Origin of the sequence: Gracilibacillus boraciitolerans JCM 21714 (assembly GCF_000521485.1) — a bacterium.
Classification (GTDB): domain Bacteria; phylum Bacillota; class Bacilli; order Bacillales; family Amphibacillaceae; genus Gracilibacillus; species Gracilibacillus boraciitolerans.
Window position 1 is genome coordinate 1 of the sequence record NZ_BAVS01000023.1, and the last position, 50,793, is coordinate 50,793.

Here is a 50,793-nt window from a genome sequence, read left to right on the forward strand (position 1 = left end):
ATTAAGCAATTGATTGTTTATTGGTATAATAACGGAACCTTTATGATCTAAAAAATTACTCATTGGTAATGGTTGAACATATGTGATAACATTTGTAGAAGACTCATCTTGCATATATTGTTTACTTGGAATAATTTGTCTCTCTTGATTCAGTATAGCCTTTTTCCATTCCGACATCGTCATATCCGTGTAGTTATCATTTTCATAGAAATGATAAGGACGATAATACACTGATCCTGGTGTTACGATTAAATCGGATTTTTTCAGATAAATATATAAATTTCCTAAGAATTCATTGGTTGTAGCATAAGAGGAAAGTTTATTAGTCAATTGCCTGAGAGTAGTTATAATCCGTTTTTTTTCAGAAGCACTTTTATTCAGCAAAATATTTAAATCCCTATCTAATGACAACTGTAGAACAAAACGATCAATTTCATCTAAACTTTGCTCTAGTATTTTTTTACTTTGATTTAGAACCTGACGACTATTAATAATCGAGTACTTTTCAGCCGTATTTATAGAAACCTGATAGGATATAAAACCGGCCACCATCGGAATTATTAAAATCACAAGATAAGATATTAAAAATCTCCTAAATATTTTGGAGGATTCGATGCGTTTCATAATGGTACCTCCTCAAAGAAATTCAAAGTAAGTCTTACCGGACTTCTAACATACCGATACTTCTGTGGTGTAACTTAATCTTAATTATTATAAACAACCAACTTTGATCAAACAATAGACACTTATTGATAAGATATTAAAAGTTTCTATAAAGACAATGGCTTTTTAAATTTATTCATGTATACATGAATGCAACTTTTCTTCAGCGGTTTATAGAAATGTTTTGTTATCTATGCAATTATTTGAAAACGTTTTTATTAAGGTAGTAAATTCCCTGTTTATCTGTCAGATTAAAAATCAATGATGGTCTGTTCGCCGTTGTACGTAATATTCTTCTGATCTACATTCTCTTTTCCACCATCAATAATAATTAAGAGTAGTTTCATCGACATTTTCATACCAGGATAAGTACCTTGGCGGTCTTCAATTACCAGACAATTATTTTGATCCTCCCAACGTAATGTAATGGTCGCATAGGCTCCCTTTTCATATTCATAGGTATCTCCTTCATCGTCATACAACAAAAAGCTTCCATCTTTCCCTTTAAATACGTGTATTTCTAAAGGATCATTTGATTCTTCAGCAGTATATTGAATCGTCGGACCAATTGGTACAATGGATCCAGCCCGAACATATAATGGCATGGTTTCAAGATCAGCATGAGCTTCAATAGTTTGGCCACCGCGGTGTCGTTGATTCGTCCAGAAATCATACCACTCGGTACCAGCAGGCAGATAGACCGATCTTTTTTTAGCTACCCCTTCTATTTCTACTGATCCACTTTCATAATACATCGGGTCTGTTACCGGATTAACAAGAAATGATGGACCGAACATATATTGATCGTTTACATTATAGGTATTTGGATCGTTTCTAAAATCAAAGGCTAAGGTACGCATCATCGTATAATCTTGGTGCGTAACCCAACCAGCAACCGAATAAATATAAGGCAACAGGCGATACCGAAGTTTAATATATTTTACTAGAGTATCATAGAAGGGAGTCCCTGGTTCACCAAATCGCCAGACCTCTCTTGGTGTGTCTGTCCCATGGGAGCGAAACATTGGTAAAAATGCCCCGTATTGTAACCATCGGACATATAATTCGCGATAACCTAAATCCTCACATCCCTCTTGGTAATCACCATCCCAGAACCATTGGTCCCGATTAGATACGAAAAAGGCACCTATATCTAAGGTCCAGTAAGGAATACCCGTCACACACATATTTAGGCCATCTGCAATTTGGTTACGCATCGTCTCCCAATTAGCAGCAATATCTCCAGACCAGGTAATAGTGCTGTATTTTTGTTGCCCGGCAAAGGAGGACCGCGTTAAATTTACCACACGTTTACGTTCAGTTGTCTGCCGTTGATTTTCATAGAGACCTTTAGAATGGAGAAGCGAGTAAGCATTAATATAACCTGGGTCCAAATATTTTTTTGCTTCTTGCGTATTGATGAAAAGACGTTCTTCCGGTTCCAGTTTGATTTCTCCAAACCAATCCGCTTCGAAGGGTTCCGTACAATCACACCACCACGCATCTGTACCATGGGAAAAAATCCCTTCATTTGCTTGTTTCCAATATATATTACGTGCTTCTTCATTGAACGCATCATAAGTGGCTTTATTTCCAAGTAAATACCCTTTTTGTTTCATCTCTAGATGATTGGGACCCTCATTATTCATAATCGGCCAAATCGATACCATCAATTTAGCATTGAGCTTGTGAATCTTCTCCATCATTTCAGTCGGATTTGGAAATCGTTCCGGATCGAATGATTTTTGACCCCCCCACAAATCCCCCCCTGTCCATGACCGCCAGTCCAGTACAATTAAATCGAGAGGAATTTGACGTTGTCGATACTCTTTGATGACTGAAATCAGTTCCTCTTGCGTTTTATACCTTTCTTTCGATTGTACATATCCAAAAGTCCATTTTGGTAAAAGCGGAGCTTTTCCTGTAAGATAACGATAATTTTTTACAATTTGATCAAAACCTGGACCATACACAAAATAATAGTCCATTTCACTATCCATGTCTGTCCAAATATAGGAGCCATGTATATCATCATGGAATTTCATCGTCGAATAACTATCGACGACGATACCATATCCATTTGTCGAAACCAATACAGGTACAACCGCTTTCATATTTTGTTGATACAAATATTGATGGGTTCCCCTTAAGTTGAGAACACCTTCTTCGTGTGAACCTAATCCGTAAAGAGCTTCCTCCTTGTCCCAAACGAATTCCAGTTTCGTATGATATGCCATGCGATCTACACATGTTCCGTAGTCACAGCTTTCGCACGAGCCCCCCCATCAACATTATAGGAATTTTCAATCTCTGTATTTTCATCATATACAGGTTTTAACACTTCAGTCGGAACCAGCGTTTTTCCACCTCGTTTTGGTTCTTTTGTTAATAATCCTCCTGAAGCATTCATATAAGTAAAAGCAGCTGTATTTTTATTGATCTGAATGTGTACCTTCCTTGTGGAAAATACAATAATATCTTTTTTTTCCTCTACAGAATAATGAATGTTTTGCTGGGTATTTTGTTCTACAAAAAGACTTTCCTTTTCACTAAATTGATTCTCTAATGTATACCGTATACGGATGATAGACTCCGTATAAGGAATGATTTTGATTAAGCCTTTTCTGCATTCTATAAGCAAATAATCTTTCTGATTTATACACTTTTCTATTTCCATCACATTTACCCACCTTCATGATTTAATATAATGATAGATCTTATTATGCTATATTTATCCTTTTAGATTATTATCATAAAATGTTGACTAAATCAGCCTTAATTTGCAGTTATTCTAAAGTGAAAGAAGCTAGATTAGCTCTCCCACTACCTGTGTACGATATATATAATGCTTGGATACCGTCTGGAACTTCGATGTCCGAAGAATATTCGGTCCAGACATTTGTAAACTTAACGGGCAATTTTGCTAGTACTGGCCCGTCCCAAGAGGTTTTCACTTCAAAAGCACCGTTACAATATCCTCTCACTGTAATTTTTATTTTTTTTATCCCTTGGCAGTCAAAATATTTAAACCCAGCTGTTGCAGATTCCGTCATATTGGCAATATATCCTGTTTCTTCATCTCCATCTTTACCATCCTGTGTAATTTTCGGAAATTGGGTATCCATCCAGAGATCACCTGTATACATTACTTCGTCATCGCAAAAAAGATTACATGCCAGATAGGCGGGATATTCTCCTCGTCCGATAAGCGGTTTGCCATTAGCGCCACAGGAAGTCATTTCTACCTGAGGAATCGTACCATCTCCTAGAATTTCGATTGGTTCAATACATCCTTGGCGACTGAAATTGGAACCATTGGTATGGCGATGGTAAAAAATATACCATTTATCACGGATTTCTACTATACTTCCATGATTATTCCCTCCATAGAACATAGGCTTGTTCGCAGGTTTATAAGAATCAATATGCATGTCGTTATTACTTACAATAACTCCACCATATTCAAATCCTTTTGTTGGGTGTTTGCTAGTAGCGTAACACAACTCATGCATAACAATAGAAGAATAGATGAGATAATAAGTGTCTCCTTTTTTCCGAATGGAAGGCGCCTCAAAAAACTCATGCCCCTCAAAACTACTACCTTTACTATATGGTTCACTCGGTGTAATCGTTACCGTCTCTTCTATGATCGTCAGCATATCTGATCCCAATATTGTTGCCATCGTACCGCTTCTCGATTTATCACCAATAGCACAAAAACCGGTGTAAAGATACGTTGTAGATCCTTCTGTCAAAACCCCCGGGATCAAATTGTGGTTCATCCCCATCTCTTTCCCCCCCTAAACGTCCGCCATTTTTATCTTTTACATACCCATAAAATTTGTACTTCCCAGCAGGTGTATCACAAACTGCCACGGACACTATCGAGACTTTATCCAATACATAGTACAAATAATACCGACCGTCGGAACCTACTGTAACATCTGGGGGGGCATAAAGACACATATTTGCTTCCTTATTCAACGGATCGTCGGTTTTTTTGTATATCACTCCTTCATAACGCCAGTCTGCTAGATTATTTACGGGCGCCGACCAGCATACATAATCATTTAAACAATATGCATGGCCGTTAAAACGATCATGGGAGCCATAAATATAGACTCTGTCATTGAAAACATACGGTTCTGCATCTGGTATATACTCCCACGATGGTAGATATGGATTTACTGCTTGTTTCTTCAATGTTTGCATCTTAATTCCCCATTTTCTATCATATTTTATTAATAACCTTTTAACTCATAAATGTTGTATTACTCCTTGTTAAATACCAACGGATAGGTATGGCCAGCTGTCGTCTCAAAATCAATTCTTTCATTATTATATAGGACTTCACAGTTTTCCCCCCCTTCGAGTGAATGAATAACAACTTCTTTTAATTCACCCATCTCCCAAGATAAGTCTACTTCGAATCCACCTCTTGCTTTTAGACCACTAACTTTCCCTGTTGTCCATTCATTAGGCAGTGCTGGCAGTAGGTGTAACTCTCCGGTATGGCTTTGAAGCAACAATTCAGCAATACCTGCTGTACCGCCAAAATTTCCGTCGATTTGAAACGGTGGATGGTTATCAAATAAGTTTGGCAGAGTAGAAGACTTAAGCAATTCAAGAATATGTTGATAAGCTAGTTCTCCTTCTTCTAAACGAGCCCACATATTGATAATCCAAGCTCGACTCCAGCCAGTATGACCTCCACCAGATTGTAGCCTTCTTTCTAAAGTTACTTTTGCTGCTTTCACCAGGTTCGGTGTAGCGCTTAGTGATAGTTGTTTTCCAGGATAAAGCGCAAACAAATGTGAAATATGACGATGACCTGGTTCTTCTTCCTCATAATCTTCTAACCATTCTTGAATTTGACCATACCTTCCAATTTTCAATTTTGGTAATTTTCCTCTTAATTTGAGCAATTGGTTTCGATACGCTTGATCCACATCTAATATTTCACTTGCACTTATACAACTTGAAAAGAGTTCAAATATAATTTGACTATCCATTGAAGGACCTTCACATAACGTTCCTTTTTCACCATTTGGTAAAATATAGGTGTTTTCAGGTGATACGGAAGGTGTTGTTATGAGTTGTCCATCTCCATTTTCGATTAGAAAATCAACAAAAATAAAGAAGCTTCTTTTAAAGTATCATATGAGCTCTCTAAAAATGCCAGATTACGCGTAAACTCAAAGTGCTCCCACAAGTGTAAAGATAACCATGCAGCACCCATTGGCCAATGGTGGCTGGCATATAAATATCTTGTGGTGCTGTGTCTCCCCCCATATATCCGTATTGTGATGGGCCGTAAATCCCCCCCGACAACCGTACATACTTTTAGCAGTTTTTTTGCCATTCTCTTTTATTTTCTCAATATGTTCAAATAACGGCTTATGACATTCGGATAGGTTACAGACCTCTGCTGGCCAATAATTCATCTGGGCATTGATATTAATCGTAAATTTACTGTCCCATGGAGGCAGCATCTTCTCATTCCATATTCCCTGTAAAGTCGCTGGTAAGGAATTAGGTCTACTGGAAGAAATTAATAAATAACGTCCAAACTGAAAGTACGTGCTAATTAATGACAGATCCTTTTTACCTTCTTTCACTAAATCTAAGCGTTGATCTGTCGCTATGTCTAAAATGTCTTCTTCGGAATTACCAATTTCTAAATTTACTCTATTAAATAATTCCTGATAATCTTTCACATGATTTTGACGTAACTCCTCGTATGCTTTTCCTGATACTCGCTCAATCGTCTGAAAACATTGCTGCTCAGGATTATTATAACGGTAGGAGGTAGCTGCTGCTAAAATCAATGTGACCCTATCTGCCTTTTCAACGATTAAATGATTCCCTAGAGTTTTCACAGAACCATTCTCAGGTATTGCCTTTATTGCACATCGAAAACCAATACCATCTTTTCCACCCGTTTCTCCTCGCATGACTACTGAATTGTTGGACATAGCCTCGAGCTCATCGTAGTTCCTTGCGTTTCCACGGTCTAGCAAGGTTCGAAACGAGATAGAGTTCGCTTCAGAGGCAGTTAGACGAATCACCATCACCTGATCTGGATAACTAGTAAATAGCTCTCGGTTATACGTGACCTCTCCTGTAGTATATTGCACTGTCGTAGTAGCACTATCTAAATCTAGCTGTCTAGAATAATTAGATGTCTCTGTATCTCGATGATCCATATTTATTAACAGGTCACCTAACGGCTCATAATGGCGCTGTGTTTCCGGTGTGCCTGTAAAGGTCAGCGCTGCCAATTCCTCCGCTTCTTTTAATCTGCCATCCGCTATTAACTTCCTAATCTGAGGTAAGTACTTTAATGCATCTGGATTATTTCGATCTCTTGGACCACCGTACCAGACAGAATCCTCATTAAGTTGTACTCGTTCGTTATGAACCTGACCAAAAACCATACCCCCTAATCTTCCATTGCCTATTGGTAAAGCTTCATTCCACTCTTTTGCCGGTTGTTTATACCAGAGTCGTTTGCTTATATTTTTCATGAGGCATCTCCTCTCTTTATTTAAAAGTGAAACTTTATAAATATGAGTTATTTTTGTGACATGAGATCTTTAGCTGATCATGATAATTACATTCAATTAATATGTAATCGCTTTCTTTAAGGAGTCCAAAAGGTGCCAAATTAATTTTTATAGTCAATCTTAATTCCACTCTGGATTCCCACTTTGCCAGGTCTTGTTATGAATAGGTTGAAGAATATCAAGAACGCCCTCTAAAATTTCTTCATCTATTGGTTCTTCCGTCCATTTTATATTTTTCGTTATATTTTTTATACTTGCGGTGCTGACTAAAGTAGTTGGAATCGATTCATTTCGTGTTGAAAACTGAATAGCTAATTTAGCAAGATCGTAACCATGTGATTTACAATACTCGGCTGCTTTCAAACACAATTGCTGCATTTCCTTATCAGCTGGGTGCCAGCTAGCAACCTCACGCGAATTTAATAATCCCATAGACAATGGAGAAGCATTTACTAACCCTACCTGTTTTTCTTCTAATAAGGGTAGTTGTGATAGTAAAGATGTATCATTCAAAGAATAATGACAATAGGAAAGGATAACGTCTAAATCTACTTTGTTAAGTACTTTATCAAAAATAGATAAAGGTAAACCAGTTACCCCGAGAAAGCGAATTTTCCCTTGTTCTTTTAATTCCTTTAGGGCAGGAATTCCTTCCTCTATTACTTGGTCATAGGAGCCGAACTCGATATCATGTAAATATAGGATATCTACATAATCCGTCCCTAACCTTTGCAAACTCTCATCTAAACTTTTAACGATTGTTTTCTTAGAGAAATCAAAATCATCCACACCAAATCTACCCGCCTTGGTAGAAAGGATATATTTGTCACGGGGCATATTAGCTAATGCCTTGCCTAAAACCGTTTCTGCCTTTGTCAACCCATAATATGGGGACACATCAATTAAATTTATCCCTTGATCAATAGCTTCATGTACCGTCTTAATTCCTTCCGTTTCATTGATTTCTCGAAAAACAGATCCTAATGATGATGCTCCATAACTAAGGATGGAAACATCCAACCCTGTTTGACCCAATTTTCTATATTTCAAAATGGTTCCTCCTCTTCTATATTATTTAACTTGTAAAAGTCGATGGCATTTTTCCCAAAAATAAATTCCTTATCTAATGTGGAAACATCACTAGGTAGTGCATCATTTAATAAATGGTAAACCTGATCATAGCTAGCAGCTAATAAACAAACAGGCCAATCACTACCATACATAATGCGATGCATTCCAAATACCTCTACAATATGATGGACATAAGGTATCATATCTTTAGTTTCCCAGTTATCATGATTTGCTTCGGTCACCATTCCAGATAGTTTACAATAGATATTTTGGTAACTTGCGATTTCAGCCATTTGTGTTTTCCAGGGTTCTAACTTCCCTTTTTCAATTTCCGGTTTGGCAATGTGATCGATGACTCCTCTTAGCTTTACACGTTTTAATAATTCAGATACAGCCCAAAGCTGACTAGAAGTAATTAATAAGTCTACCGGAAGATCGATCTTCCCAAAATAAGAGAAAGCTTCCAAGTATTTTTCACTTAAAATGATAGTCTCATTAGGCATATCTTGAATCATAATGCGAATCCCAACAAATTTCGGATGTTTCCGAAAAATGTCGAGTTGCTCTTTATAGGATGGGTGATCAATATCAATCCAACCTACTACACCAACGATCGATTCTGAATGGTCACTTAATGAAAGGATGAATTCGGTCTCCTCAATAGTCGGAGCGGCTTGAATTACAATCGTTTTTTCTATTCCAGCCTTTTTAAGGTGTTCGACTAAATCCCTTTCTAGAAAATCGCGGTATAATGTGCGGATATCTGGATTAATCCAGCCATAATCATCTCGACTTATCTTCCAGTAATGCTGATGTGCATCTATTCGCATTTTTTCACCACCCTAACACTTTTTTTAAAAATACCATAGATTTTAAAATTTGTTCCTTGGTTGTAAGAAATCTATCTTAAATGCTTATTTTTGTGATCATATTTCAATCATCGCTTTTATAACGCCAGTCTCTGGTTTTAACCAATTTTCGAATTCATTTGGCAAATCATCAAATTTGGATCGATGCGTAATAAAACTTTTTTCATCAATAAAACCATTTTCAAGAGAGTTTATCACAAAATCAAAATCTTCTTTAGTAGCATTTCTACTTGCCATTAAGGTTAGTTCTTTAGAATGGAACAACGGATCAGAAAAGGTGATATCCGATTTAACTAATCCCACAAACACTAACTTTCCTCCATTGGCTGGATATTGGAAAGCATCAACCATGGATTTACTGCTTCCAGTGGCATCAAAAACAATGCTTGCTTGTCGCCATTCGTAATATTCATCAGTTGCTCAACAGGTCCGTTCTCTACATTTATAGCATAGTCTACTTTTGCCCACACTTTTGAAAATGCTAATCGTTCTTCATTCATATCCATCGCAATTACTTTAGCACCTTTTTGCTTAGCAGCCTGCATCACTCCTAATCCAATCGGACCTGCACCAATCACAAGAGCAAAGTCACCTTTTTGCAAGTCAGATCGTCTTACCGCATGTGCACCAATACTTAATGGCTCTATTATAGCACTTTGATCTAAGCTTAATTCATTGGTTTTAATGAGATGATCACATGGCACAGAGATTTGTTCAGCCATCCCCCCCCATCAAAATGAACTCCCATCACTTTCATATTTGTACAGCAATTTGTTAATCCTCTTCTACAGGCAATACATTTTCCACATTCCATGTAAGGAATAACAGATACTTGATCACCGCGTTTTAAACCATATGAATTCTCTCCAACTGATTCAATAACTCCTGCAAGTTCATGTCCTAATGCTCGAGGATATTCAAAGAATGGTTGATTTCCTGTAAACGCATGCAAATCTGTTCCACATACTCCAATTCTTTTTACGTTAACAATTGCAGTACCCTTTTTAAGCTGGGGGGGATTATCCTTATTTATGCGCTTAAATACTCTAGGTTTTTCACAAACAATAGCTTTCAATTAAAAACGCCTCCTATAAATACTTTACATGAAATAAATATACGTTCTGAATATAGATTAACAAAAATAAAATGAAATAATAATTGCTTTTATTGCTTTATTTATACTGTTTTTTGATATAGAATATAAAAAGGTGATATTTATGAAAGCGATTAAAAAAAGGTTGATTCCTTATTTCCATTTTCCTTTGTGTATAAAGGCCGTAAGGAACCCCAAAACGAATTACCAACCCATATTCATGATTATCATGAGATTATTTATGTTCATAAAGGTACTGGTACATTTTTTATTAATAATACGCTTTATGATATGAATAAAGGGGGGGATGTCTTTTTGGTCCCTAATGACACCATTCATCACGCGGTACCTAATCAGGATGATTTAGTTACTTCATCTGTCATATTTTTTAGCCCTGCATTAATTCAAACCATACCGATTGATGAGAATTTTTCTTATTTATTTATTGTTGAAAAGATTAAAAAGCACAAATACTATAAAATATCACTCTCAGTATCCAAACAAGAGACTTTTGAACAATTTCTGAATAATATAGAAAAGGAACTATCTGGAAATGAGGTAGGCTCCATTCATGCTGCCATTTTAATTACTCATCAAATATTGCTTTTTTTATCTCGTTTAAGTATAGAGCAAATAGATAAAACATTTAGGGAGGAAAACCTTAACCACTTTTGGATGAATGAGATATTTGCATTTATTGAGCTTAACCTTCAGGGAAACATTTCTCTAAGCCTGTTAGCAGATAAAGCACACGTTAGTCCAGCTCATTTCAGCAGAGTCTTCAAAGAGGTAACCGGTATTGGTCTTACTGTGTATGTAAACAAAAAGAGAATATATAAGGCTAAAGAACTGTTGTGGACAACGGACTATCCTGTTGCTCATATCGCTGAACTAAGCGGCTTTGAAAGCACACCACATTTTTATCGAACGTTCAATAAATTTATAGGAACGACTCCTTCATGTTATCGAAAAAATGTAAGGATCAAATAGATTTTTTTCGCAACTGATAGAACTTAATCAATGTAAGTATTGAGTAGAGGATAACGATAACTCTGAATCTTATTTCCAAATCGGGAAGTTGTGCCATCCAACTGTTGTGGAAGAAGATTTACCCATTATCTTTAATATGTTTTGTACCACTTGGGGGGGATTACCTTCTAAAAACCATTCGTCAAAAAAAGGTTCCGATTATCAAGTGATGATAATCAGAACCTTTTTTATTATTTTTGGCTAGTTATGTCCCAACCTCTCGATTATTATTTAATTTTATTATATTCCATCATCATTTGCTCATAATTCAATGGTCCAAAAGCGTAAAATTGGATCACGCCATTCGCATCAATCATGTAGGACGTGGGAATGGGGGGCGAATTTGATAACGATCCGCTACCATATTCTCCTGGTCTAAAGGAATCGTAAACGTTAGTCCAAACTCTTCCATAAAGGCACTTACATCCTGTGAATTGGTTTCTGTCGCGGTTAAATTAACAGCCAAAATCTGCATACCTGTATCATGATGGAACTGTTGCATATCTGGCATCTCCGCTCGACATGGTGAACACCATGATGCCCAAAAGTTAAGCATAACTGGTTCGCCTCTATAATCTGACAACCTTATCGTTTCCCCTGCTAATGTTTGTAATTCAAAATCAGGGGCCATATTCCCAATATCCAGTCCTACACTCTCTGTTTCATTATCTTCATTATTATTTGTCAGAAAATCTATAATGGCCCATGCCATCATAGCGATCAGGACCAAACTGATTATCCATTTTTTCAACGCTGACACCTCCATTAAACGCTTTTATTCTTCATAAAGCTATCAATCCAACTAAAAATTCGATATAATTTAGATGATAAGCAGTCTTGTATTTAGCATGATGAAAGCTTGAAATATATATGTGTACAAAAGGAGACAACTTTATGAAACATCTAACAGCAAGAAAAGTCATCATGATGCTGATCGGGAATCTGTTGATAGGTTTGGCTGTTTCACTACTTCGTGTCAGTATGCTTGGAACAGATCCTTTTACAACAATCAACCTTGGATTAAGTGATTTTTTCAACTTATCATTTGGATTATATCAAGTGCTTTTTAATATAGTGTTGCTTGCGATCGTAGCTATTTTTTACAGAAGTTCCATTGGGATTGGCACCCTTGTTAACATGATTGGCATTGGTTTTATTTCAGACTTCCTTGTTTATGGTTATGGTTTATTTTTCGAAGATATGTCATCGATGTTAGCTGTCCGAATTTTAATGATGGCGATGGCCGTTTTATTTGCAAGTATGGGGGGTTGCACTCTATATCACACCTAAACTGGGAATGGCGCCATATGATTCGTTAGCATTTGTCATTGAGAGAGTTTCCAAACAAAAAATTCCTTTCCCGATTGCTCGGATAACGACAGATATATCATGTGTTGTGATTGGCTTTTCTTTTGGAGCGATTGTTGGGGTTGCCACCGTAATTTTCGCATTTTTCACAGGACCGTTAGTACAATTCTTTCGAACACGAGTGGCAGAGCCCTTGTTGAAAGAAAAAAATACACTACATGTTAAACCAGTACCAGCAAATAAAGTAAGACTATGATCAATGAGGGTATACAGACGTTTAACATCGTGATAAATGAGGAAAGTTTTCAATATTAAACATGCGAGAGCCCTTTTTGTATATAAAGGACTCCCTATTTAAACCAGCCTTTTACTTTAAACCAAAGAAACATGGTAACAGCAATTAATCCCATCACGCCAAGGGTGATAAAATAGCCATATTCCCAGGTTAATTCAGGAATGTTCTCAAAATTCATTCCGTATATTCCGGCTATAAAAGTTAGTGGTGCAAAAATGGACGTAATAATGGTTAAGACTTTCATAACGTTATTGGTTTGATGAGAATTAAGAGACAGATAACTATCCCTGATATCAGCGGTTACTTCACGGTTTGACATCACCATTTCTGATAGTTTTAAAAGATGGTCATATATATCGGAAAAGTATTCTCTTCTCTCCCTAATCTCCTTTAAATGATGAGAGTTTAGCATTTTGTATAAGAGATCGCGCATTGGATTAACGATATGTCTTAAATTTAGCAGCATATGACGTGCATCAAACAATTCAATCATTAAATTGTTCATTGACTTGTTCTGTGTATTGTCCTCGATTTTGTCTAATTCATCTTCTATTTTATAAATAAGCGGAAAATAATTGTCAACAATCTTATCTAAAATTTCATAAAAAACATGATAGGTATCCCATTTCTCGACATTATTATCCGATCTTAACCTATCCCAAACCTGTTTAACTTCCTTCGAAGAATCACGATGAAAACTAACAATGTAATTTTCACTCAAAAAGAAATTGATCTCATCTTTATAAATTTCTTTTTCTTCTTCCTAACGGAATGAGCGACATAAAAGGTATGATTTGCATAGTAATCCAATTTAGGTCTTTGCAGGCTTTGGATACAATCCTCAATTGCAAGTGGATGAAAATCAAAAGTAGTGGATAAGTGTTTTATTTCCTCGTCTGTAGGCTCAGCAAAATCAACCCAAAACCATTTATATTGAGAAAAATCAGTATCTTTTACAAAAATATTATTTTCTATTTTACATTCTTCCGTGACACCAATAATTTGAATCATATAGAATCTTCTCCCTTATTATCTTTGTTACATCTTATCGTACAGTTATTGAAGTATTCCCCCCTTTTTGATTAAAATTCACACCTGGTAAACTGATATTACAAGCTTATATACAAATTATCAAATGAAAAAAGAAGAAACTCAAGAAACGGCATCTCTGCTGTTAATTAAACAAGCGAAGATGCCGTTTTTTTATGCTAATTAATTTTGGATTATCTAGTTACTTACTTTTTTATCTAACTTAGGCGAGAAGACTCCTTCCTCAAAACGCGAAACGTTTAGGTGGGAGATGAATCGCCTTTTTTTTGAAAATTAGTCATATTATCTTTTGCACGAACTCTCGTTCGATAGTATAATAGAAGATAGATAAAAACGGAAGGAGTGAACAACCGATGGCTGTTCAACACAAAGCATATCAATATCGTATTTTTCCGAATAAACAACAACAAACCTTCATGGCGCAGTCTTTCGGTTGTTCACGTTTCGTGTTCAATCATTTTCTCGAAAAAATCAAAAATAGAGATGAAGAAAACCAAAAAACACTACAAGTGAATGCGTTTAAGAATGAACTAAAAAGCATGAAAACAGATTATGTTTGGTTGAAGTTAGTCGATAGCATCAGCTTGCAGGCAAGCATTGAGCATTTGAACGATGCAATGGTTCGTTTTTTCAAGAAGCAAAACAAATTCCCACAATTCAAAAGTCGCAAACATCCGGTAAAAAGCTACACCACCAAGTCAGTGAATGGCAATATCAAAGTGACAGAAACACATATTAAGTTACCAAAAGTAGGATGGATTCGATACGCTAACAGTCGCCCTATCCCGGATAGTGCGGTGATTAAACACGTAGTAGTACGTCAAAATGCAGCTGGTAAGTTTTTTGTATCTATTAATGTAAAAGAAGAGGTTAAAAAAAGAGATAAAACCAACCAAACCATCGGTTTGGATATGGGGGTTAACTCATTTCGTTATTGATTCAAATGGCAACAAAATCAACAACGAACGTTATTTTCAATCTTTAGAGAAAAAGTTGGCTAAAGCTCAACGTTCTCTTTCTCGAAAACAAAAGTTTTCGAATAATTGGCACAAACAAAAGAAAAAAATAGCTACTATTCATGAAAAAGTAGTGAATAAAAGAAAAGACTTTCAACATAAACTGTCTTCTGAACTAGTCCAACAGTATGATGTCATTGCCATCGAGGACTTATCTATTTCTGATATGTTGAAGGATAAATCATATAGCAAATCCATCCATGATGCTTCCTGGAGTGAATTCGCTACGATGTTAACTTATAAATGTGATTGGTATGGCAAAGAACTTGTAAAAGTAGGCAAGCATTTCCCTTCTACGCAAATATGTTCTTCTTGTAAACAGAAGCATCCGATAATCAAGGATACTTCTATTCGAGTATGGACATGTCCGACTTGTCAAACTAATCACGATAGAGACATCAACGCAGCTGTTAATATTCTCGAAGAAGGTATGCACCTTTCAACCGTCGGTGCGACGGGGATAGCCTGATAAACTTAGAACCGTTAGGTCTATGACCCAGGAATCCCCCCCTTCCTCAAAAAGCTTTAGCTTGTAGGTGGGGGTAGTTCAAATCTTCTGTAGCACAAATAGTCGTGAATAAAAGTCTCCTGGTAGTTTATGTTCTCCCAATTCGCGGAATTGCTGATGATCAAGTGAAATACCAATCTCCATTAATTCATCTCCATTATATATTCCTTCATATCCTTCGATTCGATAGCTTGCCTCTTCATCCAGTCCCTCTAATACTAATCGTTTCAAGGGAGCATTTGGCCTACTTAAAACCTGGTAATCTGCAGCAATTGCTTTTGTTTTATCATCAGATACCATCATCCATGAAGTTCTGTTCTCATCCTTTTCAAAAGGACTATTCAAACGATAAAAGCTACCAAATTGTAAAAGCTCACGATGTTCTTTAAAAAATGTAATCTGGTCTCTCATCAATGCTTTTTCTTCATTAGGTAAAGTAGTAACATCTAATTCATAACCAAACGCCCCCCCAAAATAGGCAACCTCCGCTCGCGTTCTCATGCTCGGCGAACGGCCTACCTGATGGTTTGGCACGGCAGAGACATGTGCTCCCATAGAACTAACCGGATAGACAAGAGAGGTGCCATATTGTATTTTTAATCGTTCGACTGCATCTGTATCATCACTGGTCCAGGTCTGTGGTGCATAATACAACATACCAGGGTCAAAACGCATACCGCCGCTTGCACAAGACTCAAATAATATATCAGGAAATTCGGTTGTCAATCGTTCATACAAATTATATACCCCCCCTAATATATATCGATGTGTCACTTCCTGTTGTCTTTCTGCCGGTAATGCAGCAGATCCGACCTCTGTCATAAAACGATTCATATCCCATTTCACATAAGAAATTGGGGGCATCATTTAGTATTTCTGACATCATCTCATATAAGGCATCCACCACTTCTTTTCTCGAAAAATCCAGTACATACTGATTACGGCCATGTGATAGATTGCGATTTGGTACATGGATAATCCAATCTGGGTGTTTTTCATAGAGTTCACTCACTTTTGAAACCATTTCTGGCTCAAACCATAAACCAAAATCCATATCAAGTGCAGTTATTTTTTCCGCTAAACCTTTAATACCATTTGGCAGTTTTGTCTTATTGACAAACCAATCACCTAGGGATGTTGTATCATCATTACGCTTACCAAACCAGCCATCATCTAATACAAACAATTCCACGCCAAGCTCTTTTGATTGCTTTGCCATTTCGACGATTTTGTCTTCCGTAAAATCAAAGTACGTCCCTTCCCAGTTATTCGTTAAAACTGGACGGACCTGGTCACGCCATTTACCGCGCACAAGTCGCTTTTGATAAAGCTGGTGGAAATTATGACTCATTCCATTTAATCCCTGATTCGAATACGTCATGACCGCTTCTGGTGTTTGAAAGCTTTCACCTGTTTCTAATAACCAATTAAAATCAAATGGATTGATTCCTAAACTTACACGTGAGACATCCAAATAATCAACTTCTACTTGTGCCAAAAAGTTTCCACTATAAACTAAGCTAAAACCAAATACCTCCCCCCCTTGAGATTCTGTTGTACTTGGCCGCTTTAAGGCAAGAAATGGACTCTGATGAGCTCCAGCTGTACCACGAGTCGAGGAAATACTCTGAATCCCTGTTTCAAGTTTGCGCGTCTTCAGATGCCTTTCGCGGGCCCATGCACCTGACAATTGAACCATTTGATAATCTGCATCAAATAAATCAACACTAGTACTCATGGATCGGGTTATATTTAATTTTTGGCTTCCTTTATTATCGAATCTTGCGCTTCTGGCAATTGCATCCATTTCTTCAAACACACTATATAAAAGTGTTAGTTCAACATTAATTACGGCGTCATATAATGTAATTTCAACTGTTTCTACCTGATCTCCAGCTTCAGCATATGTCGCAGGTAAACCAGCTAATTCAGGCTTTCCTTTATAGATTTTATGACTTTCATATTGAAAATCAGTAATTCTACTACCATTTTCTTGTAATAATTGAAAAGCTGGTTCACGAAAGTCAGTAGTCCCATAAGAAGGATACTCTTGTTTCGTTTGTTCTAAGGTAAAGCTCATATCTCCCTCTTTTATATATGGTGTATTAGGACGATTCCCTTTCACAAGCAAGTGCTGAAAGGAATCTTTATGTCTTACTTTTTTCCCATAATAGAGCTGTCCCAATTGTTCGTTTTCTAAAATTGTAAAAATATAGCTTGTTTGGTTTGTTTGCAGGTGAAATTCTCTTGTTTTTTCGTTAAATATAATTGCCATGAGTCATCCCTCTTTATTAAATGATTATGGAACGAGAATTTATTCAGAAAATGCACTAAGTAATAATATTATACATCCAAGAATTTAATTGCTCCCTTATATTACATCATAATTAAGTTAAATATCGATTGCAATCGTAAATAATAAGGAAATGAGTAATATATTGCCTCCTTCACTAATCAATAAAAAGACGATCCACCGGCATAATTGACTTACTATGACGATAATGACTTGGGGTTTGGTTTAGTAAGTTTTTGAATACCTTACTGAAATAATTACTAGAACTATAACCTACAGAACGAGCAATTTCTTCAATTGTATAATCACTACGTTGCAATAGGTCTAAAGCGTGTTGCATCCGTATTTTTGTTACATATTGAATGGGTGTTTCATTTAAGGTCTTAGCAAAAAGACGTGTAAAATGATATTTTGATAAACCCGCAACTTGGATAATATCATCTAACGTTAGATCTTTTGCATAATTTTTTTCTATATATGTCATTGCCTTCGCTATGGCTACTGGCAAATTTTCCTCTGTTTGATGTTCATATTCTAAGTACTGAATAATTTCCATTAAAAAGGTGTACGCATAGGCAGATGCTTCATATCCATGATTAATCCCTATCGTTTCTACTTTCTCAAGTATTCGAAAAATATGCTTAATAGGATTTGCATCATTCGTCAGGGAGAGAATTTGGCCAAATTTTTTAGTTAACTTATTAAAATGAGACAATGCTTCTTCTCCATATATCGTGATAAACACAAATTCCCACTGGTCTGATTGTTTCGGTAAATAATAACAATGGTCGCTCGGAATCTTTACCATAAAGGCTTTACCTCTAGCCAGCGTGTGATTCTCTTCGCCAATTCGAATCGCACCCTGACCATTTAACGTATATTGAAAAACAATACGTCCTTCTTCACGTCTCTCTAAACCATTCCATTGATAGCTATGTTCAGTCTGTGATTCCCTACCAATCGAATGAAGACCAGCGATACGTTCCTGATAATCACCTTTGAAGCGAAAACCGTATGTTTTATGTCTAGAATATGGATTCAACACAATTCTCCTCTACTATTCTAATCTAATATAATTGGGACTATTAGCGTTACAGTTGTACCTATATCCATTTCACTTTCCATCCTAAATTGCGCATCTCCTTCAAAATAAGAATTCAGCATGGTTTTAACATAATTAAGCCCAATTCCTATTTGATTAGCATGATGGGATTCCTGATTTAAAATTTGATTAATTTCTTGTTGTGTTAAGCCTTGGCCATTGTCTTTAATACTAATCATTAAATATTTATCTTCGATTCGATCGATAACGACATTAATACATCCACCATCTTCCAGACCATGATGAATTGAATTTTCAACAATAGGCTGCAATACAAACTTCGGAATTTTAGCTTCTAACCAAGATGATTCAATTCGAACATCTACATGGTATTGAAAATCATATCTGATTTCCTGTAATGTACAATACTGTTTTAAAGAATCTAATTCTTCCTCAATAGTGGATATATTACCTGAACGCTTTAAATTATAATATAATAGTTATTTAAAGCAGAAACCATTTTATCAATTTCTTCTTGTTTATGAATAACGGCTAACCAATGAACCGTATCTAACGTGTTCATAAGAAAATGAGGGTTGATTTGATGAAGTAATTTTTCTATTTCTAAATCTGCTCGTTTTTTTTCTTTGATTTCTACTTCTGATATTAATTCTGTAATTTGTTGCTTCATAACTTGCAGTTGATTTAAAGAATGGTCAAACTCAGGAATATTAGTCTTTTCTGACTTAAAGGTCAAATTATTATTAGAGATTGCTTCAATTTCTGAATCAAACATTCTTACAGGTTTATAGACCATTTTCCAAACTAACAGTGCAATTAACAAACTACAAACACCAAAAACAATAGCTAAAAAGACCATTTGTTTAATCCACGTATTTTTTTCCTGATCAAATTTTGCCTGAGGAATAAGAGAAACCATACTCCACCCTTTCGTATTGGTTGACTTAAACCAATAAAAGCCATTGGTGGATCCTTTAGAGGCAGTAGACGTAACTTTATAAAAGTTATGATCGACAGGATAAATGGAAGCAAGCTCACTAAATGCAATTCGTCCCTCTTCATCAAGGAGTAAATAAAAGGAATTATTCATTGATTGACTCATGTTTATAATATTTTTTGTAATACTGAAGCTGGATTCTAAATAAAGCGTGACATTTTTCTCATTAGGTAATTCAACGTCACGTATAATCGAAATAACATATTGTGTATTGAGTGGGTTATTGCTAATATGAGGACCATAATAGGAAATGTCATTATACTCCCCGATAAATGGTAATTCTTCTACCGTAAAATCCTCACGAATGAGCATATTACGATAGAGCTGTTCTCCGTTTTCGCCAATATAAACCGCCAAACCCGCCGCCGCATTCGTATAGGTTATATAATCCAGTTCTGTTTGAATTTCTTCGTTTAATGCAGTACCTTTACTTAGATCATCTGTTTCCAAATAACTATTTAAGTTCAATGCCGTATTACTAGGATAAACGAACTGTTGGGAAATCTGGGCTAAATTATCCATTGTATGGGACAATGATAGTTCTGTTTGCTTCAATGTATTAATGGCACTACTTTCTAATTTATTTTCTAAAATGGAGTATATTGCGTTATAAGATAATAACACGGAACTGATAAATGGTATAAATGCAGCAATCGAAAACAAATAAACAATTCGTTTTCGCAGTGACATCCCTCTGATAGTTTGCAACCATTTATTCACTATAACAAACCTCCATTTACCTCTCTATGACAAGCTCTTGTTTGCGTTTTAACATTACAAAAGCTTTGTGGGAACCATACATAAAAATATACACAGTAATACTGGCAAAAAAGAAAATGACAAAGCCACTATACATTAAGCCAAGTAGAACTCCTCCCCCATGCAAGCAACATTATTATAGCATAGTGAGGAAAACTTAATGAAAGATAAAAAGCATATTTATATACATCCCCCAAGTTTGACATTATAATGAGTATAGACAGGCAAAAGAAAAATAATATATATGCTTATGATCAGAAATAAAAAACTAAAAATCATTACAAAAATAGAAGAATATTGCGACTGAGAAATGACCGCTAATCTTAGCGCAAGTAAAACGGTTAAAAAGACAGGGGGGGCTGTAGACCACCCTAATATATTCGCATGTATAAAGCACTTTTTATACTCCGAAAGATATTCGCTGAAGATAGAGATAGACTTACCCTGAACCCACTGTCTGCTCACATGATAAGCCGCAACAGTTGCTGGAAAAGCTCCACATATAATCAATCCGATTAGTGTGAATATTACCCATAATATATTTAAAAAAGCAAAGCGCGCGATCCACAAAGTTATTTGATAGACCGCACCTGCTAATCCATGAAAGCCCATAATGAAATCACCTCTTTTTATTTCACGGCTCCACTTAAAATGTTATTTACAACGCGTTTTCAAAAATAATATAAAGAATAAGCAACGGTAAGATTGTCACAATCGTAAATGCCAGTACCATTGGCCAGTCTTGCATTCCCATACTATCCTTTAGCATAAATAGCTGATATGGTAATGTTCTCATTTCCTGCGATGAAGTAAACGCTAATACAAATGGAAATTCATTCCACGCCTCTCGTAATGAGAAAATACTAACGGTAATAATCGCTGGTAATGAGATAGGGATGACAACATACCAAATAATTTGCCATGGTTTTGCACCGTCTATCTGAGCTGCTTCCTCTAATGCTTTCGGAATCACTTTAAAGAAACCTGCTAATATCCATGTAGCTAACGGGATGGCAGTAGCGGTATACGTTAAAATCAAAGATAGATAACTATCTAGCATACCTAATGCTGCTATTCCAGTAAATAACGGAACAATGATACTTGCTCGCGGTATAATTCTCGGAACCAATATTATAATTAACAATATATGACGAAACCGAAACGCATATCTAGCAAAAGCATAGCCAGCTAATATGCTAATAACCACCGCAATAATGGTAGTGGTAATAGCCAAAAATACACTATTAAAGAGATACCGCCAAAAATTAGGATATTCAAAAACTCTTATATAATTATCTAAATTAAAATGATTTGGTATTAGTGTTACTGGAGTTTGATAAACTTCCATCGCATCCTTAAATGAAGCTGATACCGCCCAAACTAAAGGAGTAATTGTCCAAATTAACAAAACAAACAACGGAACCCAATACCATCTATTACTTAACCATGTTCTTATGTTATGAAATATGCTAGACGTCGCCATAGTTTATCCTCCTATACATTCTTTAATCTGAATAATTTACATTAAATACTTTCAAATAAATAACACTTGTTATGACATTGAAAAGTAAAATTATTACCATTACTGCACTACCAAGAGAATACTGTAGTTCGCCGAATGCTACTTTATACATATAAAGTGCCATCACTTCTGTAGTTCTTCCTGGACCACCGTTTGTTAAAGGTAAAATAACATCAAACATATTGAAACTAGCAAAACTTAACCAAATCAAACTAATACCCATCATTGGAGCGATTAAAGGCAGAATAATTTTTCTTAAAATGTGGAATCTATGTGCTCCGTCAATTTTTGCTGAATCAAATAATTCAGGATCAACACTTTGAATACCTGATAATAAAACTAACGTTGCAAACGGGCAAACAAACCATACATTTGCCAATATACAAATCAATAAAGCCCATAAAGGTTCAGCTAGAAAATTGATTGTATCAATACCTAATGTAGAGAGGATCATATTGATTAACCCTACATCTCCACTAAATAAAAACCGGAACATAATCGCAGTCGCAATACCTGATATTAAATATGGAACTAATGACAACGCTTTATAGAAATTCCCTGTTCTTTTGCATTTATAAAGACTTAAGGCGAAACTTAGTGCTAGTACAAGTCCTAAAACAACACTTCCAAATACAAACACTAAAGAAATAATTAAAGAGTTTAAAAAAACCTCGTCTGTAAAAAGATAAAGATAATTTTCTAAGCCAATAAATGGAGCTGCTCCAAACGAAAGTCTAATATCATATAACGACATCAATAAGCCTGCTATAATAGCATATCCCAACACCCCCTATCACAAATAGAACAGCTGGGAAAACTAATAGATATGGTATTGTTTTTTTCTTAATTTAGATTTCTTTTGAAGAACTTGATTTGTTTCCGCTCTAGTAGTCATAATATACCTCCCCCCCAAGATCATAAAATCATTAGTTTAGTAAGGAGAAGACGCCTTCTCCTTACTATCATGATTTCAATTATTCTAACTCATTAAGTTTTTCCTGAAACTCTGCAGCAATTTCTGCTGGATCTCTTTCTGTGTTTTGAAGTGCTTCTTGTTGAGCATCAACTAGGATATTCATAACCTCTCCTTGTTTAATATGTGAAGGCATAATAATTGTATTTGAGAAAGCCTCTTCAAAGTCTGCTGCCCAAGGTTTTGCTTCTACATATTCTTCACTTTGCATCACTTCGCTATTTGTTGTCGGTTGATAACGTTTTGCCACTTCACTTACAATTTCAGTATCACTAAGATATTTAAGAACCTCCATTACTGCTTCAGGATGTTCCGTCTTAGAGCTTACCATCATCGGCCAACCCCCCCAAAGTTCATGAACATTACTTTCCGCTCCTGGTCTCTTAGGTTGTGGAGCTGCAGTCCATTCTTCACCATAAGTCATTTCTTCTTGTATAAGCGGGAAAATATTATCTCCGATTGGTGCCATTGCTGCGTTTCCTCCAATAAAGCTCCGCGCATTTCACCAGAAGACCAAGATATAGCACTTGGATCTATTAGCTCCTCACGCATTAATGTTTGATAAAATTCAATCAAGTAACGACCTGCCTCTGAATCCAGTTGAGGTAACCCAGTATCTGAGTATTCGCCACCCATTGAGATAAATAAAGAACTAAACCACCATGCAGGATGTTCACGACCACCAACCAGTGCATATCCTTCATGTTCTTCCGTGTCTAAGGTTCTAGCTGCATCTAACAATTGATCATATGTCTCTGGAATTTCCAAACCTGCTTCATCAAACCAGTCCTTACGATAAACATGCCAATATGGTCCTACATGAATGCCCATACCGTAAACTTTGTCATCCCAACTAGCAATATCCCATGCTTGACCCAAGATTTTATTAAATGATTCAGGGTCATCTGTTTCCCACTGATCCACATATTCTGAAATATCCATTAAAGAACCTTGTGAAACCATAGTACCAACATTATCATGGAAGACTTGCACAATATCAGGTGCATTGCCTGCTCCTTGATTTCTCATAAAGTCTGAAACCGCCTGTTCAAGTGGGACGACATCTGCCTCCACTTTAATATCTGGATGATTTTCATGAAAACGTTCAAAATTATCTGCTGGTATAAAGTCTTCACGTCCAAACCAAACCTTTACCACCTTTTGCTCAGAATCTGCTGATGAATCATCATTATTGTTATCATCTGATGAAGAGTCATCACCACAGGCAGCTAACACTAATAAGGTTAATATGAATAATAAAGATAAACTCCACTTTCTCATTTTATTACCTCCTTCAAAAAATTTACTATAAAGTATGACTTCCGGGGATCTTACGAAAATTAAGCATTTTGAAATCTTATTTATATTCCACAATAAAGCCCCCTTGCTATTCACTCCTTTCATTTTCGTAACCGCTTTACAAGTAAAATGTTATCATGTTTAAAGCGTTTACATATTAGAGTGATTACTTAAACAAGGGGGGGGACATTTGGTTTTATATCTTTTTTTCAAATGATTATATAATTCATCTATCTAACTTAAAAAAGCCAGTTATCTATCTGCTTTTCTTTTACGAAAGGAACTTGGTAACTCACCTGTAACGGTCTTAAACAATCTACTGAAATATTTTTCATCTATATATCCAATGTGTTCCGCAATTCGCTGGATCGGTTCATTACTAGTTATTAATAGTTCCTTTGCCTTTTCCATTCGAATATCACGTAAATATTGATGGAATGGTACGCCAGTAATTTCTTTAAAACAACGATTGAAATAACTTCTGCTCATGTTTACATATTTCGCCATATACTCAGCTGTAATACTCTCCTCTAAATGATTTTGAATATATCGAATAGCTTCCCACATACTTTTCAGGATATCTGGGGGGGAGTATTGAGAATTTTGACTAAATGTAACTTGTTCTCTAAAACTGTCTAACCATTCTTCAACCTCTTCCCAATACTGAAATAAACTAGGCTCCTCCACTTTAAAGGCACTAATCCTTCCATACTTGTGGTTCCATTCTTCTATTAATTCTATAGCTAGTCCATACAGATCCTCTTTTGAGAATTTTTGTTTATACAATGTATTTAGAAACGATTTAAAGTTATCTTGATCCTTTATCCATCCAAGATTATTAATTTCCTTTCGAATATTATTAAATTGCACTGAAGTGGGGGGGTGTGCTAATTGTTCAATTTCTTCTAGAGGCATGGAATAAATCTTATCTCTCTTGTTAATCTTATAAAAAATAAAATATGCTTTATATTTTACTAATAGTTTACTTATCACTTTATAATGCAATTCCTTCAAATTATTAATGATAAGCAGATTCCATCCTGATCGTTTTTTCACCTCTTCTTTTAAAGTTTCTAGTATATGATTATTCTCCAACGGAAGACATAACCACATTTGCTCATCAATTTGTTTTATGTCACAACCTAATTTTTCATTACTCATCCAACTCTTTGAGGTGTTTTTATAAAATGCATACAAACAAAAGATCGATTCAGTAGTTATGATTTCATCAGCTACTGATTGTCTTTTTGGTAGTTCATTTTGTATTCTTCGGTGGACTCTTGCAAGTACATCTTGAAATTTTTCTTTTTCTAATTCAATTTTAGTTATAAAGTCAATTGCCCCCCCTAAACGCAGTGCCTCTTGTATATATTCAAAGTCTTGATGTAAGGTTAGGACCGCAATAAATATATGCGGATATTCTACTTTTGCAATTCGCATAAACTCTAAGCCGGACATTTTAGGCATATTTAAATCAGTGAGCACTAGATCAACATGATTATCTTTTAAGAACTCTAATGCCTTTTGGCCATTACTTGCTTCTCCTACCACTTCCATATAGAATTCATCCCATGCATCGCTGATATAAGCCCTTTCCTAACTAATTGGTCATCTTCCACAATCAGCACTCTCACAATTATCCCCCCCCTTGTGCTATTTTTTTATTACTTGTATCTATTATAACAAAATAACATTATCTTAGATAATTGACTTCCCACCAAAAATCGCTTAAGCTTACGTTATGATATGAGATAATGGAGGAATTATGAAGATATGCTACAAGCGACAAATGTAAGTTTACGTTTTGGTGACCAAAAATTGTTTGAAGATGTTAATATTAAGTTTATAGCTGGAAATTGTTACGGATTAATCGGTGCGAATGGTGCTGGTAAATCGACATTTCTTAAAATACTATCAGGTGAAATCGAACCACAAACTGGTAATATTTCTCTTGGTAAAGATGAACGGCTCGCCGTATTAAAACAGGATCACTTCGCCTTTGAAGAACATGATGTATTGACAACAGTAATAATGGGACACACTCGTCTATATGAAGTCATGCAGGAAAAAGACGTCGTTTATGCTAAAAGTGATTTCACAGAAGAAGATGGCATGCGTGCTGCTGAGCTAGAAGGGGGGGAGTTTGCCGAAATGAATGGGTGGGAAGCTGAATCAGACGCCGCTGTTTTATTAAAGGGACTTGGTATTAATGAAGCTCTGCATTCGAAAAAAATGGCCGACCTTTCAGGTTCTGAGAAGGTAAAAGTTCTATTAGCACAAGCATTGTTTGGAAATCCAGATATTTTGCTACTTGATGAGCCTACCAACCATCTGGACATTCATGCAATTCAATGGTTAGAAGAATTCCTGATTAATTTTGATAATACGGTGATTGTTGTTTCTCACGATCGTCACTTTTTGAATAAAGTATGTACACATATTGCAGACGTGGATTACGGAAAAATTGAGTTATATGTCGGAAACTATGATTTCTGGTACGAATCCAGTCAATTAGCCCTGCAGATGGCTAAAGATCAAAATAAGAAAAAAGAAGAAAAGATGAAGGAATTGCAAGACTTTATTGCAAGATTTAGTGCGAATGCATCAAAATCGAAACAAGCGACTTCTCGTAAGAAAATGTTAGAAAATATTTCATTAGATGATATAAAACCATCCTCTCGTCGCTATCCATATGTAGCGTTTCAACCAAGTCGCGAAATTGGCAATGACCTTTTGCGTGTTAATGGTCTATCTAAAACAATTGATGGTATAAAATTATTAGATAATGTAAGCTTTACATTAAATCCGTATGATAAGGTTGCTTTTGTTGGCCCACATGAACAAGCTAAATCTGTTCTATTTGATATTTTAATGGGAGAAATGGATGCTGATGAAGGAACCTATTCATGGGGGGTAACAACCACTCAATCCTACTTCCCTAAGGATAACTCCAAATTCTTTGAAGGTAACAATATGTCCTTGGTAGAATGGCTTCGTCAATATTCTCCAGATGATCAAACTGAAACTTTTTTACGTGGTTTCCTTGGCCGTATGTTATTTTCTGGCGAAGAGGCATTAAAGAAAGCCAGCGTCTTATCTGGTGGAGAAAAGGTTCGCTGTATGCTGTCAAAAATGATGTTAAGTAATGCGAATGTATTAGTACTTGAAGAACCTACGAATCACTTAGATTTAGAGTCAATTACTTCTGTTAATAACGGATTAATTAAGTTTAAAGGTTCGATTTTATTCACATCACACGATCACCAGTTTGTGAATAGTATTGCAAATCGACTTATCGAAATTACGCCAAAGGGAATAGTCGATAAAGAAGTTAGTTATGATGAGTATGTGGCAGATCGAAAATTACAAAAACAAATTTCTGCAATGTATGCATAATGTATGGAAGCTACCTTTATTGAGGTAGCTTTTTTTATAAGAATAATACACAAAAATTAAGTTATATATATATCCAATTGTGAAGTTTATTTGCATCTTCCGGAATTTATTTGCATAAAAAAGCGCTTGAGAGTAAACCACTCTCAAGCGACTTTTTTATTGGCGGGCGGATGCAATTAATTCCTTAATTATATTCCGGTCTCCTTTATGCAATGCATCGACAATTTTACTTCCAACTATCACTCCATCGCAGTGTTCTGTTAGTGAACGTACATGATTCGGGGTTGAGACACCAAATCCTGCTAGTACGGGAACATTACTTTTTTCTTTTAAAGAAGCTAAATATGTACCCAGGTTCTCTTGGAATGATGCACGTGCACCGGTCGTTCCTGTTACGGTTACAGCATATAGAAAGCCTTCTGTTCGTTTTGCGATTTCTGTTATACGTTCTTCGGTACTTGTCAGTGCAGCCAGGCGAATCAATGCTATCTCATTCTTTTGTAATGTCGGAACAATGATTCCTTCTTCCTCTAATGGCAAATCGGGAATAATTAATCCGTCTACTCCAGCTTCCTTACAACTTTCAGCGAATGCTTCCACACCATACGTATGAATCGGATTAATGTATGTCATTAAAACAATAGGAATCGTACGCCTATCTTTGTTCTCCTTCAGCTTTTCTAAGACAGCACGTAATGAAACCCCCCCATTTGCCAGTGCCCGAAGTCCTGCTTCCTGAATCGTTGGCCCATCTGCCACGGGATCAGAAAAAGCTATTCCCAGTTCTACAACAGTGGCTCCCGCTTCTGCCAAAAAGGTTAACTGCTCATCTAATTGATCCAATCCGCCATCACCAGCCATGATATATGGAACAAAGGCTTTATCGCCTCGTTCTAATACTTCACGGAATGCCTGATCTAATTTTGCTTTACCCATTCACTTCACCGCCTAATGCATCTCGTACCGATTCCACATCTTTATCACCACGACCGGATAAACAGATGACCATTATTTCATCTTCTTTCATTTCTTTTGCTAATTTCGTTGCATATGCTATAGCATGTGCGCTTTCAAGGGCAGGAATAATTCCTTCCACTCTTGATAATTCCTGTAACCCTGTTAACGCCTCTTCATCGGTAATATTGACATATTTAACACGGCCGATATCACGAAGATGGCTATGCTCAGGTCCTACACCAGGGTAATCCAAACCTGCTGATATCGAGTGGGCTTCTTGAATTTGTCCATTGTCATCTTGTAAAAGGTAGGTCATCGTACCATGGAGAACTCCTTTTTTCCATAACTTAGGGTCACAGCATGCTGGTTGGTATCGACACCTTTTCCGCCTGCTTCTACTCCATATAACCGCACGTCTTCATCTTCCACAAACGGATAAAACATTCCCATTGAGTTGCTGCCGCCACCGATACAAGCAACGACTGCATCTGGTAAACGACCTTCTTTCTGCTGTATTTGTTTTTTTGTTTCAGAACCAATCATACTTTGGAAATCCCGGACAATTTGCGGGAATGGATGTGGTCCGACAACAGAACCGATGATATAATGTGTATCCCCCCCTACATGACTTACCCAATAACGCAATGCTTCGTTAACAGCATCTTTTAATGTTCCACTTCCCTGATCGACACTTTCCACCCGTGCACCTAATAATTCCATACGGAAAACGTTTAGTTTTTGACGACGGACATCTTCTTTGCCCATGAAAATAACACATTCCAATCCGAGCAAGGCACAAACGGTTGCTGTAGCCACACCATGTTGGCCCGCACCGGTTTCTGCTACTACCTTTTTCTTGCCCATACGGACGGTAAGCAATGCCTGACCTAAGGCATTGTTAATTTTGTGTGCGCCTGTATGATTCAAATCTTCCCGTTTTAAATATATCCGTGGTCCACCTAATTTTTTTGAGAAACGTTCCGCATAATAAAGTGGTGTTTCCCGTCCGACATATTCTTTTAAATAATAATCAAATTCCGTTAAAAAGTCTTCATCTTGAATAGCATCTTTATAGGCTTTTTCTAATTCCAACACGGCTGGCATCAGTGTTTCTGGCACAAAACGTCCACCATATTCTCCGTAATGCCCGGTTTCATCTGGTTGTTGATATCTTGCCATTGCTATCACCTTTCTTTGCTGCATATAAAAATGCTTGTATTTTTTCTAAATCTTTTTCACCATCTGTCTCCACACCACTAGAGACATCGACACCTGCAGGAGCTACTTCCGCGATTGCTTTCTGAATATTATCTGCACGCAAGCCACCAGCAAGCAGGATTTTTTTTGATAAAAAGTCATATTCTTTTACTATCGACCAGTCAAACGTTTCTCCGCTTCCTCCGCGATATTTACCTGCGGGGCTATCTAATAAATAGTAGGCACAATCATAGGCAGAGATTTTATCAAGATCACTTGCCTCTTTCACTTCAAATGCCTTGATCACCGGCAAGCCTAGTTCCTTGCAAAATTCTGGTGTTTCATCCCCGTGCAGCTGAATATAATCCAATCCTACCTCACGAGCAATAGCTTGAATGTTCTCGCTGGTTTCATTGACAAAAACGCCAACTTTTTTGACATGGTCTGGCACGTATTGAGCTAACTTTGTTGCTTCGTCCTTCGTCACTCTTCGCTTGCTTTTGGCAAATACAAAGCCGATAAAATCTGCTCCGTTATTTGCGGCAGCTTCTATAGCCTCTTTATTTTTTAATCCACAAATTTTTACCTGAACCATTATGATTCTCCTAACGGCACTCTTAAAATATCAAAGGTTTCCTTCAAATTAACCGAGCGCATCATGGTTTCTCCGACAAGGATTCCTTTTGCCCCTGCCTTCTGTACTCTTTCGACATCCGCTCTTTCCTTCATACCACTTTCACTAATTAAAAGGGTTTTGGTGGTATCAATTTTAGCGGCAAGATGCTCCGTGATAGCTAAGTCCACTTCAAAGCTTTTAAGATCACGGTTGTTAACCCCGATGATCGTTGCCCCAATTCGTTGAGCAACTGCTAATTCTTCTTCGTTATGCACTTCAAACAAAATTTCTAAACCTTTATCAGAAGCATATTTATATAGTTCCCTTAACTTTTTTTCCGGCAGTGCCGCAGCAATTAACAGAATCAGGTTCGCTCCAGCATCATATGCCCGTTCAATTTGAATTTTGTCGATGATAAAGTCTTTGTTCAATACTGGTATGTCGACTATTTCCCTGACAGCTTGCATATCCTCTATTTTCCCCTGAAAAAAGGATAGTCGGTTAAGACGGAAATGGCTCCTGCGCCACACTTCTCATATATTTTACCTTGTTCGGCTGGTTCTACTCCATCATTTATTAACCCTTTTGATGGGGAGGCACGCTTCATCTCGGCAATAATATTCATCTTATCAGCTTTCATAAATGTGTCATATAGCGAGATATTTACTCGTTTCGTTTGAATCGAGCCAGGCTGATATTGTTCCTTTAACGTTAATACTTCTTTTTTCTTTTCGGCTAAAATTTTATCCAGAATTGTCATGTTACACCTCTTGCTTCATTTTATTGCTTATCGTAATAAGGTTGTCTAATTTTGCTAATGCCGCACCGGAGTCAATTGACTCAAGCGCTAATTCGACCCCCCCTTTTTGCACAGTATCTGCTTTGCCATTAGCAAAATGCCTAACCCTGCATTTAATAAAACCGTGTCACGATGCGGACCTTTCTTTCCTTCTAATACGTTGCGCAAAATCTCGGCATTTTCCTTGGAGTCGCCACCTCTAATTAACTCATTTTCTACAACCGGCAAGTTAACCTCTTCAGGATGTAGGGTGAATTTCATAATGTCGCCACGATCTAATAATACCAAATGATTCTCTCCAGCTAAAGAGCTTCGTCCATATATCCGGCGCCATTGACAATCAATGCTCGCTTTCGCCCTAATTTATGCAAAACACTTGCCATTGTTTCTAATGAATCACGACGATAGGTCCCCATCAATTGTGAGGTTAACTGGACAGGATTTGTTAATGGTCCAATTACATTAAAGATAGTCGGCACACTTAATTCTTTTCTCACCTTCATTACGCGCTTCATGACTGGATGAACATTTGGTGCAAACAAAAAGGCAATACCGTTCTGTTTTAAAATTTCATATGTTTCAGGACGAGTGAATTCTAACGGAACACCAAGATGTTCTAATACATCCGCACTACCTGTTTTACTCGAAATACTGCGATTTCCATGTTTTGCTACAGTAATACCCGCACCAGCAATCACAAAAGCAGACGTTGTACTGACATTAAAGCTTTGCGAGTCATCTCCTCCCGTCCCACAGTTATCCATGGCATCTGTTAGATCATCAGGCAATGCCAGTGGCGATATTTTTAACAATACGTTAACAAGTCCGGTAATTTCATCAACGGTTTCTCCCTTGGTCTTTAGTGCTGACAAAAATGCGCCAATCGCAATATCACTTGTTTCTTCTGCAAAAATCATTCTTGCTGCTTCTTCCATTTCCGTTAAGGTTAAATTCTCTTTTTCCATGACTTTTTTTAAAAATGTTTTCATGCTTTTTGCCCCCCCTTTCTGATCGCTTCAAAGAAATTGTTCAATAATTGTTTTCCTTTTCGAGTTCCGATGGATTCTGGATGGAATTGCAGGCCGTAAACTGGTAAATACGTATGTTTTACAGCCATAATTTCAAGGTCATCCATTGCTGTAGCTGTTACCAACAGCGGGTCGGGAATTGTGTTCTTATCAATGACAAGTGAGTGGTAACGCATGACTTCTAATGGTTGTTCCAAATAGTTAAAAATCTCATCATTTTGATGACGGATCATCGATGTTTTGCCGTGTTTAATCTGTTTTGCATGGGCAACTGTTGCTCCATATGCGGCACCAATTGCCTGATGACCGAGGCAAATCCCTAATATCGGAAATTCACTTGCCAAGTGTTTGACTACATCGACGCAAATCCCTGCCTCATCAGGCGTTCCCGGTCCTGGTGAAAGAATAATTGCTTCAGGAGCTCTTTGTCTAATCTCATCTAATGTAATTTTATCATTCTAACGACCTCGACTTGCTTTCCTAGCTCAGAAATGTATTGAAATAAGTTATAGGTGAACGAATCATAATTATCGATTAAGAGAATCATTTTTTACTAACCTCCAATAGCGATTTCGCTTTATTTAACGTTTCCTGGTATTCTGATTCCGGATCTGAGTCATAGACAATGCCTGCTCCTGCCTGCACGTATGCGGTTTGGCCTTTAATCACCATCGTTCGGATCGCAAGCGCTAAATCAAGATCCCCCCGTTCATATTAATGTAACCTACTGCACCTGCATAAACACCACGCTTCTTGTCTTCAAGGTCATTTATAATCTGCATGGCACGGATTTTTGGTGCACCTGAAACCGTTCCTGCTGGTAAGGTGGACACTAATGCATCTAATCCTGTATAATCTTTCGTTAATTCTCCATGCACCTCGGAAACAATGTGCATCACATGCTGATATCGTTCAATCGTCATATATTTTGGAATCGTAATCGAGCCAATCTCACAGACACGTCCTAAATCATTACGACTTAAATCAACTAACATTTTGTGTTCTGCTAACTCCTTTTCATCCGCTAATAACTCACTTGCAAGCTGCTGATCTATCGCTTCTGTCATGCCTCTTGGTCTCGTACCTGCAATCGGGTTTGTCACAACATGACTGCCAGTGGTTTTAATTAAACTTTCCGGTGAAGCACCTACCACAATGTAATCGTCAAAGTCGATAAAATACATGTATGGTGACGGATTTGCCACTCTCAATCTGCGGTAAAAGGTGAATGGATCTGCATCAAAACTTGCTTTCATTCGTTGTGATAAGACAACTTGAAAAATGTCGCCATCGATAATATGTTGTTTTGCCGTTTCCACCATATTGAGGAAATTTTCCTTCTCAATTGAAGGTGAAAAGCTGACATCTAATTCTTCATTTGACATCGTTGTTTCTGGTGTCCAAATTTGCTTTTGAAGCTGATATAAATCAGTTTCTAATGTATCATCATCTCTGGTCCCGTCTAAATTGATGGTCATCATCGTGATTTTTTGATTCATATGATCAAACACGATGACATCCTGGTAAAACATCATATGGACCTCTGGCATATCAATCTCATCTTCTAGCTGATCACCAATGTATTCATACTGTCGAATGGCGTCATACCCAATGTAACCTATCGCTCCACCATAAAAAGCATATGGTAATGGCAATGCTTCATTAGGAATAAGTGCTTTCACGATTTCCAGTGGTTTTTTTGCACCGTTTCGTTGGTTCCAGTGCTATGATTAATAATTTTTGTTTCTATTTCCGTTCCGATGATTTCCTTATATGGATTTAGTCCGATAAACGAAAATCTGCCCTTTTCTCCATGACTGACAGAGCTTTCTAATAAGAACTTCCTTTTGCCTTGAATTCTATTAAATACGGATATTGGTGTAATAGTATCTCCATTTAATGCCTTGCTTTTATAATTGACCATGTATTTCGACTCCTTTTAAAACGATTTTTTTATTAAAAACGATGAAAAACCGTCCCTATACATATATCGTAATATATATAGGGACGGTTGGTTTACCGCGGTGCCACCTCTATTTGAAGGACTATTTCTTTAATAGTCTTCCGCTTGATTGATCCGCTAACGAGGATAAGTCGTTGCTCTGTACTATTCATTCCAGAGCACTCTCAAAGGTCCATTCCAATTTCCGTGTATACCGGGTTCGCAGCTTCTCCGGTTCTCTGTTATACAGGGGGGCAATTGTACTAATCCTTCTCATTGATTTTTTTATACGTCTCTTTTAGTAATTTAGCAGCCATTTTTTCAAAGTTACTCGTCACTTCGAATACTTTCATATATATAAAAAGGGTTTCCACATCCGAAAAGGACGAGGAAACCCGTGGTACCACCTTTGTTAGCTGTTGAAACAGCTCTCTTGTCGCATCAAGTATTGTTCACTTAACACGATCCGTTTGCAACGAGTGGATCTCTCGCCAAAGCCTACTGGATAAACGTTCGGTTTGGGGGCTCAGAAGTCCATTCACTTATGTTGCACACTGATTCACACCAACCATCAGCTCTCTTTTGTGCGGAAAATAAGTTACTTCTCTTCTTCAATGCCATATTATTTAAATGTTGTTACTATCATAGTACGCTCGCTCTCTTTTGTCAATAAATTTCAATTAAGTTTTCCGAAAATTCTTAAATCACTAATATTCAATTATTTCCTCCTCTATTTTTTCGCCCAGATGACGACCTGGTTGATCGACCTGCACCAAAACACGATCCCCCCCTTCTACCAGTGATATCGCTTGTTTTTCCTTATGCTCTGGGGGTTAAAAGGTGGACACTATCTGCTTCCTGGAGGGTTGCAGATACTTCGTTATTTGCTACTCGTGTAACCACCCGCATTAACGGGCGCTTCTCGATTTTCACTCTTCCGAGCGCAACCTGGCGGGTTCCCCCCCCTTTTCCATTAATCACCGTTAACTTGTCACCTGGTTTTAATTCCGCTAAATAGGCTGTCTTTCCTTCTTCTCTTACTACATAATGATGAATGGCACCACTATTTATTCGAAAAGGTCTTGCGGGATACGTATCTGTGGTACGATTTTCCGCTAAAACAAATAGATAACCATGTCCAGTATTTCCTAATAATATTCCCTCTGTAGGCTCGAGATGGTCGACAAAATCCAGGCAAACTCTTGATCCTTCTCCAATCGATTCTATCCTGATTACTGCTGCTTCCTGCAAGTTAGTTTCCACATGTTTACCTCCGTTCCTTCCTTTATGTTATTTTACACAGAAATTACATAGTTATGATTACGAATATAATATACAATATAAGTTGGATTTACAAACAGGAGGGTTAACCTATGAGAAAGTTATTAGTAATAGTATTTCTTCTGTTAATCACCGGCTTCACTCTGTTTGGTTATACAAGTAGTAGTCACTCCGCAAAAAATGATATAATCAAAATGGAGCAAGAATAATAGAAGAAATATAAAAGCTGTTGAGCCTGCACTCAACAGCTTTTATTCTTATTTACGTTTTAAGTCCACTAATTCGTCTACTTTTACTGCTTGACCGGTTGCTAAAGACTTATTACCTGCAATCCCAGTTAATATCGAAACAGCACCATCGATATGGGAAGCTGCACGTTTAAATTCATCCTCTGCAGGTACTCCAAATAAATCATTTAATAAGTCAGGATCACCACCGCCATGGCCTCCTTCTTTTGCTTCTACTTCTACTTCGTAAGGTTCGCCAAACATCGGTAATACACGAATGGTCTTTTCGTCTAATTTACCTTCGTCGCTTTTTTCTCCACCTGAATTAATGTAGGATTGTTCACGAACCTGAACTTCAATTCGCCCTTTCGTTCCATTAAACGCAATTTGGAATCCTTCCCATGGCAGATATGCATTTAAGGAATATGTTAAAATGGCTTTGTTTTTATAGGTGACATTAACACCTAGTGTATCCTCTATGCTAATCCCATCACTGAACACACTTTGATCACGATGGTATCCATCTTCTTTTTCGGCATCAAGATACAACGATTTCAGGTGATCATTTGCTTCTAGATCAATAGCAAAGGGATCCTCCTTTGCATAATCGCTACCATACGCCCGTTCATAAAAGTCGGTAACCCCCCCGCGTTCCTCAGCGTTTTCTCTGCCATAAAAGCGAAGACCACCTGTCGCATACACAACATCCGGCTCTGTATCCAGCCAAAAATTAACCAAATCAAAATGATGGGTTGATTTATGCACTAACAAACCACCGCTGTTTCGTTTATCACGATGCCAACGTCGGAAATAATCTGCCCCCCCATGCTGTGTGTCTAATGCCCATTCAAAATGAACAGAATTGACCTGGCCAATCACACCATCACGAATCAGTTCCCGGATTTTTGTATTATGTGGTGCATAGCGATAATTAAAGGTTACACGAACACTTTGACCAGTTCTTTCAATCGCATCAATAATTGCTTGTGTTTTTTCGGCATCTATTGTCATCGGTTTTTCAGTAATGACATCACACCCTAGTTCCATTGCTCGAATAATGTAACGATGATGGGTGCGATCCACAGAGGTTACGATTACAATATCTGGTTTCTCTGTTTCTATCATTTCATCAAAGCGGTCTGCTGTATAGGTATTGATCGCCGCTACACCATATTTATCTTGTAACAATTTATTGGCATAATCTAGTCTTATCTGATTTATATCAGAAAAAGCAACCAATTCACACGTTTCCTGAAAATCGCTCACTATCGCGCCATAATAAAATTCTGCACGTCCACCGGTTCCAATCAGCACATATTTCTTCTTCAATTTCAACACCCCCTAGTCAGTTTTGTAATCGCTAACAAATCAAAATAACAACGTTGTTAAAATTATAAAATACTTTACTCCAAATAGCAACTCTTATTCTATAATTTCAGTTTTTACTATTTAATAATAATAAATAGAATTTCTTCATAAAAAGAAAAAAACCCTCTCGTTAGTTACAAGAGGGTTCTACTATACTCACATTATTAATTTAGAATAGTAACATTCACTGTTCTAACGCCCCCCCAAGAATATGCTTCATCTTTCGTAGGAACGTGAAGATCAATTTTGTTACCATTGATAGCTCCACCTGTATCTCCAGCAATCGCTTCTCCATAACCTTCTACATGTACTCTAGTTCCTAGTGGAATAACATTAGGATCAACAGCAATAACTTTCATGTTAGGGTTTTCTAACAAATTAATACCTGTTGCTGTTATTCCAGAGCATCCATTACATTTTGCAGTATAGGCTGTTGCAGTCATTGTAAGAGTTTCACCATTTTGACTGGAAGCAGCTTGTTTGGTTTCTTGCTTTTTCTCTGCTATTGGTTGAGCTGCTGCTTGTTTCGCTACTTTTGGTTCGGAAGCTTTAGGAGTTTCTTTTTGATTCTCCGCTTTCCCCTCTGCTTGTTGTTCTTCTTTACCTTTATCTTGTTGTTTGATCGTTAATCTTTCCCCAATGATTATTAAATCTGTTTCAAGGTTATTCCAATCTTTCAAATCACCTACTGTGACTTTATGTTCTTTAGCTATTTTGCTTAAAGAATCTCCTCTTTCTACAATGTAAGTAATCTCTTTATCTATCTGCAAAATCTGGTTTGTTTGAATAACATCTGAAACTAGCTCGTTAATTTCCTTTAATTCCGCAACTGATGTGTTATGTTCTTCGGCGATTTTCCACAAGCTATCTCCTTTTTCTACTTCATATTCCGCTGCCGAAAGTGGTAGCACAATAAAGAAGCTAGTTGCAACAAAACCTACTGACACTAAAAATTTTCTCATCAATGTTGCCTCCTTTCGTGTTGACAAGGACCAATATAACATAGAATAATGCCCCCTGTGGTTACAGTGAAATTAAGAGTCTGTAACAAACATTACTATATTACAAAGGCTTGTCACATTTGTCATTATGGGGGGGCAACATTAATTGATTTTATACATACAACTGTAATATTTTCTATAAAAATACCATCATTTATGCTAACTAACATCCATTACTCTAGTTTTTTAAATTGATTTTCAGATAGAAATATAGAAATGCAAGCTTTAATATTATTAGTTTGATGTTAAGATTTTAAAGTGCGTTATATGTTCAGCCTCAAGTGTTTCTCGCTTTAAGAGATCATTTGAAATTAGTTCTGTCATGTCAATAGGAACGTCCTGGACGATTCTTTTGCCACTAATCATATGATAATCGCCACCACCACTGGCACGGTAATTATTCATTACAACCTGATACTTTTGTTCTGGATTGAGAGGTTTCCCATGATAATTAAGGGTTGTAACACGTTCTCCAACAGGATTAGAGACATTGATTTCGTAATAAATGCCTTGCCACATATCATAATTATAAGGTTGTGGTTTTGGTGTTACAAAGCTAGGATTCACTACTAATTGATCATTCTCTACTTGAAAATAACCTGCCGATTTTTCTAACGCTGATTTAATATCATGACCACTTACTTCCACCACTTTTAATGTGTTAGGGAAAATATAGTTTGCTACTATATCTCTCATTGTTACTTGGTTTGGAAAGCCTGGAGACTTGTCATGGAATAATGCTGTACAGGATATATCAACCCCCCCGGTTATGTTCATCTGTAATTGATTAATGTAGTGAATGAAGGGATGACCATATCTTCGAACCGCCACTGGATCTGTTATGGTCATATCGCCTTTTACCATTGTAATCGTCTGATCAAGAAATTGTTGAACGTGGCTCTCATCTTCTCGGACCAGTTCTACTATTTTCATATCTGGTTTTGTTTCATCTTCCACATAGTGCAATATAGATTGAATCGACTGAATTTTTTCATCAAAGTCAATTTTTATCTCAGCGATGGCTTGACCATTACTTCCAGATTGGACGATGGCAACTCCGTTAATTTCACCGGTCAAAAATCGGTGCTGGTGCCCTGTGAGTATTAAATCAATTCCTGCTACTTCCTGGCAAAGTTGATATGCTTGATTTTCTCCTGTTAAATTTTCAGTAGGTTCTCCTGTTTCCAGATCTCGCTCCAATCCACCATGATAACAGACAATCATTATATCGGGTTTTTCCAATTCGTGAATTAAGGGAACCCATTTCTTGGTTGACTCGACGACATCTTCAAAATGCAAGTCTTTAATATGGTTCGGGTCTTCCCAATTTGGTATATAATGAGTAGTCATTCCTAATACTGCTATTCGAATGCCTGCTATTTCCTTGATTACATATGGTTTTCCTAAAAAAGGTTCGTTATCTGTCTTATTGACAATGTTCGCTGATAACCAGGGATGATTTGACTCTTCAACTGCTCGATGCAGATAATCCATTCCGTAATTAAATTCATGGTTACCAATCACTCCTATGTCATACTGCAATTGATTGGCTACTTTTATCATTGGATTTTTTTGATCAGTAGCCTTTTTAGCAAAATAGTAGGTAAGTGGACTTCCCTGAATAAAATCGCCATTATCTATAAGCAATGTTTCACTATCTCTTTTAATCTCATCCAGGATGGAAGCTATTTTCGCTAACCCAAAATTTTCTTCCGCTTTATCACGATAATTGGTCGGCATGATATAACCATGAATATCACTTGTGAAACATATGGATATGGTTTTCATTTTACATCCCCCTTTTATTGTTTCTACTTATCATTATAAAGGTTTTTTCTTGTGAAGGAAAAACTTTACAAGATCTTTACTTAGAATTAACCTCTAGTTTTCATTCATTTGCTATAGTTAAGGTGTTCCAAGTTGAGCAATGCTGCAAAGATTGCTTTCTCACAAAATGATAGCCCCTTTTTCTTTTGCCGGCGAATATCTTCGTCGGCAATTTTTTATGGTCTTTGAAAACCCCCCCCGGCATATCCAGAGGTTTTCAAAGACCATAATAAAAGAGAATCGTGTTTTCTAACCCGATTCTCTAATTCTTAGACTATTTAGTTAATAATGGTTATTCTTTCTTTTGCTGACTCTCTTGGTATTGGGGGGGATTGTGATTTGGCAGGATAACCTACTTGTATTTGACCTACGATTCTTTCGTTTTCCTGTAATCCAATTAATTCTGCTGTCTCTTCACAGAAGGCTAATTTCCCTGACTTCCAAAAGGCACTTAAGCCTTGTTCCCATGCAAGCAAGTTGAAATTCTGAATAACACAACTAGTAGCTGCATAATCTTCTTCTCTTAACTTTTCTTGCGGATGCAAACGATTAATAACAAAAAAGATAAAAGGGATCTCCATTATTTTTTTATAGGCATTATTACCTATAATTTTCAACGCATCATCTGTTTCAACATTACTTATTGACAACGTTATTTGTTTATTAATTTCTGCCAGTTTCTTTTTCGCGTCTCCTTGAATAAATACAAAACGCCATGGCTCCGTTATTTTATGATTTGGTACCCAAATTGCTATATCTAATAAATCCTTTATTAACTCAATGGAAACCTGCTTATCCTGATAAGAAGCAATCGAGCGCCGTTCTTTAATAAGTTGTTGCAAATTCATGAGGATTCCCCCCTTTTTCATAATTGATAATCATTTTCAACTACTTTTATCATATCACATCCATAAAAGCTGTCAAGAAGATCAGATAGGTATATTTGATTAATTACAACTTTACCCCCTTGTAATAATTGGATTATTGATGTAGTATACATACAACGCTACTAATTAAATATTTGATTCTTATCCAGAGAGGTGGAGGGGCTGGCCCTTTGAGACCTCAGCAACCGTCTAAAAAGACAAGGTGCTAATTCCAGCAAGCATGTAAATATGCTTGGAAGATGAGAGATTTTTGCTGTTTTTTCTCCGTCTTTCATTAGACGGAGATTTTTTATTTTACAAAGAAATGGGGTGAAAAAATGTCAGAATTATTGTCGAAATTGAAGGACCAGATCGTCATTGCTGATGGAGCAATGGGGACGTTATTATACGCGCATGGAGTGGACCGCTGCTTTGAATCGTATAATTTATCAGACCCGGAAGAGATTCTGCGCGTGCACCAATCTTATATTGACGCTGGTGCAGAGGTGATCCAAACCAATACGTATGGAGCAAATTACATTAAATTAAACCGCTTTGGCCTGGAGGATCAAGTACATCAAATCAACACGAAAGCTGTGCAAATTGCTAAATCAGCTGCACAAGATAAAGCATTTGTTTTAGGAACGATTGGTGGCATTAGAGGCGTACAAAAATTAGTAACATCAAAAAAAGAAATAATCCGCAGTTTTAAAGAACAGCTTTTTTCTCTCTTATTAGAGGGTGTTGATGGACTATTGCTTGAGACGTATTATGACTTTGATGAAGTAAAAGAAGCATTAGAGATTGCCAGAAACGAAACAGACCTGCCGATCATTACCAACGTATCGATGCATGAACCAGGAGTATTGGAAAATGGCATTGCTCTTCCAAAGGCATTAGTAACCTTGATGAGCTTGGCGCAGATGTAGTTGGTGTTAATTGTCATTTAGGACCACATTATATGATCAAAGCCTTAGAATCTGTACCTTTACTTCAAAACGCTTATTTAGCGGCATATCCAAACGCAAGTCTGCCTGACTATCAAAATGGCAAGCTTGTATACAGTCAGCACAGTCAATACTTCACACAATGTGCTCAAGATTTTCGCAATCAAGGCGTGCGTTTAATCGGAGGATGCTGCGGAACAACTCCTGAGCATATCCGAGCACTAAAAGAGGGCATTAAAGATTTAAAGCCAATCGAAGAAAAAGAAGTAAAAGCTCTTCTTTCCATTACAAATAAAAATCAACACAAACAGACTAACAAAGACTCGCTTGCAGAAAAGGCAAAAAAACAGCACACAGTAATTGTCGAGTTAGATGCTCCAAAGCATCTTGATATTGATACATTTATGGATGGGGGGGTTTTTGCATTAGAGAATGCCGGAGTAGATGCAATCACACTCGCTGATAATTCTTTAGCTACCCCACGAATTAGTAATGCAGCAATGGCCATCAAAATGAAACAGGCTGGTTCTAAAGTTACACCCTTGATCCACTTAACCTGTCGTGATCGCAATTTAATTGGGTTACAATCTCATTTAATGGGGGGGTTACATACGTTAGAATTAGATGAAATTCTTGCCATTACTGGTGATCCCACCAGAATCGGCGGTTTTCCTGGTGCATCATCTGTATTTGATGTAACCTCATTCGAACTGACAAAACTAATCAAACAATGTAATGAAGGCCTTTCTTTTTCTGGAAGTTCGCTAAAATTAAAAACCAATTTCCAAGTTGCAGCTGCCTTTAATCCAAATGTAGCAAATCTGGAAAAAGCGGTAAAACGTATGAAAAGAAAAATAGAACATGGAGCAGATTACTTCCTGACACAACCAATATTCAGCCATGAGAAAATTATTGAATTACACCGATTAACTAAAGATATTAACAAGCCAATTTTCATTGGAATTATGCCGCTTACATCACATCGAAATGCAGAATTCTTACATCATGAAGTTCCAGGAATGAAATTATCAGATGAAGTAAGAGCACGTATGCAGCAACAGACAAATCGACAAGATGGTTTTCGTGAAGGAATCGAAATAGCAAAAGAGTTAATTGATACAGCTATTAATTATTTCAACGGAATCTATATTATCACACCATTTATGCATTATGCTTCCACCGTAGAATTAACCAGATATGTACACGAAAAAACAAAATTAAAAACAAAAATTTAATTAAGGGAGTTTATATTATGACAACTATTTTAAGTTCAAATCTAGGTTACCCTCGTATCGGAAAAAACAGAGAATGGAAACGCGCAATTGAGGCATATTGGCAAGGAGATATTACCGAAAAAACACTTAAGGAACAAACGCAGAAATTACGATTACAAAACTTGCAAAAACAAAAGGAACAGGGAATCGATCTTATTCCAGTTGGCGATTTTTCATTATATGATCATGTATTAGATACTGCTGTTTCATTTAATATTATCCCGAAAAGATTTCAAGATCATAATCCTGCCGAGTTATCAACTTATTTCGCAATAGCGCGGGGGGGAGAAAAAGATGCAGTTGCAGCTGAAATGACAAAATGGTTTAATACGAATTATCATTATATTGTCCCTGAATTAAATGATACGAAGCCAAAACTATTGGAAAATCGGGCACTATACTATTATCAGGAGGCAAAAGAAGAATTAGGGATAGATGGTAAACCGGTGATTATCGGTCCAGTTACGTTTGTAAAACTCGCAAAAGGATATGAAGAAACTGAGCTCGAGGCATGGGTCGATCGCTTGTTACCATTATATGAGCAAATCTTATCAGAGTTAGCAGAAGCAGGAGCTAGTTGGGTACAAATCGATGAGCCTGTTCTCGGAACAAATCTTTCAGAAAAAGAGTTAAAGCTTGTTGAAAAGGTGTATCAAAACTTTGATAACAAAATATCAGGCATTCAATTAATCTTACAAACTTATTTCGAGACCGTACAGCATTATCAACGTATTATCAAACTGCCTGTCGATGGTTTTGGTCTAGACTTTGTCCATGGTGATCATTTATCACTTATCCAAAAATACGGTTTTCCTGCTGATAAAGTGTTAGGTGCAGGGATTATAAACGGTCGTAATGTTTGGCGTGCAAACCTGGAAAACAAATTCCAATTATTAGCAGATATTGAAGAAGCAGCAAATCCTAAGACAATTATTGTGCAAGGGTCTTCTTCCCTCGTACACGTTCCTGTAACAAAAAATACAGAAGAGAAACTTGATACAGTCGTAAAAGATGGGCTCAGTTTTGCAGACGAAAAATTAACAGAAATAAAGGTGTTGACAACCGCTCTTAAAGAAGGACAAGAGTCTGTATCTGATGCGTTTACAGCAAGCGTACATGCAATAGAAAGACTGGATCAATCCGACTATCGTAACCAAACAGTAGAAGCTACTGCAGAAAACATTAAACGGGAAGTACCTTTTGAACAAAGAAAGAAGAGACAGCAAGCACATTTAAACTTACCTTTATTACCTACGACAACAATAGGAAGTTTACCTCAAACTCTTGAAGTAAAAAGAACACGTACGAAATGGCGCAAAGGTGAATTAACCGATGATCAGTACAATCAATTTGTTCAATCAGAAACCAGAAAGTGGATCCAAATTCAGGAGGATCTTGAATTAGATGTGCTTGTCCATGGTGAATTCGAACGAACAGATATGGTAGAGTATTTTGGAGAAAAATTGAAGGGTTTTGCTGTAACAGAGTTTGGCTGGGTACAATCCTATGGTTCCCGATGTGTAAAACCACCATTGTTAGCAGGTAATGTTGAATGGGAGCATCCAATAACGGTAAAAGAAATAGCTTATGCCCAATCCTTAACAGACAAACCGGTTAAAGGAATGCTAACCGGTCCTGTGACCATTTTAAACTGGTCATTCGTTCACGAAGAGCTGCCTCGTTTTACTGTACAGGACCAAATTGGATTAGCACTTGAAAAAGAAGTATTAGCTTTAGAGGATGCGGGTGTCAGCATCATCCAGGTAGATGAACCAGCATTACGCGAAGGCTTACCATTAGATAGACTAAAGTGGCCGGCATATTTTGATGCTGCTGTTCGCGCCTTTCGATTAGCAACTTCAACAGTGAAGCCTGAAACCCAAATTCATACTCATATGTGTTATTCAGAATTTGGAGAAATATATGAGGCAATTGATGGGTTAGACGCAGATGTAATCTCAATTGAAACTTCCCGCAGTCATGGAGAAATGGTCGAAACCTTTGAGATCAATGATTACAAAAAAGATATTGGCCTTGGTGTTTATGACATTCATAGTCCACGCGTACCAAGCATCGAAGAACTGGAGGCAAATATAAATCGTGCTTTGGAAACAATCGATGTCGAACAGTTTTGGATCAATCCTGATTGTGGTCTAAAAACAAGGAAAGAGCCAGAAACAATTGCAGCGCTTAAAAAAATGGTCGAAGCCGCTAAGTTAACTAGAGAAAAGTATATATCCATTAATCAAAAGTAACTATTTTCACAGAAACAAAAAGTCTGCTACCAACATAACGTTGATAGCAGACTTTTATATTTTGAACTGTCCTTAAATCTTCTATTTTCATCAGAAAGCTGAAATTTGTGAACCATTTACACCTTTATCGCTTTTCAAGGATCAATAATATTAATAAAAAAGTTTTATTAGAAAATTCTTAATCACGTGTCCAGCTAGCATACCCAAAAAATACAAATGTGATTTTAACGGTGAAAAGGAAAAATGGTTTTTTACAGTCGTGATTCTCTCCTCTGGTCCATAATTCAATGGATCTTCTGCTGTTGTTTCCAGTGAGATAATATAATTCTCAAGCGCTTCTACGTCAACTGGTCCTTCAACTTGCTCGGATTCTATTGAGCAAACACGCCGCGTGAAGCTAAATAATTATTTGTTGTTAATGTGTACGTATCTTTTTTCTTGACTTTATTACCATTTGGTAATGTTATAGAGATTACCTTTTGTGACTTCTGGTTATAGCGGTAGTTAAATCCTGCTACACTATAGTCTGATCCATTTTCTGAAAGTTGGGCATTTAGGATTGCTTCTAATTCTTCTCCTGTAACTTTCATTTTCACTAAGGTATTACCGTGTGTTAAGATTTTTTCTAATGATGAGGCAGTAATGTTACCTTCTAACAAAGAAGAAGCCATTCCCCCCACCATTTATAACTGCGAAGTCACTATCCATTTCATATTTCATACTATCAGCAATCAAATTACCTAATCCGTGATCTTTTCCATTTGTAAAGGTTCCAACTATTTCTTGCCCATTATAGCCGATCACATCTTTATCTTCATCTTCTTCGCTACCAGGTATCTCATCGGTTTGAGTAATACGACCCTCTGAACCAATTACTAGCGGATTCTCTTCCGATGTATCTAAAAACTTAATATAATCAACTGCTGCATCTACATCAACTGGACCCATTACTTGATTCGTTCCCAGGTTTTTTATTGGTCCATCTTTTGTTCCAATATAGTTATTTGTTGCCAATGTATAGGTTGCTTTTGGATCAATCGGCGTTCCATCTGGTAGTGTAATATTCACTACCTGCTGTAAATCATAATTGTAGGTGTAATGTAAGCCAGCTACACTATAATCAGAACCGTAGCTTGACAAATTATCATTTAAAATCGAAATTAAATCCTTTCCTTTAATATCAACTGACATGACATTATTGGCAAAAGGTAAAATATTGAATACTTCACCCCCAAGTAATTGGACCTTCATCTAAAATGTCACGAATACCACCGCCATTGTGCATAGCGAAATCAGCGTCCATCACCCATTTCATACCATCTGCAATTAAATTACCTAACCATGATCACCATCATTGGTATATTTGCCTTCTAAAAGCTGTGCATTGTATCCAATTACTTCATTAACAATATCTTCAATCTCCACAGCGTATTTATCAAGAATACTTTTCACTGCTGGATCTGGTTGATAATCAGCCTGGTTAGCAAAAACAATTTCCGCTTTGACATCATGAATATCTTTTGTTTCACGATCAATTTGAATATCGACATCTGCAAACGCCTTGCCATATTCAGATGCCTGAATAATCCATTTGCTATCAACGACTGCAGTTACTTCCTGATGATTGTGGGCAGCATAGATAATATCAACTGCGTCATCCACATTTCGGGCTAAATCTGCCGATGCACCTGTTGCAGAATCTCCAGATTGGGTAGCTGGCATATGTGCTAAGACAACAATAGCTTCCACACCTTGAGCCTGCAGATCATCTACCGCATTATTTACTGCAGTTACTTCATCCGTAAATGCAACGTTTTCCAGTGATGCTGGCATAACCATATTCATCGTTTCCTGAGTATTAACCCCAATAAAACCTACTTCAACACCATCCACTTCTTTAATAGCATATGGTGGTAAATAAGTCTCTCCCGTATCCTCCTGTACACAGTTCGCGCACAGTACATCAAAATTCATTCCCTGATAACCCGCAGTACCAAGTCCATCGGGATGGTCACCACCGTTAACCATTCTTTTTAATTCATCTAATCCTTCGTCAAATTCATGGTTACCTACCGTTCCTAAATCAAAGCCCATTTCGTTCATTATTTCTACCGTTGGCTCATCCTGCAGCAAGGCAGATACAGGCGAACTTCCACCAATCATATCACCAGCATGGATAAGTAATGTATTTTCATTTTCCTGCTCTCTTTCTTTGATGGCTTGGGCTGTATAGTCCATACGACCATAAACGTCATTTTCTCCATTACGATTCAATGTATATTGCTGATCAATTTTACCATGCAAATCATTCATGCTTAACAACTGCAGCTCTATCATTTCTTCTACAGGCTCTTCTCCTGCTGCTGTATATCCCTGTGCTACCGCTTCCTCAGCACTTGCAAAGAATATACGTGCTTCTACAGGCACTTCTTTATATGCCGTTGGTTCCACATATTCTTTCGTTTCTGAGTTTCCAATATAACGATGGAAGTCCCCCCCACCTTCTGAGATCGCCCGATATTCAAAAGGCAATTCCTTTAACGGATTTTCCGGATTCCAAATACCTAATTCTGAATCAATTGCCTCTTTTACAGCATTTTGATAGAGCTGATAGTTTTCTTTATCTCCGATTGGCCAGATAAAGTAAGAAACAGCAAATCCTTCTTTCACCATTTGCAAATTGGTATTTACTCCGTCTTTATTAATCACTTCTGCTAGTAAGCGACCATAATCATCTGTTGGTTTTTCACCAATTTTTAATGTTACCTGATCGCCTTCTTGTAATAATTCCTTTAAACGATCTGTCGCATACTGACCATGCTCTTTCTGATTGGCTTCATCTACACCATTTAAACCTGGCACACTCGTTTCAGGCGTATCAATGTTAATAAAGCGAACACGATCTGCACCTAACACAGGTGTTTCAAGACGTATGGTATCACCATCTGAAACATAACGAACCATTGATGTGTATTCACCGCCTGCATTTGGTGCTTCCGGCTGTTCTGCTGACAGCGTAAAGTCATTTATCGATCTTGTTAGTAGTTGATAGCTGTTATACTGACTTAGAATAGCCGTAATATCGTACCATTTTCCCTGCTCCAGATTAGCAATATCTAAAGTCCCTTCCATCACTCTCAAAGTGGTACTATTAAAATCGCTATCTATTAATGATAGATTGTAGCCTCCTCCAGCAGGACTGCTGGGAATACTTTGAATATATCCAGATAATGAAACCAATTGACCTTCTAGTGGTTCTGCTACTGATTCATCATTAATAGTTGCTAATGTCATATCTTTTGGTGCAGGTAATCCCTCTCCACTAGCAAGAATTTCAATATCAGCTGCACTGCCTGGAATAATTTCTTTTAAACCATTATACGTATCTAGCTTACCTGTAATTTTAATACGGGTTCCTTCTTTTAAAATAGGAAAGGATGATCCATCATAAGCAAAAATATTAATACCTGCTGTCGCATCTTGTATGTAAGTAGATAATTGACCACTCGATGGGTTTGCTAAGTTATCCGCAGTTACCACACCTTCAATGGTTACAACATTTCCATCTGATTGCTGCCGTACATCTGCAATGGAAACTACAGAGACTTCTTGATCAGGCTCTTCCTCTTCTGTTCCATCCCCCTTCTGCAAAGACAATGCTTGTCACATATTCAATCGATTGCTGACTTGAGTAGACATCTCTCGTTCCAGCAACAATTATCTTTTTCCCTAAGACTGCTTCATTTAAGTTTGGACTAAATTGCTCACGCTGATTTGTTTCCAACTTGACAATGATCGATGCTGCTTCCTGATTATTCTCATCCGCTACTTCGATTGCATACTGACCATTAAAGGCAGCTACTATATAACCTTGCATGGTTACTACTGTGCCGTGACTTTCTGATAAAGCCTGTGATACAGAAATCATTTCTACTTCTTCTGCTTGCACTTGGATGCTTGGCATGACGGCACTCGATAGTTGAGTAAAAACTAGTACGATGGCTAATAATAAACTAGTCGTTCTCAAACTTTTTTGATGATTCATTAATAATCTTTCCTCCCTTGAATTAAATTACTTACCTTTTCATTCTAGCAAGTAAAAATATGAAGTAATTGAATTCACGGTAAAGATTTTATTAATTTTTATTCATACTGTTATTAAAAATAGTAACAGTATTTTTCTTGTAACTATGGAGGAAATGACGTACAATGATCTTAGTAAATTAATTTAATTAAGTCGACAATTTATGTCAAGGAGGAATAAATCATGGATTTATCTAAGTTATTGGAGAAATTTAAAGACCTTTTCCAATTAGAAGAACAACCGAGAGCTTTCTTCGCTCCAGGGCGTATTAACTTAATCGGCGAGCATACCGATTATAATGGAGGTCACGTCTTTCCGGCTGCTATCTCATTTGGCACCTATGCAATTGCTGTGCCTCGTCAAGACAACATCATAAGATTATACTCAGAAAATTTCTCTGAAAAAGGTATCATTGAGGTTTCTTTAGATGACCTCTCCTATAAAAAAGAGGATGATTGGACCAACTTTCCAAAAGGAATGATCCTTTATTTAAAAGAAGAAGGCTTCACATTCCCTAACGGATTTGACGTTCTTTTCTATGGAAACATTCCTAATGGAGCGGGCTTATCCTCTTCCGCTTCAATCGAGCTTGTGACAGGTGTTTTGCTGGAAAATTTATTTCGATTAGATATCGATCGTATTCGTTTAGTTAAAATTGGCCAGAAGGTCGAAAATAAATACATTGGTGTCAATAGCGGGATAATGGATCAGTTTGCGATTGGCATGGGAAAACAGGACCATGCCATACTATTGGATTGTGATACATTACATTATGAATATGCTCCAATTAAGTTGGCAAATCATGATATTATTATTATCAATACCAACAAAAGAAGAGAACTTGCAGATTCCAAATATAATGAACGCCGCAGTCAGTGTGAAGCAGCACTAGCGGATTTACAGCAAGAGCTGGATATCAGAAGCTTAGGAGAGCTTTCTCCGGAACAATTTGAACAGCATCGTGCATTAATTAAAGATGATACAAACCAACAGCGAGCAAAACATGCCGTCTATGAAAATGCTCGTACGATAGAAGCATTAAAAAGACTGAAAGCAGGAGAGTTAACAACATTCGGTGAGTTGGTTAATCAATCGCACGTTTCCTTACGTGATGACTATGAAGTTACAGGTATGGAGCTCGACACGATTGCGGAAACAGCCTGGCAACAAAAAGGTGTACTAGGTGCACGAATGACTGGTGCAGGTTTTGGTGGATGTGCGATCGCAATTGTTGAAAAAACTGAAGTAGAAAACGTGCAAAAAGCTATCGAAAAAGCCTATGAGGAAAAGATTGGATATGCTCCAACATTCTATGTCGCTGCGATTGGCGACGGTGCAAAGGAAATTTCTGTTT

36 protein-coding genes, 13 pseudogenes, 1 riboswitch and 2 other annotated features are annotated in these 50,793 nt (G+C 37.0%); of the genes and pseudogenes, 9 read left to right on the plus strand and 40 right to left on the minus strand.

Features of this window, described 5'->3' with window-relative positions; genetic code table 11:
• From JCM21714_RS12870 to JCM21714_RS24310, 11 genes and pseudogenes are all read right to left on the minus strand, one after another.
• Positions 1 to 624, minus strand: a pseudogene (locus tag JCM21714_RS12870) (helix-turn-helix domain-containing protein); the annotation flags it as partial.
• A 290-nt stretch (positions 625 to 914) separates the two neighbouring features.
• Complete coding sequence (locus tag JCM21714_RS12875) at positions 915 to 2,900, minus strand: glycoside hydrolase family 31 protein (protein ID WP_235182842.1); 1,986 nt, start codon at positions 2,898 to 2,900, stop codon at positions 915 to 917.
• Positions 2,901 to 2,905: 5 nt separating this feature from the next.
• Complete coding sequence (locus JCM21714_RS21755) at positions 2,906 to 3,340, minus strand: DUF4968 domain-containing protein (protein WP_235182843.1); 435 nt, start codon at positions 3,338 to 3,340, stop codon at positions 2,906 to 2,908.
• 109 nt (positions 3,341 to 3,449) lie between these two features.
• A pseudogene (locus JCM21714_RS12880) lies at positions 3,450 to 4,875 on the minus strand (family 43 glycosylhydrolase).
• A gap of 59 nt (positions 4,876 to 4,934) precedes the next feature.
• Positions 4,935 to 5,192 carry a glycoside hydrolase family 95-like protein gene (locus JCM21714_RS24810; protein WP_439644476.1) on the minus strand — a complete coding sequence of 86 codons (258 nt, stop codon included), beginning with the start codon at positions 5,190 to 5,192 and terminating at the stop codon, positions 4,935 to 4,937.
• Positions 5,193 to 5,246: 54 nt separating this feature from the next.
• A pseudogene (locus JCM21714_RS24995) lies at positions 5,247 to 5,902 on the minus strand (glycosyl hydrolase family 95 catalytic domain-containing protein); the annotation flags it as partial.
• Positions 5,859 to 7,190 (minus strand): glycoside hydrolase family 95 protein, encoded by a 1,332-nt coding sequence (locus JCM21714_RS21765; protein WP_235182845.1) that lies wholly within the window; start codon positions 7,188 to 7,190, stop codon positions 5,859 to 5,861. The pseudogene JCM21714_RS24995 and the gene JCM21714_RS21765, both read right to left, overlap by 44 nt.
• A 159-nt stretch (positions 7,191 to 7,349) precedes the next feature.
• Positions 7,350 to 8,279, minus strand: coding sequence for an aldo/keto reductase (locus JCM21714_RS12890; RefSeq protein WP_035724896.1), 930 nt, complete (start codon positions 8,277 to 8,279; stop codon positions 7,350 to 7,352).
• A complete protein-coding gene (locus JCM21714_RS12895; protein ID WP_035724899.1) occupies positions 8,276 to 9,130 on the minus strand; it encodes an amidohydrolase family protein in 855 nt (284 codons plus the stop codon). The genes JCM21714_RS12890 and JCM21714_RS12895 overlap by 4 nt, the downstream gene beginning before the upstream one ends.
• Positions 9,131 to 9,226: 96 nt before the next feature.
• A pseudogene (locus tag JCM21714_RS12900) lies at positions 9,227 to 9,891 on the minus strand (zinc-binding dehydrogenase).
• Positions 9,837 to 10,244, minus strand: a complete 408-nt coding sequence (locus JCM21714_RS24310) for an alcohol dehydrogenase catalytic domain-containing protein (protein WP_369403592.1) — start codon at positions 10,242 to 10,244, stop codon at positions 9,837 to 9,839. Before JCM21714_RS24310 ends, JCM21714_RS12900 begins: the two are co-directional and overlap by 55 nt.
• A gap of 189 nt (positions 10,245 to 10,433) precedes the next feature.
• On the opposite strand from JCM21714_RS24310, the gene JCM21714_RS12905 reads away from it, so the two are divergent.
• A complete protein-coding gene (locus JCM21714_RS12905; protein WP_052000626.1) occupies positions 10,434 to 11,252 on the plus strand; it encodes an AraC family transcriptional regulator in 819 nt (272 codons plus the stop codon).
• 352 nt (positions 11,253 to 11,604) lie between these two features.
• Here the strand turns inward: JCM21714_RS12905 and JCM21714_RS12910 are convergent, their stop codons facing one another.
• Positions 11,605 to 12,042 (minus strand): redoxin domain-containing protein, encoded by a 438-nt coding sequence (locus JCM21714_RS12910; protein WP_369403593.1) that lies wholly within the window; start codon positions 12,040 to 12,042, stop codon positions 11,605 to 11,607.
• 143 nt (positions 12,043 to 12,185) lie between these two features.
• Here JCM21714_RS12910 and JCM21714_RS21770 point away from each other — a divergent pair, with 143 nt between their 5' ends.
• Entirely contained in the window at positions 12,186 to 12,581 is a 396-nt protein-coding gene (locus JCM21714_RS21770) for a DUF6198 family protein (RefSeq protein WP_235182846.1), read from the plus strand.
• Positions 12,582 to 12,588: 7 nt separating this feature from the next.
• Positions 12,589 to 12,855, plus strand: coding sequence for a DUF6198 family protein (locus JCM21714_RS21775; protein ID WP_235182847.1), 267 nt, complete (start codon positions 12,589 to 12,591; stop codon positions 12,853 to 12,855).
• Between the two features lie 94 nt (positions 12,856 to 12,949).
• Here JCM21714_RS21775 and corA read toward each other — a convergent pair.
• Positions 12,950 to 13,905: pseudogene (gene corA / locus JCM21714_RS12920) on the minus strand (magnesium/cobalt transporter CorA).
• A 392-nt stretch (positions 13,906 to 14,297) separates the two neighbouring features.
• Between corA and JCM21714_RS23140 the strand changes: the two are divergent.
• Together JCM21714_RS23140 and JCM21714_RS23145 are read left to right on the plus strand one after the other, a co-directional pair.
• Positions 14,298 to 14,882: an RNA-guided endonuclease TnpB family protein gene (locus JCM21714_RS23140; protein WP_052000628.1), complete on the plus strand. Its 585-nt coding sequence runs from the start codon at positions 14,298 to 14,300 to the stop codon at positions 14,880 to 14,882.
• A gap of 16 nt (positions 14,883 to 14,898) precedes the next feature.
• Positions 14,899 to 15,429 carry an RNA-guided endonuclease TnpB family protein gene (locus tag JCM21714_RS23145; protein ID WP_268748358.1) on the plus strand — a complete coding sequence of 177 codons (531 nt, stop codon included), beginning with the start codon at positions 14,899 to 14,901 and terminating at the stop codon, positions 15,427 to 15,429.
• A 78-nt stretch (positions 15,430 to 15,507) separates the two neighbouring features.
• Here JCM21714_RS23145 and JCM21714_RS12930 read toward each other — a convergent pair.
• The 9 genes and pseudogenes from JCM21714_RS12930 to JCM21714_RS12970 all read right to left on the minus strand — a co-directional run bounded on the left by JCM21714_RS12930 (position 15,508) and on the right by JCM21714_RS12970 (position 25,931).
• Positions 15,508 to 17,743: pseudogene (locus JCM21714_RS12930) on the minus strand (alpha-galactosidase).
• 175 nt (positions 17,744 to 17,918) lie between these two features.
• Positions 17,919 to 18,806 carry an AraC family transcriptional regulator gene (locus JCM21714_RS12935; RefSeq protein WP_439644475.1) on the minus strand — a complete coding sequence of 296 codons (888 nt, stop codon included), beginning with the start codon at positions 18,804 to 18,806 and terminating at the stop codon, positions 17,919 to 17,921.
• A gap of 17 nt (positions 18,807 to 18,823) precedes the next feature.
• Positions 18,824 to 19,135 (minus strand): sensor histidine kinase, encoded by a 312-nt coding sequence (locus JCM21714_RS19400; protein ID WP_158413519.1) that lies wholly within the window; start codon positions 19,133 to 19,135, stop codon positions 18,824 to 18,826.
• A 149-nt stretch (positions 19,136 to 19,284) separates the two neighbouring features.
• Positions 19,285 to 20,541 (minus strand): sensor histidine kinase, encoded by a 1,257-nt coding sequence (locus JCM21714_RS12940; RefSeq protein ID WP_084040791.1) that lies wholly within the window; start codon positions 20,539 to 20,541, stop codon positions 19,285 to 19,287.
• Between the two features lie 219 nt (positions 20,542 to 20,760).
• Positions 20,761 to 21,192, minus strand: coding sequence for a YesL family protein (locus JCM21714_RS24315; RefSeq protein WP_052000632.1), 432 nt, complete (start codon positions 21,190 to 21,192; stop codon positions 20,761 to 20,763).
• A 46-nt stretch (positions 21,193 to 21,238) separates the two neighbouring features.
• Positions 21,239 to 22,063, minus strand: coding sequence for a carbohydrate ABC transporter permease (locus JCM21714_RS12950; RefSeq protein ID WP_035724903.1), 825 nt, complete (start codon positions 22,061 to 22,063; stop codon positions 21,239 to 21,241).
• A gap of 22 nt (positions 22,064 to 22,085) precedes the next feature.
• Positions 22,086 to 22,886 (minus strand): carbohydrate ABC transporter permease, encoded by an 801-nt coding sequence (locus tag JCM21714_RS12955; RefSeq protein WP_035724904.1) that lies wholly within the window; start codon positions 22,884 to 22,886, stop codon positions 22,086 to 22,088.
• Positions 22,887 to 23,076: 190 nt separating this feature from the next.
• A pseudogene (locus JCM21714_RS24320) lies at positions 23,077 to 24,479 on the minus strand (ABC transporter substrate-binding protein).
• 147 nt (positions 24,480 to 24,626) lie between these two features.
• Positions 24,627 to 25,931, minus strand: coding sequence for a response regulator transcription factor (locus JCM21714_RS12970; protein ID WP_035724913.1), 1,305 nt, complete (start codon positions 25,929 to 25,931; stop codon positions 24,627 to 24,629).
• Positions 25,932 to 26,147: 216 nt separating this feature from the next.
• Between JCM21714_RS12970 and JCM21714_RS12975 the strand changes: the two genes are divergently transcribed.
• Positions 26,148 to 27,770: an ABC-F family ATP-binding cassette domain-containing protein gene (locus tag JCM21714_RS12975; protein WP_035724915.1), complete on the plus strand. Its 1,623-nt coding sequence runs from the start codon at positions 26,148 to 26,150 to the stop codon at positions 27,768 to 27,770.
• A 156-nt stretch (positions 27,771 to 27,926) separates the two neighbouring features.
• Here the strand turns inward: JCM21714_RS12975 and trpA are convergent, their stop codons facing one another.
• The 13 genes and pseudogenes from trpA to JCM21714_RS13035 all read right to left on the minus strand — a co-directional run bounded on the left by trpA (position 27,927) and on the right by JCM21714_RS13035 (position 40,861).
• Positions 27,927 to 28,706 (minus strand): tryptophan synthase subunit alpha, encoded by a 780-nt coding sequence (gene trpA, locus JCM21714_RS12980; protein WP_035724916.1) that lies wholly within the window; start codon positions 28,704 to 28,706, stop codon positions 27,927 to 27,929.
• Positions 28,699 to 29,906: pseudogene (gene trpB, locus JCM21714_RS12985) on the minus strand (tryptophan synthase subunit beta). The gene trpA and the pseudogene trpB overlap by 8 nt, the downstream one beginning before the upstream one ends.
• Positions 29,881 to 30,519, minus strand: a complete 639-nt coding sequence (locus JCM21714_RS12990; RefSeq protein ID WP_035724917.1) for a phosphoribosylanthranilate isomerase — start codon at positions 30,517 to 30,519, stop codon at positions 29,881 to 29,883. Before JCM21714_RS12990 ends, trpB begins: the two are co-directional and overlap by 26 nt.
• Positions 30,519 to 31,300: pseudogene (gene trpC, locus JCM21714_RS12995) on the minus strand (indole-3-glycerol phosphate synthase TrpC). Before trpC ends, JCM21714_RS12990 begins: the two are co-directional and overlap by 1 nt.
• A gap of 1 nt (position 31,301) precedes the next feature.
• Positions 31,302 to 32,328 (minus strand): annotated as a pseudogene (gene trpD, locus JCM21714_RS13000) (anthranilate phosphoribosyltransferase).
• Positions 32,325 to 32,914, minus strand: a pseudogene (locus JCM21714_RS13005) (anthranilate synthase component II). The pseudogenes trpD and JCM21714_RS13005 overlap by 4 nt, the downstream one beginning before the upstream one ends.
• Positions 32,911 to 34,291: pseudogene (gene trpE / locus JCM21714_RS13010) on the minus strand (anthranilate synthase component I). The pseudogenes JCM21714_RS13005 and trpE overlap by 4 nt, the downstream one beginning before the upstream one ends.
• Positions 34,292 to 34,367: 76 nt before the next feature.
• Positions 34,368 to 34,595 (minus strand) — a binding site (T-box leader).
• Between the two features lie 92 nt (positions 34,596 to 34,687).
• Positions 34,688 to 34,933 (minus strand) — a binding site (T-box leader).
• An 83-nt stretch (positions 34,934 to 35,016) separates the two neighbouring features.
• A complete protein-coding gene (locus JCM21714_RS24325; RefSeq protein WP_369403594.1) occupies positions 35,017 to 35,082 on the minus strand; it encodes a hypothetical protein in 66 nt (21 codons plus the stop codon).
• Between the two features lie 46 nt (positions 35,083 to 35,128).
• On the minus strand, positions 35,129 to 35,572 hold the full coding sequence (locus tag JCM21714_RS13015) for a 3-dehydroquinate synthase II domain-containing protein (RefSeq protein WP_268748357.1): 444 nt from the start codon (positions 35,570 to 35,572) through the stop codon (positions 35,129 to 35,131).
• 275 nt (positions 35,573 to 35,847) lie between these two features.
• Positions 35,848 to 37,146, minus strand: coding sequence for a Gfo/Idh/MocA family oxidoreductase (locus tag JCM21714_RS13020; protein ID WP_035724918.1), 1,299 nt, complete (start codon positions 37,144 to 37,146; stop codon positions 35,848 to 35,850).
• A 203-nt stretch (positions 37,147 to 37,349) separates the two neighbouring features.
• On the minus strand, positions 37,350 to 38,147 hold the full coding sequence (locus JCM21714_RS13025; protein WP_035724938.1) for a LysM peptidoglycan-binding and 3D domain-containing protein: 798 nt from the start codon (positions 38,145 to 38,147) through the stop codon (positions 37,350 to 37,352).
• A gap of 273 nt (positions 38,148 to 38,420) precedes the next feature.
• Positions 38,421 to 39,974: a bifunctional metallophosphatase/5'-nucleotidase gene (locus JCM21714_RS13030; RefSeq protein ID WP_035724921.1), complete on the minus strand. Its 1,554-nt coding sequence runs from the start codon at positions 39,972 to 39,974 to the stop codon at positions 38,421 to 38,423.
• 317 nt (positions 39,975 to 40,291) lie between these two features.
• The gene (locus JCM21714_RS13035; protein ID WP_035724923.1) at positions 40,292 to 40,861 is read right to left on the minus strand and encodes a nitroreductase family protein; all 570 of its coding nucleotides are present in this window, start codon (positions 40,859 to 40,861) and stop codon (positions 40,292 to 40,294) included.
• A 177-nt stretch (positions 40,862 to 41,038) separates the two neighbouring features.
• Positions 41,039 to 41,146, plus strand: a riboswitch (SAM riboswitch).
• Positions 41,147 to 41,217: 71 nt separating this feature from the next.
• Here JCM21714_RS13035 and JCM21714_RS13040 point away from each other — a divergent pair.
• Together JCM21714_RS13040 and metE are read left to right on the plus strand one after the other, a co-directional pair.
• Positions 41,218 to 43,061, plus strand: a pseudogene (locus JCM21714_RS13040) (bifunctional homocysteine S-methyltransferase/methylenetetrahydrofolate reductase).
• Positions 43,062 to 43,078: 17 nt separating this feature from the next.
• Positions 43,079 to 45,355: a 5-methyltetrahydropteroyltriglutamate--homocysteine S-methyltransferase gene (gene metE, locus JCM21714_RS13045; RefSeq protein WP_035724926.1), complete on the plus strand. Its 2,277-nt coding sequence runs from the start codon at positions 43,079 to 43,081 to the stop codon at positions 45,353 to 45,355.
• 371 nt (positions 45,356 to 45,726) lie between these two features.
• Here metE and JCM21714_RS13050 read toward each other — a convergent pair whose 3' ends face one another.
• The 5 genes from JCM21714_RS13050 to JCM21714_RS13060 are packed head-to-tail and all read right to left on the minus strand — an operon-like array spanning position 45,727 to position 49,400.
• Positions 45,727 to 46,026 (minus strand): 5'-nucleotidase C-terminal domain-containing protein, encoded by a 300-nt coding sequence (locus JCM21714_RS13050; protein ID WP_158413520.1) that lies wholly within the window; start codon positions 46,024 to 46,026, stop codon positions 45,727 to 45,729.
• Positions 46,001 to 46,606 carry a 5'-nucleotidase C-terminal domain-containing protein gene (locus tag JCM21714_RS21785; protein WP_052000634.1) on the minus strand — a complete coding sequence of 202 codons (606 nt, stop codon included), beginning with the start codon at positions 46,604 to 46,606 and terminating at the stop codon, positions 46,001 to 46,003. Before JCM21714_RS21785 ends, JCM21714_RS13050 begins: the two co-directional genes overlap by 26 nt.
• Positions 46,581 to 46,670: a 5'-nucleotidase C-terminal domain-containing protein gene (locus JCM21714_RS21790; protein ID WP_235182848.1), complete on the minus strand. Its 90-nt coding sequence runs from the start codon at positions 46,668 to 46,670 to the stop codon at positions 46,581 to 46,583. Before JCM21714_RS21790 ends, JCM21714_RS21785 begins: the two co-directional genes overlap by 26 nt.
• Positions 46,671 to 46,690: 20 nt before the next feature.
• Positions 46,691 to 49,006 (minus strand): thermonuclease family protein, encoded by a 2,316-nt coding sequence (locus JCM21714_RS18535; protein WP_052000636.1) that lies wholly within the window; start codon positions 49,004 to 49,006, stop codon positions 46,691 to 46,693.
• Positions 48,969 to 49,400, minus strand: a complete 432-nt coding sequence (locus tag JCM21714_RS13060) for a DUF6359 domain-containing protein (protein ID WP_035724929.1) — start codon at positions 49,398 to 49,400, stop codon at positions 48,969 to 48,971. Before JCM21714_RS13060 ends, JCM21714_RS18535 begins: the two co-directional genes overlap by 38 nt.
• Positions 49,401 to 49,622: 222 nt before the next feature.
• On the opposite strand from JCM21714_RS13060, the gene JCM21714_RS13065 reads away from it, so the two are divergent.
• On the plus strand, positions 49,623 to 50,793 hold a 1,171-nt coding region (locus tag JCM21714_RS13065; protein WP_035724931.1), incomplete at its 3' end, for a galactokinase.

Coding starts and splice junctions, on each gene's coding strand:
- JCM21714_RS12875 (WP_235182842.1), bottom strand. CDS start 2,900: ATGGCATATCATACGAAACTGGAATTCGTTTGGGACAAGGAGGAAGCT.
- JCM21714_RS21755 (WP_235182843.1), bottom strand. CDS start 3,340: ATGGAAATAGAAAAGTGTATAAATCAGAAAGATTATTTGCTTATAGAA.
- JCM21714_RS21765 (WP_235182845.1), bottom strand. CDS start 7,190: ATGAAAAATATAAGCAAACGACTCTGGTATAAACAACCGGCAAAAGAG.
- JCM21714_RS12895 (WP_035724899.1), bottom strand. CDS start 9,130: ATGCGAATAGATGCACATCAGCATTACTGGAAGATAAGTCGAGATGAT.
- JCM21714_RS21770 (WP_235182846.1), top strand. CDS start 12,186: ATGAAACATCTAACAGCAAGAAAAGTCATCATGATGCTGATCGGGAAT.
- JCM21714_RS21775 (WP_235182847.1), top strand. CDS start 12,589: ATGGCGCCATATGATTCGTTAGCATTTGTCATTGAGAGAGTTTCCAAA.
- JCM21714_RS23140 (WP_052000628.1), top strand. CDS start 14,298: ATGGCTGTTCAACACAAAGCATATCAATATCGTATTTTTCCGAATAAA.
- JCM21714_RS24315 (WP_052000632.1), bottom strand. CDS start 21,192: ATGGGCTTTCATGGATTAGCAGGTGCGGTCTATCAAATAACTTTGTGG.
- JCM21714_RS12950 (WP_035724903.1), bottom strand. CDS start 22,063: ATGGCGACGTCTAGCATATTTCATAACATAAGAACATGGTTAAGTAAT.
- JCM21714_RS12970 (WP_035724913.1), bottom strand. CDS start 25,931: ATGGAAGTGGTAGGAGAAGCAAGTAATGGCCAAAAGGCATTAGAGTTC.
- JCM21714_RS12975 (WP_035724915.1), top strand. CDS start 26,148: ATGCTACAAGCGACAAATGTAAGTTTACGTTTTGGTGACCAAAAATTG.
- trpA (WP_035724916.1), bottom strand. CDS start 28,706: ATGGGTAAAGCAAAATTAGATCAGGCATTCCGTGAAGTATTAGAACGA.
- JCM21714_RS12990 (WP_035724917.1), bottom strand. CDS start 30,519: ATGGTTCAGGTAAAAATTTGTGGATTAAAAAATAAAGAGGCTATAGAA.
- JCM21714_RS13025 (WP_035724938.1), bottom strand. CDS start 38,147: ATGAGAAAATTTTTAGTGTCAGTAGGTTTTGTTGCAACTAGCTTCTTT.
- JCM21714_RS13030 (WP_035724921.1), bottom strand. CDS start 39,974: ATGAAAACCATATCCATATGTTTCACAAGTGATATTCATGGTTATATC.
- JCM21714_RS13035 (WP_035724923.1), bottom strand. CDS start 40,861: ATGAATTTGCAACAACTTATTAAAGAACGGCGCTCGATTGCTTCTTAT.
- metE (WP_035724926.1), top strand. CDS start 43,079: ATGACAACTATTTTAAGTTCAAATCTAGGTTACCCTCGTATCGGAAAA.
- JCM21714_RS13050 (WP_158413520.1), bottom strand. CDS start 46,026: ATGGCTTCTTCTTTGTTAGAAGGTAACATTACTGCCTCATCATTAGAA.
- JCM21714_RS21785 (WP_052000634.1), bottom strand. CDS start 46,606: ATGAAGGTCCAATTACTTGGGGGTGAAGTATTCAATATTTTACCTTTT.
- JCM21714_RS21790 (WP_235182848.1), bottom strand. CDS start 46,670: ATGAAATGGGTGATGGACGCTGATTTCGCTATGCACAATGGCGGTGGT.
- JCM21714_RS13060 (WP_035724929.1), bottom strand. CDS start 49,400: ATGAATCATCAAAAAAGTTTGAGAACGACTAGTTTATTATTAGCCATC.